We start from the raw sequence: 53,538 nt of genomic DNA, 5'->3' as shown, positions 1-53,538 counted from the left end.
GGGGAGGGTGCGTGGGGGCACCAGTTTCTTCTGACACGCATTGGCTAATAAATGATCAGTACCCGTCCAATCCAGACACTACCGCTACAAATTTGCTTAAGCAATGCCGAAGATGCTGTTAAGCCAATGATTTATATTGAGTATTCTAAGATGTATGCACGATCCATCATGGGCGCAACGCTGAAGCGCCTAGAGGGCTCAGGACGTGTAGTTTGTGGCTTTGAAGCAGTTTCTAGACTCATCTGAAATGTCTGATTGAGGCTCGTTTGTACCAGTTTTTCGTGGTTCCGAAGGCGGCACTGGTACAATGCACCAGTGTGAAACTTTCATGTACCAGTGACTTATGGCATCTAATTAGAAAGCGAAAACGCAGCGACGGCTCGTATGGGTATATGGCCCAAATTCGGCTGTTTCGGGATGGGCAGCAAGTTTATCAGGAAAGCAAAACCTTTGACCGGCTTCAGGCTGCCAAAGGGTGGGCAAAGCGCCGAGAGGCAGAGCTATCAGAGCCCGGAGCGCTCGAGAGGGCGCTACGTGGCGGTAAGGTCAGCATAGGCGCGATCATTCAACGATATCTAGCTGAGTACCAACGCATTCGCGCTCTGGGCAAGACCAAGCGGGCCACGCTCAAAGCGTTGGAAGCATCGTGGCTTGGCGAATTGAGCGAAACCGAGCTGACTAGCCAAAAGCTTGTCGAATACGCCCAATGGCGCATGACGGCTGAAGGCGGAGCGGTACAGGCCCAAACCGTGGGCAACGACCTGTCCCACCTTGGCGCCGTACTCAGTGTGGCCAAGCCCGCCTGGGGCTATGACATTGTTCCCCACGCTATGGCTGATGCACGGGTAGTGCTGCGCAAACTCGGTATGGTTAGCCGCAGCAGAGAGCGCACCCGCCGGCCGACAGCGGCGGAGCTGGACGCGCTACTCGAGCACTTCTTCGCCCTACTCAAGCGCCGGCCTAGCTCGCTGCACATGCCCCGCCTGCTCGCCTTCGCCATCTACTCCACGCGCCGCCAGGACGAAATCTGTCGCATCCGCTGGGCCGACTTGGACAACGCCGGCAGCCGGGTACTGGTCCGCGATATGAAAAACCCGGGGCAAAAGATCGGTAATGACGTGTGGTGTCATTTGCCACTGGAAGCATTACAGCTGATACAGAGCATGCCGCGCCAATGCGCAGAAATATTTCCCTATAACAGCGACTCGGTGTCCACGTCCTGGACGCGAGCCTGCAAGATCCTTGGCATCCAGGACTTGCACTTTCACGACCTGCGCCACGATGGAGTGAGCCGGCTGTTCGAAATGGATTGGGATATTCCGAGGGTGGCCAGCGTATCTGGCCACCGCGATTGGAACTCAATGCGCCGCTATACCCACCTGAAAGGGCGGGGCGACCCATATGCGGGCTGGGAATGGCTGGGCAAGATCCTGGCCTCTCCAGTAGAGCTTGGCGCCCGTGCATAACCAAAGCGCCCGTTCGTGAGCCTAACCCGCTCGCCGGTAGTCGCGGTTCTGCAACTTTTCGTTTTCGACCCGCGCTTGCTCGCATAGTCGATCCAGGTAACGCGCCAGATCCACCAGGGCGATACCGCGTGCGCCCTTCTGTGAGCGCGTCATCTGTACCATTGGTAAGTCGATTTCACCGCTAGCGAGCTTGCGCTTGAATGACTCCGGCGTCAGTGGGCTGAAGTAATCCTGGCACACGCGCTCCAGCGGGATCACCGCCATGCCGTTATATTGCGCCATTAGAGGGCGTTTTATCAGAGTGCAGGGGTATAGGCGGTAATCACTCGATTTTGTCCAAATCTGTCGCCAAGCCATTGTTCGAACGAAACGTCGTATTGCGCCAGTGAACCGCCCCGGGTTTCGTGGAGGCCTCAACTCTTGAGAAGCTGAGGACATGAAAAGACTAGGACCTATTCCCTGAAGCCCGTGAACGTGCCGTGCGAATGGTTGTGGAGCATCTGAACGACTACCCGTCCGAGTGGGCGGCCATTGAGGCCATTGCCCCGAAGATTGGCTGTGCAGCGCACACCCTGCATGGCTGGACTCGTCGCCATCAGGCCGACGCTGGTCAGTGCCCCGATCAGACCAGCGAAGAGCGCGAGCGTATCAAGGCCCTGGAGCGCGAGAACCGAGAGCTGCGCAAAGCCAACGAGATTCTGCGTCTGGCCAGTGCGTATCTTGCCCAGGCGGAGCTCGACCGCCGCACCAAGTCCTGAGGGCGTTTGTCGGTCAGCATCGTGACCGTCTTGGGATCGAGTCGATCTGTCGGCTTTGCAGATCGCCCCGTCCGGTGACCGCGGGCATGCGGCCCAACTTCGTAACCCCTGGAAGAGTCGAGAAGTGGTCGAAATGGCGACCCTGAAATGGGTGCACGGGCACAACCAGCAGCGCCTACTGAGCTCAATCGGGTATATACCGCCTGCGGAGGCTGAGGCAAACGTTCACCAGCAACAAACAGGTCGGGCCATGGCAGCCTGACTTAAACTAAACGGCCTCCACGCAACCCAGGGCGATTCAAGCCGACCTTCAACGCCGCTCCACCCGATTCAAAAAACGTCGGGTTCTTTCGTTATCTGGATCAACCAATATCTCTTGCGCACTACCGTCAGCCAGGATTTTGCCGGCTTCCATGAACAGTACCCGGTCGGCGATTTCCTCGGCGAAGTTCATTTCATGGGTCACCAACAACAGGGTGGTGCGCTGCGCATGGGCAATGGAACGGATCACCGCTAATACTTCGCCGACGAGCTCCGGGTCCAGCGCTGATGTCACCTCGTCGAACAACATCACCTGGGGGCGCATGGCCAGCGCGCGGGCGATGGCGACGCGTTGCTGCTGGCCACCGGAAAGTTGGCCCGGATAGGCTGCAGCTTTATGGACCAAGCCCACCAGGCCAAGGTACTCATAGGCACGCTCTTCAGCTTCTTCTTGGGTGAGCTTCAACACCCGCAAGGGTGCCTCAGTGATATTTTCCTGCACCGTAAGGTGCGGAAACAGGTTGAACTGCTGAAAAACCATACCCACCCGATGCACCACCGGCGGCTTTTTCGACCACGGCCAACGCCAGCCTGAGCGCAGGCCTGGCACCGGCGAACCGGCGACTTCGATACTGCCTTGCTGATAGCTTTCCAGGCCTTTGATCAGGCGAAGCACGGTGGATTTCCCAGAGCCGCTGGGGCCGATCAGCGCGACTTTTTGGCCTTGGGGAATACTCAGGTCAAGGTGATCGATGACCTGGGTCTTGCCAAAACGTTTGACCACCTGTTTCAGAAGTATCTGCGGCGGAGCGCCTGGGGGGCTGTGTGCAAGATCAGGCATGGCTGCGCCTTTCGAGAAATTTGAAGAACAGAGAAGTGGGTAGGCTGATCGCCAGAAACATCAATGCCATGACCGTGTATGGCTCGTTATAGCGATAGGTCATGCCTGCGATTTGCTTGGCCGCCTGGAACAGCTCGGGAATGGTGATGACCGCCAGCAAGGGCGTTTCCTTGAACATGCCGATCAAGTAATTGCCGAGGACCGGCAACATCGGTTTCAGGGCCTGCGGCAGGATGATTCGTCGCCAAGTCGTGGCCGTGTCGAAGTCCAGGGCACGCGCGGCCTCCCATTGGCCTGCCGGCACACTTTCGATGGCGCCGCGATAGGCTTCGGCGATATAGGCACCGTAATAGAGTCCCAGCCCAATCACACCGGTGGAGATCGCCGGTACGGTAATACCGATCAAGGGAAAGGCGAAAAACAGCACATACAGTTGCACCATCAAAGGGGTATGGCGAAAGAAACTCAGGTAGCCACTGCTCAGCCGATGCAGCCATGGCCGTTTCGAGCGCTGGGCAATCGCCAGCACCAGGCCCACGATCACTGCCATTAGAAACCCCAGCACGACGACCTGCAGGGTAACCAGCAAACCCTGGAGCAAGTCCGGGAGGATCGACCAGGCAAATGCATAATCGAAGTTCATGAGCTCGACCCTTCGCGCCAAGCCGTAACGTGTCGCTCATAGCGGCGCACCAGCCAGGTCAATGGCCACGCCATGATGAAATAACAGACCAGCACGATGCACCAGATCAATGTTTGTTGGCCCAGCGTAGTAATCAGCTGGGCGCCCGAGAAGGTCAGATCGCTCAAGCTGATCAGCGACACCAGCGAGGTGGTCTTCAGCAACTCGACCAGTTGATTGCCCATGGGCGGCAACATGAAGGGCAGCGCCTGGGGCAAGATGATTCGCCGGAACGCCGTGACTGGATCGAAGTCCAGGGCCCGCAATGCATCTCGCTGGCCACGATTGACGTTGGTCAGTGCCGAACGCACGATTTCCGAACCATAGGCCGAGAAGGTCAGGCCCAGCCCGATGACCCCGGTGGTCATCGGCGACAGCCTGATGCCGAAAAGCGGCAGGATGAAGAACAGATAAAACAGCAATACCAGCGCCGAAATACCCCGCAGAATCTCGACGTAGACCGTGGCAATCCAACGTAACCCGCGCCAGGGCGAGAGGCGCATCAACGCAATGATAAACGACATCACCACCACAACGACTTGCGCAAGCAAGGTGATTTCCAAGGTCAGCAGTGCGCCGGATGCCAACTGACGTAGGATAAAGCCTGCGGTGTCTACAACAGATGGATCGAAAAACATGATGTTAGCTCCAAACCCGCCAGTGTTGGGTGGCTGAAGGTCAGCATTCACTTGCTAGAAGAGCCGGGTTTACCCAGGCGTTGCGTGTGCGGGGCAGGCATCGAGAGGTCTCGTTATGCATCCGTTGTACGAAAATTTCAGAGGCTGCAGCGTTGCTCGGCGGTCACTGTGGCTTCCGGCAGTTCATTCTCGGTGTAGCCGTATTTTTGCAGGATCTTCAGCAACTCGCCTGACGCGCGTAACTTGGCCAGTTGCTCATTGAAGGCCGAGGTGAATTCAGGGTCGTTTTTTGGCAGCCCATAGGCGTGGTAATTCCAGGTCGGCTTGCCTTGGGCATCGGGAATCTGCTCATAAGGCAGCGCACGCTCGATGGCCGGACTGTTGGCTTTTTTCACCAGGCTGATGATCTCGGCGTCAGGGAAATACACCACATCGACGCGGCCGGCTTGCAGCGCGGCCACGGCTTCGGTGTCCTTGTCGAAGAGCACGACGTTGCCGTTGGCGATGCCGCTGTCCTTGGCTTCCTGCACCTGATTGCTGCCTGGCTGCGTGGCCAGCCGTGCTTTGCCGTTGGCTGCAACGTCCTTGAGGCTGTGCAGGTTGAGCGGGTTGCCGGCTTTGACGATGAACGCGCCACCGGAGCGGGTGACCGGGTTGGAGTAACCAATCACTTTGCAGCGGGACGGGTTGATGAACAGCCCGGCGCCGATCAAGTCGAAACGCCCGGCTGCCAGCCCAGGCACCAGTGAACCGAAGTCGGTGATCGGGGTTTCAATCTTGGTGATGCCCAGCGGCGCAAGAACGGCTTTCAATACCTCGACGTTGGCGCCGGTGGCTTTGCCGTCCGTGCCGATGTAGGCGTAGGGCTGCTCGTTGGCGATACCCGCCGTCAGGCCGCTAGCACGACCTTTCTCCAACAACCCCGCCAGCGCGGGGAAAGAACATAGCGCGCTAAGCAGCACGGCCGATCCAAGTACAGTTGGCAAAGATAAAGGTTTGAGGGCTTTCATGAAAGAGGCTCTAGGGTGAGAAATGAAGCGCGTTCCCTGCGAAAGTGCGTCATTTATTTCCAGCGCCGTATTTGGAGACCCTTGCAATGGGGAGCGCCGATGCATGCAGACCTAGCGCTATATGAGGCGCATATTTATGAGAATATGGTTATAAGTGTTAATTTATAAATACCTTTTATGCATAAGCTTATGGCCACGCACTACTTTTAAGTTAGCACGGGCATGGCTACATGCTGCATCTCGACCGTTCAGCTGTTCGCCCACCCATTCTTCGTGGAAGAAATCCTCAATACGCGGCCGAGTCAAACCGCTACCGCATTGAAAGGGTATCGTTACCAGCACCTTGTGAAATACAATCGATCTCATTAACATCTCGACAGGTGCTGACCATGATCGACCGCGCGGACTCGAATGCGCAGGCCTTCCATCAGCTCTACCAAGGCAACCGCAGCTGGCTGGAGCAATGGCTCAGCCGCCGCCTGGGCAGTGGCCACGACGCGGCGGACCTGAGCCAGGATACCTTCATGCGGGTCCTGGCCGGCCCTCAGCGCATCGTCGACTTGGCGGAGCCACGTGCCTACCTCATGACCATCGGCAAGAGGCTGCTGGTCAATTTCTACAAGCGGCGCAGCCTGGAACGGGCTTATCTGGACGCCCTTGCGCAGTTACCAGAGGTGTACGCGCCGTCGCCTGAACAGCGCTGGCAAGTGCTGGAAACGCTGCATGCGCTGGACGATCTGCTGGATGGCTTGCCAGGGCGAGTGCGCCGCGCATTTTTGTTGAGTCAGCTCGAAGGCCTCGGTTACCGCGAAATCGCCGTGCGCCTCGGGGTCACCGAGCGTAGCGTCAAACGCTATATGGTTCAGGCCTATGAGCACTGCCTGTTGGTGGCGTTGTGCTGAACCCCGAACCCAGCGAAGAAGCACGGCGCGTCGCCCGGTCGGCCGCGCGCTGGCTGGTGCGGGTGGAGTCCGGGGCGCTGAGCGAGCAGGACCTTGCCAGCCTGCAACGTTGGCGTGAAGCCAGCGACCTGCATGAGCATGCCTGGCATAACGCGCAAGCGCTGAAAGGGCGCTTCGAGGCGTTGCCACCAGCGGTGGCGATGGCCACCCTGGATCGCTCGAAACAGGGGCGGCGGCAGTTGCTCAAGGGCATGCTGGGTTTGGCGGTGGTTGCCCCAGCAGGGTGGTTGGCAACGCGCGAGTTGCCCCTGGCGGCCTGGGGCGCTGACCTGGCAACCGGCACCGGCGAGCAGCGGCGGGTGACGCTGGCGGACGGCAGCGTGCTGCAACTCAATACGGCGACGGCGGTGAATATCGACGACCGGCAGCGCAGGGTTTCGTTGATCCGTGGCGAACTGTCGCTGCGCCTAGCCAACGCGCAGCCATTGCTGATCGAAACGGCACACGGCCGCAGTTGCCTGCGCAGCGGCGAAATAGGCGTGTGCCAAGACGAAATCGCTTGCGAATTCTCAATGTTCACCGGCTTCGCTGATCTTTGGCCGATGCGATACAGCGCATTGGCCCTGCGCGCCGGCCAGCGCGTGCGGGTGACCGACCGCGGCGTCGGTCCCATCGGCGTGTTCGATGTAAGCCAACCGGGCTGGCGTGAAGGGGTACTCGTGGCCCTCGACCAACCTCTAGGCGATCTCCTGCGTGATCTGGACCGTTATCGCCCGGGTATTCTGCGCTGGTCGCCCGAGCTCGAATCGCTCCGGGTCACCGGCAGCTTCCGCTTGGCCGAGCCCGACCGAGTGCTGACCGTGCTGGCCGCGACCTTGCCGTTGGAGGTGCATTGGCGAACACGCTACTGGGCGACGTTGGTGCCACGCAAAAAAATCGTTTAGGGCCTGTCCTCTTTTTGTCGCTCGCTTGTCATGGGAGGTAAGCAAACTCAAAGAGAACGCACCAATGCCTGCACTACCCCGCCAGCGGCCACATTCACGAACCCGTCTGGCGTCATCGTTTTCCGGTCCCACGTTGTGTCTGAACCTGCTGTTCGGCTTGGGCGCCTTGCCAGCACCTGTCGCCTTTGCCGAGAACCAACAGCGGACGTACAACGTCCCCAGTAGCGAGCTCGCCGCGGCGCTGACGGGCTTCGCCAGCCAGGCGGGGGTGAGCCTCTCGGTGGACCCGGGACTGGTCAATGGCCGGCGGAGCCCTGGGCTAAACGGCAGTTACAGCGTCGAGGGCGGTTTTGCCAGATTACTGGCGGGCAGTGGCCTGCAACTGCAACCGGTAGGGCAAGGTGCCTATACCGTGGTGGCTGCCTCACCAAGCGTAGGGGTGGTTGAAATCGCCCCCACTGAGATCACCGGCACCCACACCGCTTTCGCCAATGCCGAAGGTGAGGCCTACGCGGGTGGGCAAGTGGCGCGTCGAGGCTCGCAAGGTTTGCTGGGGTCGCGTGACTTCATGGAAACGCCGTTCAGCATGACCACCTACACGGGCGAGGTGGCGAAGAACCAGCAGGCACGTACGCTGGGTGACCTGCTTGCCAGTGACCCGGCAGTGCGCTCCACCAACCCGGCCGGCGGTCGCTATGAGCAGTTCACCATTCGCGGGTTCAGCCTATTCAACAGCGATGTGGCCTATAACGGCCTGTACGGCATCTTGCCGACCTACTCGATCGACATGGAAATGGCCGATCGCGTCGACGTTCTGCGCGGTCCAAGCCAGCTCATCAATGGCATATCGCCGCGCGGTAGTGTAGGCGGTGGCATCAACGTGGTGCCCAAGCGCGCCACCGACCAGCCGATCACCGAGTTCACCGGCAGCTATGCCTCCAACAGTCAGGTGGGCGGGGCGGTGGATATCGGTCGGCGATTCGGCGAAGGCAATCAGTTCGGTATCCGTTTCAACGGCGTGAAGCAGGCCGGGGATACCGAGTGGGACCATCAGAGCGTCGACCGTGAAATGGCCGTGTTGGGCCTGGATTTTCGTGGCGAGCGGGTCAGGCTTTCCACTGATCTGGGGCACACCGAACGGGATACCGATGCGCCGCAGGAACGCGTGCAGGTTGGCGCCAACGCCAAGGTGCCCGATGCCAAAGATGTGCGCGACAACTATGCGCAGCGATGGAGCAAGGCGCGTACTCGCGATACCTTCGGCACCGTGAATGGCGAGTTCGACGTCAACGACTCGGTGATGGTGTATGGCGGTATCGGCGCGCGTAAAAGCAACCATGACTTCCTGCGCCATGGCGTTTCAATTACCAATGATGCCGGCGACTTCAGCGTTCAGCCACGGGACTTCACCCGTGACGAGAACGTCCGGACCGCCACCGCAGGCGTGCGCAATGGCTTCCAGACCGGCCCGGTCAGCCATGAAGTGAACCTGGCTGCAAGCTACTTCTACATGGACTTCACCAACGGCGGTGCGCGCTATGCCGCTGCCCCCAGCAACCTCTACGACCCGACGGCAACCCCCACGCCCAGCAATCCCACCCGCCAGGACGCGAAGGTATACACCGAAAGCCGCTACACCGGTGTCGCGCTGGCCGATACGCTCGGTTTCTTCGATGACCGGCTGCTGTTCACCTTGGGTGGGCGCTGGCAGCGGGTGAAGGTCGACGACTGGACCGATGGCGTAAAAGGCGACACCGCTTACGACGAGGAGAAGGTCTCGCCTTCGGCCGGCGTTCTCTACAGGTGGACCGAGCAGTTGTCGCTGTACGCCAACTACATGGAGGGCCTGAGCCAAGGCAAGACGGCGCCGTCTACCTCGGTAAACGAAGACGAGATCTTCGCGCCCTTCATCAGCCGCCAGGTCGAGGCCGGCGCCAAATATGACTTTGGCCGCCTGGCCGTCACTGCTGCGGTATTTCGCATCAAGCAACCGGCCTACGAAACCAATACCACCACACGGGTGTTCGGCCCGAACGGCAAGCGGGTCAATGACGGCGTAGAACTCAGCGTATTCGGCGAGCCCTACAAAGGCTTCCGGCTACTCGGCGGGGTGATGTACATCGACAGCGAACTGAGAAGCACCGTGGGCGGCACCTACGACGGCAATCGCGCGCCGGCCACGCCCAAGTTCAACGTCAACCTCGGCGGCGAATGGGACGTGCCGGGCCTGCCAGGCTTCACGCTGACAGGCCGCAGCGTATATTCCAGCTCGCAGTACTTGGACCAGGCCAACAGCAAGGAGATCGACAGTTGGAAGCGTTTCGACGCCGGTGCGCGTTACGCCTTCAAGGTCGATGGCAAGGCCGTCACAGTGCGTGCCAATGTCGAGAACGTCATGAACAAGCGTTATTGGGCTTCTGCCGGCGCATCGGACGACAGCGAGCCGGGCCTCACCCTGTCCACCCCTCGAACCTACCTGCTGTCCGCCACCGTAGGCTTTTGATCATCGAGGACTGCCAGCGGGCTGGAGCTGATCGAAGGCTGGCGCGGTGATTGCCCGTGACGGCTACGCCCGCATCGTGACCCCCTATGACCATTGCATGTTTGTGCCGACTTGATTGCGGCACCCGGGGCCCCAAGGAGACGATGGTGAGGCTGGCGCAGCTGTGGGGCGTTGTTGCCCAGGGCGCTCCCGTTACAGGCTCTGTAGGAAATGTTTTCGCCCTGCCTCACCTTTGCTCGAAAAGCGCCTAAGATGCGCATTCACCCGCGCAGCCTAGGCGCGAGGTATGGCCTCATGCTTGTACAGGGTGCAAAATGAGCACCCATGCCGGAGACCCTGAATGCACACCCTCAATAAACTCATCATCGGTACATCGTTTGCCTTGATGTTGCCTCAGCTCGCGCTCGCTGCAGCGCCAAATCAAGTGTTCGGTTGGGAAGAGGAGGCTGTGTTATTGCCGGAACAGGCGGCCGTCAAGGTTGAGCTTGATACCTCCGCGCAAACGTCGTATTTGGCGGCAGCGAACATCGAGCCTTTCGATAAGGGCGGCGAAAAGTGGGTGCGCTTCACGGTGCAGGCGCCCAAGGGCTTGGCCGGCGCGCTGGCCGACATACCGTTCGAACGCAAGATCCTGCGCACGGAAAAAGGCAAAGGGTTGGCGGGCGGGCATCGACAGGTGGTGAACGTGGCGTTGTGCATCGGCACCCAGGTTTATCAGGAAGACTTGGCGCTCAAGGGGCCGGGCAAGAAGGATTACACGGTCGTGCTGGGCCGCAGCACGTTGCAGCACCTTGGCGCCGTGGACGTAACGCGTACCAACACCGCCAAGCCGGAGTGCGACGCATCGGCAACCAAACAAACCGGTTGAGCACCGCGGCCACACGCTGGCTTAGCCCGTGAGGCTGTGCCTGTAAATCTGCCGGAGGCTACCGCAAGCAGAATGCACCTGTTAGCGAAGGCGCCGATTCTTCAGCAGCCGCCATAGCAACGGCCAGCAGAAAACCAGCGGGTAGCGGTGGATGTGCGGGCTTACTGTCACCGGCTCGCCCAAATGCCTTTCAAGCTTCCAAATCACATAGTCCACGCCGTCTTCAAAGGTGAAGAATGACTTGACCAGGCGCAGCACGTTCAGCGTGCGGCCTTGAATCCTTCTGGCTTTCCAGCGCAACCGGTTCTGCCGTTGTTGGGCGGGGTCGCAGTGGCGGGTAAACAAGTCACTGTGGCGTTCCAACGGCGCCAGGCCCGCGAGGCACCCGGCTGCGTCGCGTGTCACACGGGCGTAATAATCGGCGTTGTGGGTGACGATCTCGGCGGGGCGGCTGGCTTTTTCCGGCCGCAATTCGGTGCCGTAGGTCAACGAGAACGCGCGCTCCCAGAATGCAAAGCTGGAGAACGTAGACGCCTGCGCCGGCAGCGTCTCTGCCATTATCCGCAACACCGCGTGGGCCAGCGCCAGATGCACGCGGTCCCTCACGGCCTGGCTGCGGTAATACACCAAGCGTGAAGGTTGGGAAAACCGCCCCCAGAGATAACTTTGAAACCAGGTCGAGGTGCCTTGCTCGAAGTCTTTCAGTGAAATCAAAGCACATTTGGCGCGCAGAACCCTGCCGCCGGGCGCCAGGGCCTTGAGCAGAAACACCGTCGGTGGCAGCCAGCGGTCCGCCAGTATGGGCAGCAGCCTGGTGCGCACGTGGCGGTAGTCATCTACCAGCACGTACAGGTCGACCAGGCCTTGGGTGGGGTCGCCATTGCGCAGGCAAGAGCCATAAAACAGCAATCCGCTCAAGGCATCACCGAATCGTGACCGCAGTACCTGTTCGAGTACCTGCAACTCGGAGGCCACGGGCAAGGCGCATTCGCGGGCCACGGTGGCCAGCAAAGACGGTGTCGGGGTAGCACAGTGGGTGTTAGGCATCGCCTGGCCTTTCGCTAAAGCACAATGAACCGTATCGGCGGGGTCGTCGACAGGTGAAGTGGGCCGTGGCTTGAAAATATCTCGCCATCGAGCAGGTATTCGGTCAGGTCATCGATCGTTGTATGGCTCAGGTTATGGCTGACGTACGCTTCGTTGTGCCGCATCGTCTCATTCGATTTGCCACGCAACAAGGGCAGCAGCGAGGGCAACAGGCGCGGCGCCCGATGGGCAATGGCGGTGAAATGCATCGGCGCTTTTTCGCGCCCCCAGTACGGCGTGCTGCCCAGCAACAACGTGTTCAGCGTGGTCCCTAGAATCAGCAGCCATGGGGCCTGCAAGGGGTGCGGGCCGAGGTGCAGCCGCGCGGGGGTGGCGGGGAGCAGGCTGTGCTCACGGCCGCGAAACAATGCCAACAACAGGCGCACAAAGGCCAGCGATGGCCCAAGAGCGCCGCGCACGCCCTTGGGCCGCACCCGGGTGTGGAAATAGCGCACGCCGCTGATGATCGCACCCGCGCCGAAGAACAGGCCGAACCGTGGCTGTGCCTGGTCGGCGTCAGATACTTGCAGCACGGCGCGCGCAGAAAGCGAAGGCGCCGGTGCTTGGTCGGTGAGCCAGCCGTTCAGCCTTTCCAGCGCAGCCAAGGGTTTCGAGCGCACACCCAGGTCAGCCGCGCTCATGTTGGTAGTGCCAGCCGGCAGTGCAAGCACATACGGGGCAACCAGCGGCCCCAGCCTGAGCAGTGCCGTAAGGGCCGCTTGTAGGGTGCCGTCTCCGCCGATGACCACTAGCAGGTCGGCGCGGCCCAACTGCAACGTCTCGACCGCGTGGGTAATCTGCGCCTCGGATGAAGCCTCTATCACCGTGGCATCCGCAATCCGTGCGGCGCACACGCGCAGTGGTTGCAGGTGGCGGCGTACGTAGCCACTCCCAGGGTTGAGGACGATACCGATCCGCCCGGGGCGGGGGGGCACGTCAATGCTGTTGCTGGCGCTCATTTATCTGGCCCGGTCGAAACGGTAGATGAGCCACAACGCGACCCCCAGAAGCGTAAGCGGGGGTAGCAACGTTGTCAGCATCACGTTGGCGGCCAGCAGCAAGCCCAGGCTGGCGATGATCTGGTTGCCCACATAAATCAGCAGGCCGACCACCGCCCCTATCGCCAGCCGGCCCCCCAGGCCTGGAGAGCGCTGTTGCGCGAAGGTGAATGGCACCGCGAACAGGATCATCGCCAACGTTAGGATGGGCCGGCCGAGCTTTTGCCACATCGCCATTTCGTACTCGGCGCTGGGCTGGCCAGAGTCGTTGAGAAACTGGATGTAATGGTGCAACTGCCTGATGGAGAAGCTGTCCGTTGGCAACGTCAGGTCTTTCAGGCGCCGGTCGGAGAATACCGACCGCCACACCAGGGTGCCTTGCTGGCGAATGCTTTCATCGGTACCGTTCCATTCCTTGATCTGGGCGTTTTTCAGCAACCATGTGCCATCCGCGCGGATCTCTGCGCTGGCCGCGAACACGTATGACTTCAAGAACAAGTCCGGCGTGTACTGGAAGATCTCGATGTTCACCGGGGTGTTATGCCGCGACATTGCGCCGATCCGCGCCACCTCGTTACCGTGCCGGGCCCAGATGCTACCCGAAGGGCTGGCGGCTTCCCCCGAGATGGCCAGCGCCTCGTTGCGTATTTGCACACCACGCTGTTGCAAGGGTGATGCTACCCACTCGTCGATGGCGCCCAGCAGCAGCACCAGCATCAGGCCCGCCATCACCGTGGTGATGGCAATCCGCACGATGGACATACCGGCCGTGCGCATCGCAGTCAGCTCGTGGGTCAGGGCGAGTTGCCCCAGCCCGGTGATCCCGCCCAGCAGCGCGATGAAAGGCCCCAGGTCCACGGCGCGTCGGGGCAATGTCATCAGCACCACTTCGAGCGCCAGTGGCCAGCGATAGCCGCCGGAAGTCACGTCATCGAGTTCGCTGATCAGGTCGAAAGTGGTGAACAGCGGCAGCAGCAGCGCTGCCCCGGCGACAAACCCGATCAGCACGTTACGAATGAGGTAAAGGCTGGTAATTCTCATTTCAAATGCCGACGCAGAACGGCCAGGTCGCGGCCGACGAATACCATCAATGCCGCGGCCATCAATAACGGCACCAGCCAAACACCGGGCATGAGCGGCAGGGTCGCGTTGGCCACCAGTGTTCTGCAGATATTGCTGGCGTAGAAAATCACTGCAAACAGTGCCGCGACCGGCAGCAACGTAGAGAAACGGCCCTTGCGCGGGGCGGTCCGGCTCAACGGTACCGCCAACAACGCGAGCAAAATGGCACTCACGCCGCGTGTCTCGCGCCACTGCAACTCGGCTTTATCTTGCGCCATGGTCGATACACTGAGCATGGCGGTCGAGGTGGCTTTTCGTATGGTGTCCGGTTCAGGCGCGATGGGCTTCAGGTGCAATAGCAGGTTATTGAACACGATGTTCACATCCTTGGTGCCTTGATGCTCCAGGGCATACGACGTGCCGTTGGTCATTGCCACGATCGGGTCATCCGGGTTGGGGTCCACGACCTTGGCCAGTTTCGAGCGAAAGACCCGGGTTTTTCCTTCTCCGGGGTCGTAAATCAGAGCGTTCTCCAGGCTGCCGGTCGCATGGTCGATGTGCTCGGCGAGAATCATTCGGCCATTGTCCTGGTTTAGGTTGAAGCGCTGCGGCAACAGGTGGTTAACGTCCAGGTCGGTGCGCGATGCCTGCTCCAGCCGGTGCGTCTGGGTATAAGCCCAGGGGCGGCCATACACCGAGAGCGCGGTAACGGCAACCGCAATGGGCAGCGAGATCAGGGCAATGGCACGGTACAGGCGTAAAGGGCTGGCGCCTGACGCCAGAATAGCCGTGACTTCCGAGTCGTGATAAAGCCTGCCGAGCGCGATCGCTACCGAGGTGTACAACGCTACCGGCACGAGCATTTCCAGGGCGATGACCACCTTGTAAACGACGATATCCAGCACCGACTGCAATGCCAGCGTGCCGTTCGCGGCTTGTGTCAGGTAGCGTTGCGCCGAGTAACTGGCGAACACGAAGGTCAGGATGCCGACCATGACCGACACAGGGCGCCGAATTTCGGCAATGATGTAGCGCTCGATCAGGAGCATGTGCAGACCTTGTAGTCAGGCTGTGCCGCAAGAATGAATACCGCTACGTGCGAATCGAAAGGGCGCTGGGGGCACAGCGCTTGCCGATCCAACAGGTGGGGGCAACCGAAGGTCTTGGTCAATCGTATGTTAAGTCGAGGCTCTTTGTAGCAGGGTTCGTTCGACGAGCTGATAATCGCTGACTGAGTCGACATCGACAGCGGCTTCAGCAAATGGCATGACCACCGCGCCCACGCGCACCCCGACTGCAGCCGAAATACGCTGCATCGCCTCCTCCAGCGATAACCTTCCCGCCAGGTATCGCAGTGTCGCCGCAAAACCCAAAGCGCTCGCGATCACCTTCCTCGGATTTTTGCGCTGCTGTTCGATGTTTCTCCAAAACGCCGCAAGTTTTTGGCTTTCTGGTGTCATGAACGCAAACAGGTTACTTCCGCAGTACGGGCCCCCCTGCAGCTTGATGGCGGTTCGTTTGTTTTCGGGAAACATGGCCAGCACCGTAGCCAACGGTGTCACGGCGACGGTCACGTCGCAATCGCTGGCGCCCGACTGCTCAAGGAAATAATCGACAATCTCACGGCGTAACAACGCGTGGTCAGCGGTGGTGACGACCACGGGGCGGGACGCAATGTGTTGCAGCCCCAGCCATGTGCTTGCAGCCGGCGATGCCGCCGGTTCCACGGCTGCCACTTCACCGCGGCGCAGCAATGCCTGCATGAACGGGTCGCGATCGAGCAATGCCCGAGGAGGGCCGACCAGCGTGATGTTCGTGATGTGATCGCTGCCTTGCAGCGTAGAGACGACCCGATGAAGCATCGGCACACCATTAACCGGCGTTAATGCTTTGCATCCCGAGGCGCCTAGGGCCGCGACCGGGTCACCAGGGTGTCGGTCTGCGGCCAGTACCAGCGCCGCAAAGCGCGCCCGCTCAGATGTGTTTTTCATAAAGGCGATAGCGCTTGTAAGCCGTGGCGCCGATGCGTTCCAGAATAGTGCGCATGCCCGTATTCGTCTCTAGAATCCAGGACATCTCCAGCGCGTCGATCTTGCGCCGAACGAAAGGCTGCTTGAGTGCCTCGATCAGCAGCAGCGCCAACACGGGGCCTTGCCTGCTGAACTGATAATGTTGCCGCACGCCCATCAGCGGCACCCGTGCTGTGCGGGTTCCCGACACTTTGAGCTTCCACAGTAAACGAAGCCAGCCAAACGGCAGCAGGCGGCCTTTCAACGGCGCTATGGCCTCCTGCAGGTTCGGCATCGCCACGATAAAGGCGCACGGCTGGTTATCGATTTCGGCGATGTAGATGAGATCCTCGGGTACCAGTAATTTCATTTGCGCACCCATTTCGCTGAATTCTTTTTCAGTGAAAGGTACGAACCCCCAGTTCTTCGCCCACGCATCGTTGAAGATGCTTCGCAGGGTCTGCATTTCGGCTTCGAACTGGCTCCTGTCAAGCGGGCGAATACGGATTCGCCCACGCTCGCGGTCCATCATCCGTCGCAGCGGCGCGGGGAAATTCAACTCGTCGGTGCGCATCCAATACGCCAGCAAATCCATTGCGGGCGTGTAGCGCGCTGCCGTCAGGTGTTTTTCAAGGTATGCCGGGTTGTGGTTCATGAATACGGAGGGCGGTGTATCGAAACCCTCGACCAACAACCCGCTTTCCTGATTGATGTTCAGGCTGAACGGGCCGGTGATCTGCTGCGCACCCTGTTCTCGCAGCCAGGCCTCGGCGGTGGAAATCAAGCTGTGAACCACCTCCGGGTCATCAATGGCGTCGAGCATTCCGAAGTGCCCACTGCCATTGCCATGAATTTCACGATGGAGCGTATCGATCTGGGCCATGATACGGCCGACCGGGACGTTACCGCGCTTCGCAACCCAAGCTTGCCAGGTCACGTGTAGAGACGTTGGGTTCTTGCTTGAAAGGTGCTCGCGACGTTCCATGTGAAGCGGCTCGACCCAGTGGGGGTCGTCTTTGTAAAGCAAGCCCGGCAGCGAAATGAAGGTGTTAAGGTCGTGACGAGTCTTCACCCGTTCCGTAACGATCGGAGAAGTCATTCTATTCATGTAATGGGGTGTCTTCTTCATTGGCGGGCCGGAAAGCAATGCGCGTAGCCGCGGCCCTGCCTGCTAAGCAAGCGTTGTCGGTCATAACTGCCGACTATGACTGAAATATTTTGTTACGTCTATGTGTCACGATCAATGTATGCTATCGACGAATTCGATACGCGTGGCGTTGCCTTCGGGCGTTAAGATTCTGCCGCTTTGTTGTTGATAGGCTGCAAAAGTGTATCGGTTAAATTTCGTTGTCCTTCATGCATGCAGGCATTGGTTTTTCAAGGGACCACCTTTTGCTTGGCGTTGAGGATGTGCGGCTCCGCTGCCCAGGGAAAGCTGGCAGGGCGAGTTTCTCCGCCGCGGTATTTGAAAAAGGGGTCAAACATTGACTGTTCTTTATTTGTCAGAGACAAGCTCAGGGCACTCACTTGCGCAGCGCCTTGCAGACTTTTCCTCTCTTGCCGAGGCGCTGGATTACGCCGCACTCGGGCAAACAGGCATGAATTTCTACGATCGGCGCTGTCACCTGACCGCCGTCGTGGAGTATCGGCTGTTGAAAAAACGCGCTGTGGCCGCGGCGAAAAGGCTGTTGAGCCTTGGCCTGAACAAAGGTGATCGTGTTGCGCTGATCGCAGACACGACCCCGGGGTTCGTGGAAATCTTTTTTGCTTGCCAATACGCAGGTTTGATTCCCGTTCCACTGCCTATTCCTACAGGGGTTGGGCATCATCAGTCCTACGTTGAAAAGTTGCGCGGCCTGCTTGCCAGTTGCTCGCCTTTAGCGGTGCTGGGCGGTGAGGCGTGGTTGTCTTTCGTGCATGAAGCCATCGATAAGGCGACCCAGAAATTCATCGGGACAGCCGAGGCGTTGGAAGCGCTGCCCCTGGTCGACATCGAGCTTACGCCCCCTCAGCCAGATGACATCGCGTACCTGCAATATACCTCTGGCAGCACGCGGTTTCCTCGCGGGGTCGTCGTCACTCAGCGCTCGGTCATGGCGAACCTGCGCGGTATCAGCCTGGCCGGGATCCGGCTGCGGCCCAGGGACCGATGCATCTCCTGGCTGCCCTATTATCACGACATGGGCTTGGTTGGCTTCGTGCTCACGCCTGTTGCCACGCAGTTGTCGGTGGACTACTTGCAAACTCAGGATTTCGCCATGCGCCCCAAGCAGTGGCTTAACCTGATGAGCCGCAACCAGGGCACGGTATCCGTGGCGCCGCCTTTCGGTTACGACCTGTGTGTGCGACGTTGCAGCCCGGCCGAAGTCGAAAGCCTTGACCTTTCCCGTTGGCGTGTCGCTGGGGTTGGCGCGGAGCCTATCGCAATCGCCACCCTGAACCGTTTCGCGGAGCACTTCGCGCCGGCCGGTTTTAAAGCCAGCGCCTTCATGCCTTGCTATGGCCTGGCCGAAAATACCTTGGCTGTGAGTTTCGCCGCCCCGGATGCGGGGGGCCAAACTGACCGTGTCGATCGCGACATCCTTGAGCTTGAGGGCAAAGCCGTGGCCGCCAGCGAGCACTCTACGGCCATCAGCACCTTTGTTAACTGCGGCGGCCCATTACCCGGCCACCGGCTTGAGGTGCTCGATGAAGCCGGTAACCCGCTACCGGAGCGCAGCGTGGGGCGGATTGTGATTTCTGGCCCAAGCCTGATGAGCGGCTATTTCCAGGACCCGGAGTCAATTCGGCAGATCAAGGAAACCCAGCGGCTCGACACCGGCGATCTAGGCTATCTGCTCGGCGGCAATTTGTATGTCACCGGGCGCAAGAAAGACCTCATCATCATTCGTGGCCGCAACATCTGGCCGCAGGACATCGAATTGGTTGCCGAGACGGAGCCTGAAGTCAGGCCGGGAGACGCGATTGTGTTCATCGTGCAGAAAGACGGCGAGCCTGCGGTGGTGATGCAGGTTCAGTGTCGGATCCTTGCCGAGGACAAACGTGAGCGCCTGCTGCACACGCTGTTTGCCAAAATCCACAGCGAATTCGGGCTTTCACCGACGATCGATCTGGTCCCTCCCCACAGCATTCCTCGTACCTCATCCGGCAAGCCGGCCAGGGCCGAAGCCCGTAAGCGCTTTCTCAGTCAAATCTCCATGCGTCCCGAAATGCTGGCGGCTGTGGGTTTCGCTTGATGTCATTGGTCGTGGCCCTGACGGGAGGCAGTGGTTTCATCGGTGGCCAAATAGCCCGAATGCTGGTGGCGCAGGGCTTCAATGTTCGCGCCTTGAGCAGGACACAGTCGGGGCTGAAGAAAGGGATGTTCTGGGTACGGGGTTCACTGGAAGACACCCGATCGCTTGCCGAACTGGTCGCCGGAGCCGGCGTGGTGATCCACTGCGCCGGTGCCGTCAGAGGGCGCGACGCCCATGGTTTTCGCGCCGTCAACGTAGACGGCAGCCGCCGGGTCATGGAGGCTGCGCGCCAATCCGGAACCTGTGAACGGTTCCTTCACATGTCTTCGCTGGCGGCTCGCTATCCCGAGTTATCCTGGTACTCCCGGTCGAAATTCGACGCTGAACAGGAAGTTCTGCGCGCTGCTGGCACGGTCAGCGTCGCCATCTTCAGGCCCACGGCGGTTTATGGCCCGGGGGACCGGGAGCTGCAGCCGCTTTTCTCCTGGCTGTTACGCGGCTTGCTGTTACGGCTGGGGGCAGGCGAGGCTCACCTGAGTTTCGTGCATGTGTTCGACCTGACGGCGGCGGTCGTGCAATGGGTGAGCTCGCCAGAGGCGAGGCCCGGCACCTATGAGCTGGGCGACGGCACGCTAGGCGGATACAGCTGGAAAGGCCTGGCCAGCATCGCTGCAGACATCCGCCAGGCGCGCGTGCGTGAAATTCCCGTTTCGCTCACGTTGTTGAAGTGCATCGCCCGGGCCAACCTGGCGCTTTCCTACCTGCTGCCACGGGCGCCAATGCTGACAACCAGTAAGGTCAACGAACTGACCCACCACGACTGGACCTGCAGCAACACGGCCATCACTGCCGCCCTTGGCTGGGTACCCCAGATCAAGCTGCGCCGCGCCCTGCAGGATGGCCTGTTCTGAGCGCACATCAATTCGGACGTTGAAGAGGTCAACCATGTTTACGCAACACACCATTTTAGAAAATGTCCTGATTTGCCTGCGAGACATGGTTCCGCTATCGGAGCAGGTTGGTCCGGACAGTGACCTGGTCAACGACCTGGGTTTAGAGTCGGTGAAGATGATGGACCTGCTGATGAAGCTGGAAGATGAGTACGATCTGTCGATCCCGATCAATATTTTAATGGATGTCAGAACGCCCCGGCAGCTCGCCAACGCGTTGGTGGCCTATGTGGAGAAAAGCCATGGGGCTGTATGACAAGTTCAGCCGCTTGGCGGCTGAACGCACCCATTTCCAGGATTCCGGCGCCAGCCCGTTCGGCACCCGCATCGATGCCGTTTATTCACCCACCGAAGGGCGTATTGGCGACAAAGACGTTATCCTGGCCGGCACCAATAATTACCTGGGCCTGACCTTCGACGCGCAGGCGATCGAGGCGGCGCAGCAGGCGTTGGCAGCCGAGGGCACCGGCACCACCGGGTCGCGCATGGCCAATGGCAGCTACGGCGGCCACACGGCGCTCGAAGCGGAACTGGCAGCGTTCCTCGATCGGCCTTCGGTGATGGTTTTCTCCACGGGCTATGTGGCGAACCTGGGCATTATCGGGTCGCTGGCGGGCCCACGAGAAGTGGTACTGCTGGATGCCGATTGCCATGCCAGCATCTATGATGCCTGCGCCCTGGGCGGTGCGCAGATCATTCGTTTTCAACACAACGATGCTAAAGACCTGGAACGGCGCATGCTGCGCCTGGGCGCGCAGGCCAAAGATGCGCTGATCATCGTCGAGGGCATCTACAGCATGCTGGGGGATACCGCCCCGCTCAAGGAAATCGTTGACATCAAACGCCGCCTGGGCGGTTACTTGCTGGTCGATGAGGCGCATTCATTTGGCGTAATGGGCCCTAACGGCCGAGGGTTGTCCGAAGCGCTCGGGGTTGAGGCTGACGTCGACATCATCCTCGGCACCTTCAGCAAAAGCCTGGCTGCGATCGGTGGTTTTGCTGCGGGCCGCAGCGGCATGGAAGTTTTGCGCTACGCCAGCCGCCCCTACATTTTCACCGCGTCGCCATCACCGTCGGTGGTTGCCTCGGTGCGTTCGGCACTGCGGGCCATTGCCACGCGGCCGGAACTGCGCGAATGCCTATGGAGCAACGCCCATAGGCTGTATGACGGCTTGGCGAGCCTGGGTTATGCCCTTGGGCCTCATGTCAGCCCGGTGGTACCGGTGATGGTGGGCACCAAGGAGCAAGGCCTGGGGTTCTGGCGAGCGCTGATCGACCAGGGTGTCTACGTCAACCTGGTATTGCCGCCGGCGACACCTGCCGGCGTTACACTGGTGCGCTGCAGCGTCAGCGCGGCCCATACACCGCAGCAGATTGACCAAATCATCCAGGCGTTTTCAGTGTTGCGCCCCTTGGCCGAACTGGCTGGCTGATAGCTGCCCGCGCAGACAAGGCACAGGTCACCGGGCGCTGGGTCCAGTGGTGCACGCAACACACGTTATCCGCCGCCGGGGTTCCCGTGGTGTGAAGCCTGATTTCGAATGTGAGTGTTATGCGAATTATCTTTGCTTTTGGTCGGTCTTACCCGGTGCGTACCGCCTTGATGCTACTGAGCCTCGTCGTGGCGGGGCTGGTCGAGAGCGTCAGTTTGACCACCATGTTGCCGCTGGTTTCGGTGATGCTGGGTGACAACGCTCACTCGACATTCGGCGTGCATATCATCAACGCACTGCAGAGCTTCGGCCTGCAGCCGACGATTGTGGTGTTGCTGACCATCATCGTGGTCGGCATGGCGTTGAGCAGCCTTTTGATTCTCGTCGCCAATCGCCAAGTGGGCTACACCGTCGCCCACGTGGCCACCGACTTGCGCGTGGATTTGATCAACGCCACGCTCGGCAGCCGCTGGGAATATTACCTGCGCCAACCCGGTGGCGCCCTGGCGAATGCGGTAGCGACCGAGGCCTACCGTGCGTCGACCGCCTATGAGCATGCCGCCAACATGGTCGCGTTGTCTATCCAGGCCGTGGCCTATGCGGTGATTGCGCTGGTGGTGTCCTGGCAGGCTGCAGTGGTGTGCCTGGTGGTTGGCCTGACGATTTTGCTCGCCTTGCGGGGGCTGGTGAAAACCTCCCGCCGGGCGGGCAAAAGCCAGACCAGCCTGATGCGAGACTTACTGGTTAGCCTGAGCGATACCCTCGGCTCGGTTAAACCGCTGAAGGCGATGGCACGCGAAGACATCGCCGACTCCTTGCTGCGCCACCAGGCCACCGAACTTAACGCCGCGATGGAGAAGGAAGTCACCAGCCGTGAAACGTTGCGGGCATTGCAAGAGCCCTTGCTGGCTATCCTCGCCGCAGCGGGCCTGTACGCCGGGCTGGTTATCTGGACGCTGCCTTTATCGTCGGTGATGGTGCTGATCTTCATGGTGGTGCGCGTGCTGGGGCTGATGCACAAGGCGCAGCAGCGTTACCACCGCATGGCCGCCCAAGAAAGTGCGTTCTGGGCCCTGCGCGAGGCGGTGGAAACCGCAGCGGCCGAAGCCGAACCCAAAGGCGGAACCGTGCAGCCAACGTTGAACCGGCGTATCGAGTTCAACAACGTGTCGTTCCGGTACGGCGGGCGCACGGTGCTTGAGGGCGCGTCCTTTGCGTTCGACGTTGGCACCATGACCACGTTGGTCGGGCCTTCGGGGGCCGGCAAAACCACGATCCTTGACTTGTTATGCGCGCTGCTCAGCCCCGAGGCCGGGCAGGTTTACGTGGATGGCGTGTCGCTGGCCGACCTTGACCGGCGCAATTGGCGACGGATGATCGGCTATGTGACGCAAGAAACCCTTCTGCTGCACGACAGCATCCTGGCGAACGTGACGTTGGGTGAGCCGGCGTTGACGGCGGCCGATGCCGAACGTGCTCTGCGGCAAGCCGGGGCCTGGGAGTTCATTGAAAAACTGCCGGATGGCCTGTTGTCGGTGGTCGGCGAGCGCGGTGGCAAGCTCTCCGGCGGCCAGCGCCAGCGCATCGTGATCGCCCGGGCATTGGCGCACCGCCCGCGATTACTGATTCTCGATGAGGCCACCAGTGCGCTTGATCCCGAGGCCGAACGCGACATTTGTACGTCCCTGAAAGCCCTCACCCCTGAAATAACCATCATTGCCGTTTCCCACCGCCCGCGGCTAATCGAAATTGCCGACGAGGTCATGCAGGTCAAAGATGGCGCCGTGGCGCGGCTCACCCATCAGGCGCGCCTGGCGGGTGAAACCTCGAGCGCTGGCGTTTGACCCTGTGGTGCGGCGTGTTTATATCGGATGAGACAATCCAATGAAGTGTGCAACCTATAACAACCAGCAATTGCCTAGCGAGCCGCTTGAGGCAGGCGCGCGTCTCGAGCCAGCAGGCCCGAAGCGGTCGAGCTCAGATAACCCAAAGCATAACCTGGCGCCGCTGATTGCGTTTGTGGGCTGCGACGGCGCCGGCAAATCAACCGTGTCAGACGCGATCCTTGCTTGGATGCAGGCATCGCGCAGCACGCAGAGTTGCCACTTGGGCGTCCAGTCCAAAGCGCTGGGTGAGGCCATGGTGAAGTGGCCCCTGGTCGGAAAACGCATTGCGCGGCTGATCGCGGACAATTCGCCACGGGTGAGCCCGGCGTTTAAAAAGGACGGGGAGGGGCCAAGCACCCTCGCGGCTTTTGCGATCTTCCTGTTGTCGCTGCGGCGCTGGCGGCGTTATCAGAAAATGATGGCGCTGCGGCGCAAGGGTGTGGCGGTCGTCGCGGACCGCTTTCCACAAATTGCCGTTGCCAACCTCAAAATCGATGGCCCGGGGCTTGCGAATGTCACTTACCGCAACGCGTTCGTGCGCTTTCTGGCCGGGCGCGAAAAGGCGCTGTACGCCTACATGATTAGTTACCGCCCGGATCTGGTCATCCGCTTGAACGTTGACCTGGAAACGGCCTTTGCGCGCAAACCCGATCATCGCTACGAGTCGTTGGCGCTGAAAATCGCCAATGTCCCGAAGCTTGAGTACCAGGGCGCGCCAATTCTGGACCTGGATAGCCGCTTGCCGCTGGCAGACGTTATTGCACAGGCCAAAGCCGGCGTTTCTCGTAGCCTGTCGTGGCCTCACGACGCGTTGGGCGACCGATGACTGGCCTTAGCGTTCGGATGTTCAACGGCATTCGCCATGACGACCTTACGCTGGCGCCCTTGATCGCGATCGTAGGCTCCGACGGGGCGGGCAAGACCACCCTGGCGGCGTCGGTCTGTTCGGCGCTGCAGGGCGAGGGCGCGGCCTACGCTTACCTTGGCCTGGGCTCCGGTGCACTGGGGTTGAAAATCCAGGCATGGCCGCTGCTTGGCCCGATGTTAGCGCGGCGCTTGGGGGCAAAGGCCAAGCAAGCACGGACCGAAGGCGAGCGCATTCCTGGGGTTTTCACCGCCGCGGTGATTTATGGTTTTTCCAGGCGGCGGGTGCGTCGCTTCAAGCAGATGCTGGCGTTGCGTAAACAGGCGGGTGTGGTGATTTGCGACCGATACCCGCAGTTGGAAATTCCCGGCTTCTACGACGGCCCAGGGTTGTCCGCCGCACGCCCGGCCAATCGTTTCACCGCCTGGCTGGCGAAGCGCGAGCTCAGCCTTTATCACCAGATGGCGAGTTACCGCCCGACCTTGGTCATACGCTTGAATATCGACGCCGACACCGCGTTTGCCCGCAAGCCTGAACATAATCTGGCGTTGCTCAGGCAGAAGGTCCAAGCCACGCCCTTGCTTCGGTTCAATGGTGCGCGAATCGTCGAAGTGGATGCCAGCCGGCCCTTGGCAGAGGTGCAGGCCTTGTGCGTCCAGTTGGTCCGCCAGCTGATGGCCGGCGGTTCGGCGTGAGCCACGGCCCTGGCCTGCCACGGGCCGCCTATTACTATTGAGGTTGTTATGGGATCTAGAAACACCGCGCCGGTGACACATCGCCGGGTAAATTGGGCCGGCCTCGGTTGGATGTTTCTGTTTTTCTGGTACTTCTCGGGGGTAGCCCAACTGCTGATCATCCAGGCGGGCGTCGCGGGTTGGAAGGGCATGGTCCAGGCGTCGATGGTGACGCTGTTGTGGATGGTTCCACTGCTGCTGTTTCCCGCGCGCACGCGGCTGCTGGCTGGCGTGCTGGGTATCATCCTCTGGGTATCGTCGCTGGCAGGCCTGGGCTACTTTCTGATCTACGGGCAGGAGTTTTCGCAAAGTGTGATCTTCATCATGTTCGATTCGAACATGCAGGAGTCCAGCGAATACCTGGGGCACTATTTTTCGTGGTCTATCGTGGCGGTCATCGTTGCCTATAGCCTGGGTGGGCTGCTGCTGTGGACCCGCGTGCGCCCGGTTTACCTACCGCGCAAGGCACTGGTTGCATGCTGCGTGTTGTTCCTTGGCGTTTCGGTGGGCTACAACGCCGTTCACCAGTACTTCAAGCGCGCCACCGTCAAGCTGGCGGCCGCTAAATTCGAAGAGAACATCGAAGCGGCAGCGCCCTGGCAGATAGTCGTTGGCTATCACCAATATCGCCAGCAGCTCGACGAGATGTCGAAGATGCTGGCCACGCAAGCGCACATACCGCCGCTGAAAAACCTCACTGACCAGCACGCGGGCCAACGCTCTACCCTGGTGCTGGTGATCGGCGAGTCGACGACGCGCCAACGCATGAGCCTTTACGGTTACGGCCGCCCCACCACGCCAAACCTGGACCAAATCCGCAGCCAGTTGCAGGTGTTCGACAACGTCATCGCGCCGCGCCCCTACACCATCGAGACGCTGCAACAGTTATTGACCTTCGCCGATGAGGAGCACCCCGACCTGTACCTGAGCACGCCTACGTTGGTCAGTGTGATGAAACAGGCAGGTTACAAAACCTATTGGATCACCAATCAACAAACCATGACCAAGCGCAACACCATGCTCACCTTGTTTTCCAAGCAGGCGGACGTACAGACCTATTTGAATAACAATCGGGACCAGAACGAAACCAGCCAATACGACGGCGACGTGCTTGATCCGTTTTCCAAGGCATTGGCCGACGATGCCCCGCGCAAGTTCATCGTGATTCACCTGCTGGGCACGCACATGAGCTACCACTATCGTTACCCGCCAACCTACGATTACTTCAAAGATCGCAGTGGTGTGCCGGCCAACGTGACGGATGATCAACTGGCGGTCTACAACAGCTATGACAATGCCGTACGCTATAACGACTATGTAGTGTCATCGTTGATCAAGCGTTTCAGCAATACGGACCCCAACGGTTTGCTGCTTTACTTGTCTGACCATGGTGAGTCGGTCTATGACCCCGTAGCGCCGAAGGTGCTTGGGCGCAACGAAGCGGCACCGACCAGGCCGATGTATACCGTGCCATTCATCGTCTGGAGCTCGCCCAGCTGGAAGGCCGCGCAAGCCAACCTGCCATTGGATGGCGCTTATCTGCACCGGCCCTACAGTACGTCGCATTTCATTCACACGTGGGCTGACCTCGCCGGCCTGCGCTTCGATGAATTCGCACCCTCGCAAAGCCTGGTCAACGCTGACTACAAACAGGGCCGCTTGCTGATTGGCAACCCGCACACGCCGTCTGGCTTGCGCGACTTCAACTCGCTGCCTATCGACCCATTACAGGCCCCGGCTGCTCAAGTCGCCCAGCATAAAAACGACCCGGCCCCAGGTACCGTTCCGAAAACCGCGAACGATTGATGGCTATGGGGCAGGTCGCCGGCTATCGACGCGGGTATACCGCCCCGTCCGTTGCTGAGCAACGGCTTCTGGTCGATGCCGGGGCCGGTGCGTGGCAACTATAACGCATCGGAAAAGCGCGCGTCGGGGAGGGTGACTGCGTCATTTGGTTAGGCGCTTATTCACACATTGCCGGTTTTTTTTCCGGTGCTGGCGGTTATTACCTTAGAGACATCCGTTGTTGGCCACGGCCAGTACCCGGCACTTAGGATTGCGCGGCTAGTGTGGTTTCAGACGTTGGCTGCACAATGTTGACGATGCCTTTTGCCGCCGTGCTGCGTTGCCGTCACGGCGCCTTCGCTAGCAGCATTTTCGCGTCGATGCTTGTGCGAGTGTCTGAAACACCACGCCCCCGCACGATGCTCGGGAACCTGCCGCTGAAAAGGATACGCCTCTTGAAACTGGGCATATGGATATTACTGTCGTTATCGGCCCTTTTGGCCATCCCCCACGTGGCACAGGCGGATAGTTACCCGAGCCATCCCGTTAAGATCGTTATCCCGTCACCGCCCGGTGGCACCAACGACATCATTGCGCGGTTGGTCGCCGAGCGATTGGCCGCGGCCTATGGGCAGAACTTCATCGTCGAGAACCGCAGCGGTGCCGGGGGGTTACTGGCTGTACGCAACGTCGCCCGGGCCAAACCGGATGGTTACACACTGCTGTTGTCTTTCGCCGGCCCCCTGGTGGTTAATACCGACCCGCGCGACACCGAAGGGCTGGACCCTGCGCAAGCATTGGCGCCGATCAGCATCCTGGCCGATCTGCCCTATGCGTTGGTGGTGCGCAGTAACTTGCCTGTCGATACGCTGCAGGAGCTGGTGGCTTATTCTAAGTCGCAGCGCCAAGGCGTCAACCTCAGCATCAACGCGTTTGGCTCCGATGCTCATTTGTTGACCGAGCAATTCAAGCGCGACAGTGGAATCAAAGCCGAACTGATTCCTTACCAAGGCACGGGCCCTGCGCTGAACGATCTGTTGGGCGATCACATCGACGGGTTTTTCACATCGTTTCCAGCGGTGGCGGGCCATATCAAAAATGGCCAGATCAAACCATTGCTGGTGGCTAAGCCTGAGCGCTGGCCGGGCTATGCGCAGGTGCCAACCACTGCCGAGGCGGGCATCGGCCAGGTGGTCGCCAGTGCGTGGTTCGGGTTACTGGCCCCCAAAGGCACCGAGGCCAACATCCTCGATAGCTTGAGCGAGCATGTCGCCCAGGCCCTGCAAAACACTGACGTGCGAGAAGCATTGCTCGCCCAAGGCGCCAATGCGCGGGGAGACTCCCGGGCGCAAAGTGCGCTGTTTATCGCCAACGAGCGGGCACGTTGGGATGAGTTGAAAAAGACGGTGAATATCCGCCAATAACGTTCTGCGCCCTCCCGGCCCTATCAAGGAGTGAATCTACATGGCCTTACCCGTCATCAGCAGCCATCTGGAGGACGACTTCAACGACCCCCTGGAGCAGCGCCTGGGGCGCCCCATCCAGCGCCTGCCGTGGGGGTCGCTGGACATCCCCGACAATACCGAGATCTTGCTGGCTTCGCCGATTGGCAAGGGCGGGCAGGGCCGCACCCTGCCGCAACCGGCCAATTGGCCCAAGCACATTAAATGGATACAGTTGGTGTCTTCGGGGATCGACCTCTTCCCGGCCTGGTTCCTGCGCAGTGCGCGCATCAGTACCGCCCGGGGGGTGGCTGCGCATTCCATTGCCGAGTACTGCCTGGCCGCCATGCTCTCTGTCAGCAAAGACCTGCCCAACTTGTGGGTCAGCGGCCCTGAGCAATGGACGGGGCGCCGCACGGCATCGGTATACGGTTCAACCATCGGCTTGTTGGGCTTGGGAGCGATCGGCCAAGCCTTGGCCCATAAAGCCCTTGGGCTGGGCGCGCAGGTGGTCGCCCTGCGGCAATCGAAGGCCCCGGCACCGCTGGCAGGAGTGCGGCTGGTCGGGTCGGTCGGCGAATTGATGGCGCTGAGCGATCACCTGGTGCTGGTGGCGCCTTCGACGCCATCGACCTACCGAATCATCGATGCTGCAGCCTGGGCCTGCGCCAAACCTGGCTTGCACTTGGTCAACGTGGCCCGTGGCGAACTGGTGGATGACGAGGCGTTGCTGGCGGCATTGGCATCAGGCCAGGCGGGTTTCGCCACGCTGGATACCACCGCGCCCGAGCCGCTGCCGGCGGGCCATCCGTTCTATAGCCATGGGCAAATCAAGCTGTCGCCTCATACCAGCGCGTTGAGCTGGCTGACCCGCAAACAGTTGGTGGACAAGTTCATCACCAACCTGGCGCGCTATGAAAGCGGCCAGGCATTGCTCGATGAACTGCCTTGAGCCCGCCGCTTATACGGCGACCAGGGCGCTGTACGGGCTCAGGCCAGGCGTGAGGTTCCACGAGCGCATCCATGCGTAGGTGTGCGCGAAGCGGGCTTCGTCCAGGGGGCGGCTGTGGGCATAGCGCACGAAGGCACTGGCCAGCTCCGCTTCGTCCAGGCGGTCCTTGACCGGTGCAATGATGTAGTGCTTGTAGCGGGCGAAGTCATCGTTGATCAGGTTGGTGGCTTCGTTGACCGCTTCCAGGTAGGCCGCCCGTGCGTCGGGGGGTAGCTCCGGTGCGATCACTTCAGCGCCGCGGTAAAAATTCACCCCGATAATGTGCGCGCCTTCCTTCAGCGCCAGGCTGACATACGGCTCCATCAGCGCCGCGGCTCGCAATTGGCCGCTTTTGAGGGTTTCATAGCGCACGAATGGCTCGCCGATATGCACCAGTACGATGTCTTCGCGGGCCAGTGCGCCATCTAGAAATTGCAAGGTGGTGTAGTGCGAGCCAGTGAACTCGTTGATACCGACCGGTACCCCTGCCAAATCCCGCAGTTCCTGGATCTGCGGGTCGAAGCTGACGATCACTTGGGCAATCACAGCGGGGCGCAGTGCATGCACCTGGCTGCCGCGGCGGCTACGTTCCGAGCGATCCAGGCCGGCCCACTCGCAAAGGTTGTAGGCATCGGCCCGGCGCGCTTCGTAGAGTGATTCCTTTTGCCGTTCGAAGGCTTCCTGGCTGGAATAGGCCTGCGGGGCGTGTGCTTCACTGAACTGAACGTGCAAGCCACGCTTTTCGAACAGGCCATGTTCCAGTGCCACGTGAATCGGCAAGTCGAACACCGGGACGTTAGGTGCGACCGTGAGGTGGTTTTTTAAATAAGTGTCGGCCATTCTGGCGCCCTGCGATATTCAAAATATAAAGGGCGATGTTAATCAGGCTGAGGCCGGCGCTGAAATATTATTTGGTACTTGAGCTAGAGACCTTTTAATGCGCTCGGTGGCGCCGCCAACGGTTATAACTTCAGATTAAAACGTTCAGGTGATAGCTTCGGTTGTTATGGAATAATTCGCCGCTGACAACGGCCAGGCAGCGAAACTACTTCCATGACCCAGCATAATGAACAGATGCACTTGGGCGCCGTAATCATGGCCACGGGCAATCACGTCGGCGGCTGGCGCCACCCACACGCCCGCGCCGATGGTGGCCACGACCTGGCCTTTTTCCAGCACCTTGCGCGCAGCGCCGAACAGGCTCGTTTCGACCTGCTCTTTTTTGCCGATTCGGTGGGCATTCGCGAACGCGGTGGCCCGCAGTCGTTACGGCGCTCCCATCACATCGCCCAGCTCGAACCGCTCACGCTGCTCTCGGCCCTGGCGGTGGGCACCGAGCGTATCGGCCTGGTGGCCACCGCCTCGACCACCTACAACGAGCCCTACCATATCGCCCGCAAGTTCGCCTCGCTCGACCACATCAGCCAGGGGCGAGCAGGCTGGAATGCGGTCACCTCATTTACCGACAGCGAGGCGGTCAACTTCAACCGCGAGAAGCACCTGGCACATGACCTGCGCTATGCCCGCGCCGAAGAATTCATCGCTGTGGTCAAGGGCCTCTGGGACAGTTGGGACGACGACGCCTTTGTGCGTGACAAGGCTGAGGGTATCTATGTAGATACCGAGCGCCTGCATTACCTGCACCACCGTGGCGAACACTTCTCGGTGCGTGGGCCGCTGAACGTCGAGCGTACTCCACAAGGGCACCCTGTGTTGTTCCAGGCCGGTGCCTCCGAAGATGGCCAGCGGCTAGCCGCGCGTACCGCCGATGTGGTGTTCAGCGCTGCCGACACCCTCGAACAGGCCGTCGCTTTTCGCCGTGGTCTGCAGCGCCAAGTGGCAGAGCAGGGGCGCGACCCCTTGCGGGTGAAGGTGATGCCTGGGGTATTCGTGATCGTTGGTGAAACCGAAGAAGCGGCATGGCAGCGCTCACGGGAACTCGATGCGCTGGTGCACGAGGACATTGGCATGGCCCAGCTCAACAGCATGATCGGCGTCGACCTCAGCGCTTACCCGTTGGGCGGGCCTCTGCCAACCCTGGCCCACACTCAGGGGCACCAAAGCCGCCAGCGCCTGCTGCTGGAAAAGGCCCGGCGTGAAGGGCTGAGTATTCGCCAGCTGTATCAATTGGTGGCGAATGCCTTTGGCCACAAGATTCTGATCGGTGCCCCAGAGCAAATAGCCGATGGCCTTCAACAATGGTTCGAAGCCGGCGCGGCAGATGGGTTCAACATCATGGCGCCGTTTTTCCCAGGCGCCTTTGATGACTTTGCCCGCCTGGTAGTGCCGATTCTGCAAGGCCGCGGGCTGTTCCGGCGGGAATACCAAGGCAAAACCCTGCGTGACCACTTGGGCCTGGAGCGGGTTCAGAGCCGCTACGCCAATACCTGAAACTGGCCTGCGGCGGCACCCATCGCCACCGCTGCAGCAGGCCGCTCATTCCTCCTGGAACGCCTCTACCCGCACCCGGCGAAAGTTGGGCAACAGGATCAGCAGCACCAATGCCAGCGACACCAGCAGAAACACCAGCGCGATAGGGTGGTTGACCACCTCCAGCGGGTTGCCTCGTGCGATCAGCAGGCTGCGCCGTAGATATTCCTCCAGCAGCGGGCCCAGGATAAAACCCAGCATGAAGGGTGCCGCCTCGCACTCCAGCAGGTAGAAAACGTAACCGAGCACGCCGAACACCGCGACCACCAATATCGAGAACGCGCTGTTTTCCAGGCTGTACGCACCAATGCAGCAGATCAACAGGATCGTCGGGTACAGCAGCTTGTACGGCGCCGACAGCAGGCGGATCCAGATGCCGATCAACGGCAGATTGAGCACGATCAACATCGCGTTGCCCACCCACATGCTGGCGATCACACCCCAGAACAGCGCCGGTTGCTCGCTGATCAATTGCGGCCCCGGCGCTATGCCCTGGACCATCAGCGCGCCGACCATCAGCGCCATCACCGCGTTTGACGGAATGCCCAGCGTCAGCAGTGGGATGAACGACGTCTGCGCGCCGGCGTTGTTCGCCGATTCTGGCGCGGCGACGCCTTCGATCGCCCCCTTGCCGAAGCGGGAAGGGGCCCGGGCGATTTTTTTCTCGATGGAATAAGACGCGAACGACCCCAGTAGCGCGCCGCCGCCGGGCAGGATGCCCAACAGCGAACCGATCAACGTGCCGCGAATCGTCGGCCAGGTAATCTGCTTGAACTCCTCGCGGCTCAACCACAGGCGTTTGATGCTGTCACGGTTGACCGTGCGCGCACCGCCGGGTTGCTGCAGGTTGACCAGTATCTCACTGATACCGAACACGCCCATTGCCACCGCAACGAAGTCCAAGCCATCGTCGAGCTCCGGCAAGCCGAAGGTAAACCGTTGCGCATTGCTGTTGAGGTCGGCGCCGACGCAGCCCAGTAGCAACCCCAGGGTCACCATGGCGATCGCCTTGAGCACATCGCCGCTGGCCAGAATCACCGCCGCGATAAGCCCGAGCAAAATCAGCGAGAAATATTCAGCCGGGCCGAACGCCAGGGCCGCCTCGCTGAGCAGCGGCGCGAAAGCGGCGATGAGCAACGTTGCGAAGCATCCGGCGAAGAACGATCCCAATGCCGCCGTGGCCAAGGCCTGGCCCGCGCGCCCTTGCAATGCCATCTGGTGGCCGTCCAGGCAAGTGACCACCGACGACGACTCGCCGGGGAGGTTGACCAGGATGGCCGTCGTCGAGCCACCGTACTGCGCGCCATAATAGATGCCCGCCAACATGATCAGTGAAGCTTGCGGGCCGAGCGCATAGGTACTGGGCAGCAGCATGGCGATGGTGGCGGCGGGGCCGAGCCCCGGCAGGATGCCCACGAGAGTGCCGAGGATGGCGCCGAACAGGCAATAGAGCAGGTTGTTGGCGGTAAAGATAACGCCGAACCCCATGGCGAGGTTATCAAGCATATGCATAGTCGCTGCCTGCCTTTGGATCAGTAAGAAGCACTAGAACGGCCACAACACGAAAGGGATACCCAGGCCGTAGCCGAAGATCACCACCGCCGCGGCACTGAGGGCCAGCGCCAGCAGCACCACCTCCAGCCAGCGCCGCTGCGGCGCAGCCAGCCGCGCACCCACGGTGAGGATGACGGTGGCCACGGCAATGCCCAACCGATCGACCAGCAGCGCGAACAGCACCACCGATACTGTCATGACGACCAACGGCATCGGTTTGAAGGGCCTTGGCTGCGGGCCTTCTTGCCAGAACGCGCGCACGCCGATGACCAGCCCCAGCACCAGCAACAGCCCGGCCAGCAGCGTCGGAAAATAGCCAGGACCCATTCGCGCGGCGGTGCCCATTGCATAACCACGGCCCAGTACCAGCGCCGCCAAGCCGATGCCGGCGAATAGCAGGCCGGCGTAAAAATTGGTTTTACTCGCCAGGTTCATGGGGCCTCCAGGGCGCTTGATGTCATTGCTCAGTCATTCATTTGCAGTGATGTTGTTCTGGTGAATCACACTCGCCCAGCGCGGCACTTCGCTACGGATGAAGGCGGCAAACTGTTCGGGGCTGTCGGCGATCACAGTGCCACCCTGGCGTTCGATGCGTTCGCGAACCTCGGGCGTGTGCAGCGCCGCGACCAACGTTTGGTTGAGCTTTTCGATGACCTGCGGCGGGGTGCCAGCCGGGGCCAGGATGCCGTGCCAGGCCGATACCTCGACGTCCGGGTAGCCCGCTTCGGCGGTGGTCGGCACGTCCGGAAGTTGTGGCGAGCGTTGCTGGCTGGCCACGGCCAGGGCCTTGACCGTGCCGCCACGAATCTGCGGCAACACCAGGGGCAAGTTGTCGATGTACAGGTCCAGGTGGTTGCCGATCAGATCATTGAGTGCTGAGGTACCGCCCTTGTAGGGGATTTCCAGCAAGTTGAGGTGGGTGGTCCGCTGCAGCTTGGCCACTAGAAACTGTGGGGTGCCGCCGTAGACGATGCCGAACTTCAACGGTTCTGCGCGGCGCTTGGACAACGCTATCAGCTCCCCCAGGCTATTGGCGGGCAAGCTGGGGTTGACGAAAATCACATTGGGCACCGTGGCCAGGCGGCCCACGGGGGCGAAGTCTTTGAGGGGGTCATACGGCAGGTCGGGATACAACGTCGGGCTGGTGGTGATCGGCCCGAACGTCCCGGCCAGTAGGGTATAGCCATCGGGTTTGGCCTTGGCCACCAGGCCCGTGCCCAGGTTGCCGCTGCTGCCCGTGCGGTTCTCGACCACCACGGGCACGTTGAAGGCCTTGCTCCAGATGTCGGCGGCTAGCCGCGCCATGATGTCGTTGGTCCCGCCCGGTTGGTAGGTGGCAATGATTTTGATCGGCTTGTTTGGGAAGTCGGCCTGTGCATTGCCCGCTGCCTGGCCGTTGCTCGCTGCCTGGCCGTTGCTCGCCAGGCTACCCAAGGTCAATGCCGTACCCAAGGCGATGAGCCAAGTTTTCCAAGAGGCTCTGCGGTGGTTCATTACAGTGTCCGTCGGTTTGAAAAGAACGCGAGTATAGGGAACGCGTCGAGCAACTTATTAGTTCATTTGATGCTAACTACCTAACGCTGGAAGGGGCGAAAAAGCGGCTGTTCAAGCGCATAACAACAGGCCTAAATGTACTAAGCCGCGGCGTTTTTTTTCTGCTAATACTTTTGCGCCCATTTGCCTCGCAGGAAGAACGCCAGGATGTATTCGATGCGTAATGTTAAGCGCCCGCTGAAGGCGTTGGCGCTGGCACTGGCCACCGTGTTAAGCGCCAGCGCGCTGGCCGCTTATCCCGATCACCCGGTGAAACTGGTTGCCCCATACCCCCCCGGTGGCCAGACGGATATCGTCGCGCGAATCGTCGCTACGGAACTGAGCACCGAGATCGGCCAACCGGTGGTGGTGGAAAACCGGCCAGGCTCCAATGGCCTGCTCGGGCATGCGCAAGTCGCTGCCGCCAAAGCGGACGGCTACACGTTGCTATTGGGCAACTCGGCCATGCTGGCGGTGACCGTGAAGATGATGGACAACATGCCCTATGACCCGCTGACCTCTTTTGCACCTATCGCGGTGGTCGGTGGCGGCCCCTATGTGCTGGAAGTGAAAGACAGCTTGCCGGCCAAGACCTTGCCGCAATTTCTCGACCTGGCCAAACACAACCCGGGCACACTCAATTTCGGCCTGGGCGGGTATGGTTCTTTGCCCCATCTGTTGTCCGAACAGCTCCAGTTCGAAACCGGTGCGCGGTGGCTGACAGTGGGCTACAAAGGCGCCGGCCCGATGTTGGTGGATCTGCTCAGCGGGCAGTTGGATTTCAGTATCGACAACCTGTCGTCCTCACTGGAGTACATCAAATCGGGCCGGGTGAGGGCGTTGGCAGTGTCGGACAAAACCGATCAGTTGCCCGGCGTTCCGACCTTTGCCGAAGCGGGCCTGCCGAACGTCAATGCACGCTCCTGGCACGGGGTTCTGGCCCCGGCCGGCACCGCGCCGGCGATCGTTGCGCAACTTAACGCGGCGATCGCCAAAAGCCTGGCGAAGCCGGCTGTTATCGAGAAGCTGCGCGCCGCGGGCGTCGATGTGCTCGGTGGCAGCCCAGAGGACTTTGCCAAGCTCATCGCCAGCGAAAACCAACGCTGGGGCGCCGTGGTCGCCCAGACCGGCGCCAAGCTGGACTAACCCTACCCAAACCGTTTCGCTGCAGAGGACATCACCGTGACCAGCATCGCCTGCAACGCCGGGCTCACCCGGCATTACCCCGCACCGGGCCATATTCCCGAGGCCGAATGGCTGGCCCGGTTGGACTTGGCAGCCGCCTATCGGCTGGCTGCCGCCCAGGGTTGGCATGACCTCTTGGGCACGCATTTTTCCTCTCGCGTGCCCGGCACCACCGATCAATTCCTGGTGAACCCTTATGGCTTGCTGTTCGAGGAAATCACCGCCTCATCGCTGGTCAAGATAGACCTTGAAGGCAAGGTCATCGGCGACAACGGCTATAACGTCAACCCGGCGGCCGATGTTATTCATGGCGGCATTTACGCCGCGCGCCCCGACGTCAATGCGGTGGTGCACCTGCACTCCGTGGCGGGTGTGGCGGTGGCGTCCCAGGAGCAAGGGCTGCTGCCTATTTCCCAGAACGCCATGATCATTCGTGGCCGCGTGCGTTATTACCCTTTCACCGGCGTCAAACTGGACCGCGACGAGTGCGCGCGCATGGCTGCGGCGCTGGGCGAGCAGACCGTACTTTTTCTGCAGAACCACGGCACCTTGGTCGCCGGCGCCACCCTCGGCGAGGCCTATTCATTCGTGGTCCGCGTGGAGCGCGCTTGCCAGATTCAGTTGGCGGCACAGTCCAGCGGCGCCAAGCTCAAGGTGGTCGAGCCTGAATGGATCGAACAGGCGGCCGAGTTCGGCCTGAAGCTGTACACCGAAAACAGTTGGTCGCCGGGCGCCATTACGGAATGGAACGCCTTTCGGCGCAAGATCGATCGGGACGACCCCGGTTACGCGCAGTAACCGCGCCACGGCAGCATAGGCCGCCCCCCTTTTTTTGGACAACGAGTGCCCCATGGATTTTGAATACGAGCAGGCCCACCAACGGGTCTACGATATCGTCGGTGAACTGGGGCGTTCGCGCTTCGCCCCACGTGCCCAAGGCTACGATGAGCGTGCCGAGCTACCCCGTGAAAACCTGCGGGATCTGTTCGATGCCGGGTTGCTGGGGCTCAGTATCAGCAAGTCATTGGGCGGCGGCGGTGGCGGCGCCTTGGGTGAAGACCCGTTGATTTCCTTGCTGGTGGTCGAGCAGGCGGCCCGTTATTGCCTGTCGACGGCCCAGAGCGTCCACATTCACTACAATGCCGCGCATATGGTCGACCAGATCGGCACCGACGAGCAGCGAGAAAGAATCCTGCGGCCGGTGCTGGAGCAGGGAGAACTGCTCAATGCCACCGGCAGCGAACCGGGGCGCACGGCCCGGGGCTTGTATGGTTTGCAAACGGTAGCGACCCCGGTGCCGGGTGGCTACCGGGTCAGCGGGTTGAAAAACTACGCGACCTTGGCCGACGACGTGAGCTACAACATTCTCTACGCGGTGATCAAGGATGTACCGCAACCGGAGGGCCATATTGGTTTGATGGTGCCGCGCGGTGCGCCAGGGCTAGTGGTGCGTCCCCACTCGTGGAACCCGATGGGCATGCGGGCAGCCCACAGCCCGGAGGTTGAACTCCATGACGTGTTCGTGGCGGCCGACAACGTGTTGGGGGCGCCCGGTATTTTCCCCCGCGACCATTGGCAGACCAAGTCCCATCTGAGCTTTGCCATACAGTACGTGGGGGCCAGCGAGGGTATCTTCGATATCCTCGTGGATTATCTGCCCAAGCGCGGCACGGCGGCAGACGGTTATGCCCAGCTGCGCCTCGGTGAAATTCGTATCGCCATCGATTCGGCGCGCTGGCTGGTGTATCGGGCGGTCGCGTTGTGGCGGCGCAAGGCCTTCGAGCGTGCTGAACTGTTCTCCATGAACGCCAAGTACCAGGCTATGAGCGTTGCCGTGAGCGTGATGGACAAAGCCGCGCAGATCGCCGGTTCCAGCGCATTCGCCGCCGATTCGCCGCTGTCACGGGCGATACGTGACCTGCGCGTGCAAACCCTGCACGAGAACCTCGACAAAACGGCAGCCACGGTGGGCAAGTTTCACTTGGGCCAAGCCTATGATACCTCGGCCCGCCTGTAGCGGCAGGCATGATCCGGTTCAGCCGGTGGGCGCCAGCAACTGGCGTATGTCGCTGAGCGTTTCCAGTGTCAGCACCCGCTCGATCAAACCCTCGCCAGTGGCGACGCTGTCGGGCGCCGAGGCATAGGCGAAGCAAGCACGGGCCTTGTCGAGCACCTGTTGCTTGTCGATAACGCTGGCGCTGGCTGCTTCGGCGCGCCGGCTATAGCGCTGGCCCTGGGCGCCGAGGGTAACGCTGACCGGGTACATTCGGCCCTGGGCGTGTGGGTCGGTATTGACCCGCACCTTGGCCGCCAGGGCGGCAATGGCCGGGTCCAGCGCGGCGTCGGCTTCGATATGTGGCAAGCCGAATTGGCGATCCCGCAGTGCAACGGCCAGCGCATACCGCACACTGAACTGTGCGCTGACCTGGGGATTGCCCGCGGGCACGAAGGGCGCGCCCACCAGGCGTTGCGAAAACGCCGGCAGGGTGACTTCGATCGTGTCGACGGTGTTCGGCGTTAGCCCGTGTTGCTCGATGAGGGCCAGGGTGAGGTCAAGGGCTGCATGGCTGCAACCGCAGTTGGGGTAGCGCTTGATGGTAATGTCTTGGCCGGTCCAATAGCTGCCCAGGCCCTGTAAGAGCACCGCGGCGTTGTTGCCGGTGTACTTGTTGAACAGCCCGTAATCACCTTCCAGGGCCTGGGCCGGTGCGTTCAGGCCCTGTGCGGCCAGTAACGCCGCCGTCACCCCCGCGCGCGCGGCAAACGCCGACTGCAGGCGCTTGGTTTGGCTTTGCTCAAGCATGGGTTGTTGGGTGCCGCCGGCCTGCGGTAGTGCCAGGCCCAGGGCGTGGGTGATTGCCTCGCTGCCCAGGCCCAACAACCGTGCCGCGCCGGCCGCCGCGCCGAAAACCCCCAGTACCGAGGTGTTGAACCAGCCGTCGTAGCGTGTCACCGACAGACCCAAGCGGCAGATCAGGTCCTGCGCGAGGACGTAACTGGCCAAAAATTCTTCACCGCTAGCGTGCACCTGTTCGGCCACTGCCAATAAGGCTGGCACGGCGACGATATCGGCGTGCACCGTGCCGGCCACGTGCAAAGCGTCATAGTCCAGCGCAGCGGCGGCCACGCCATTGGCGAACGCCGCCTCGGCTGCGGGCAGCCGCTGCGCGGTGCCCCAGGCTGTGGCATCCGGGCGCCCGCCCAAGGCCACGGCCAACTGCCGCACGGGCCCGCTGCCGCTGGCACCCAAACCCGCCCAGGCCACCGCCAAGGTGTCGAGCAACGTCAGCTTTGCCCGCTCGATGACATCGCTCGGCAGTTGGTCGAAGCGCATGTGATGGACGTGTTCTGCCAACTGTGCGGAAAGCGTGGCCATTGCGGCCTCCTGAATTCAAAGGCACTGAGCATTGCCCGGCGTTAACGCCCGATCCAATAGATAAAAACACTAAGCTCATGCCGCAAAGGGCCTTTGAATCGGCGGCCCAGCCAGTTATTTGGATAGACACAATGGGTCTTGGATCAGGCATCTGAAACCAGGCATGGTGCGGCGCTGGAAAACGCGATAGCCCGGGAGTAGCAGCATGAGCCACTGGTTCGACAAGCGCGTGTATTGGGTAATCGGTGCCACCGGCGCCCTGGGCCGCGCTACGGTAGAGGCGCTGGCCAGGCAAGGGGCCACGGTGATCGCCTCATCGCGCTCGGTCACCACGGCGCATTTTTCTGGGTGGCCTGGTGTGTTCAGTTGGCCCCTGGACGTGGGTGACAGCGCGGCGGTGGACCATGTTGCTGCCGGGATCATCGACCGGTTCGGCCGCCTCGATGGCCTGGTCACCAGCAGCAATGTCGCCGCTTTCGGTGAGTTCCACGCCCTGGCCGATGAAGATTGGTATCGCGTATTGGAGGCCAAATGGCTGGGCAGCGTGCGGCCGGTCAGGGCAGTGCTGCCGCATCTGATCGCCATGGGCCAGGGCGCGATTGTATTGATCACCGGCCGCGGCGGGATCGACCCTTCGCCGCAGCATTTTATCGGTTCAAGCGTCAATGCCGCGCTGGACCTGCTGGTCCAGGGCCTTGGCCGGCGCTACGGGCCGCAAGGGGTTCGCGTCAACGCGGTGGCGCCCGGCCCGATCGCCTCGCCCCGTTATCAGGCGTTGCAGCAGGCGAGCCCACAGAGCATCGAGCCGCAGACCCCGCTCGCCGGGCCGGGCAAGCCAGAGGATGTTGCCAGTGCTGTGCTGTATCTGCTGTCGGATGCCGCAGCGTTCGTCAACGCCTCTGGCCTCTATGTGGATGGCGGCGGTAAACGTTATGTGTGAGTGACTTTGTTTGTCGGAATGTGGCAATGCCCGCTGAACCCATTACTTCCCGTTTGGCCCAGCGCCTGACGGCACTGGCCTATGATGACTTGCCGGTCACCGTGATCGATAAAGCCAAAGCGCTGATGGCCGACACGCTGTTAGTGGCTGCGGCCGGGCAGGCCAGCCCGCTGGGCACGCAATTGCGCGCGGCGGTAACGGCCTCGATAGGCCGCTCGCGGTTGTGGTTCGTCGAGGGCGGCGTTTGCATGGGGCCGGTTGAGGCGGCCTTCGTCAACACGCTGCACGCCGGTGCGCTGGGTTATGACAGCGTCAACTACAAGGTGCATGCCGACCTGATTTGCCTGCCCGCTGCTTGGGCGATGGCCGAGCATACAGGGGCCAGCAGCCGGGAACTGCTCACTGCGTTTGTGGCGGCTATCGAAACGGTCAGCCGCTTGTCGCGTTCGGCCATCGGCAAGGCTGCAGGCTGGGCGGATACCGCGATTTATGGCGGCATTGGCGCCGCCGTGGCCGCGGGTCTGTTGCTCAAACTGCCGCCTGCGCAGATGTCCCATGCGCTGGGCCTGGCGATGGCGCAAGCGGCCGGTACCCAGCAGGCGAGCCTCGAGTCAGTCGCCAGCCGTCGCCTGCAGCCGGCGTTCGCCGCGCGCAATGGCGTGTTCGCGGCGCAACTGGCGGCGGCAGGCGCCACAGCGCCGAGCCAGGCCTTGGAAGGCCGTTTCGGCTTGCGCGCGTTGTACCAGTCCGGTGATGACAAACGCCTGTTCCAAGGCCTGTGGCAGGACTGGCAACTGCTGGATACCGCGCTTAAACGTTACGCGATCTGTGCGTGCAGCCAAGCTGCCGTCGCCGCGCTGGAGCAGCTTCAGGCCCTGCACCACCTGCGCGAGGATCAGGTACTGGAGATCGTCGGTTACGTATCGCCGTTCATGTTTCGTTATGTCGGCGCTGAGTTCAACCTGCAGGGCGACCTCGGCATGCTCGCCCAGCACAACCTGCGGTATCACTTGGCTTCAACGTTCTTGCGTGGCCCGATCACCTTCGAGCACCTGCAACCGCAGGCGCTGCATGATCCAGACATTATTGCCCTGCTGCACAAGGTGCACCTGCGGGTCGACCCCCACAACGACAACGATTTCGCCCCGGCCACCGTGAGCCTTACCCTGCTCGATGGGCAGACGCTGCGTTATACCCAGCAGGACGTTCCAGGGTCCAGCCATGCGCCGTTAAGCACTGTCGAACTGGCGATCAAGGCCGAACAATGCAGTACCGCTGCCGGTATCGGTGCCGGCGCGCTGTTGGCCAAGGTTTCGGCGTTCGAGCGCCTGGCATCGCTTGAGGCGTTTTGGTATTAGGCCCTGTGCGAAATAGCTTCGAACGAAGGCGAAACAGGCGAGGAAGCAGACTGCGCCCGCATTCGGGTGTACGGGCTGTAACAAAGCGCCAGCGCGCTGTACCGCTCGTGTCTCTTGTGCACGCGCGTCAGAGAGTCGTTCTGCCTAGCGTGCCTGGCATTTCAATCGCCGGGGCAGCAGATATTGCGGGCGCTTGCACGGTATGCCCGCCCCGTTCGGCACGGTGGCTTGGTGTGCCGCTTGCTCTTGCTGCAACGCCAATTTGAGTTGGGCGCGGTCCGGCGGTGATAGCCACTGGCCGATTCAATGCCCTTGATGACGCTGCGATGCCATTTCCCTGCACTGCTTACGGGATGCCTCGAGCATCGGGCTGTTCAATGCCGAGGTGTTCGCGGCCATGAAACCCGGTGCCGTATTCATCAACACCGCCCGGGGCGGCCTGCATGACGAGGCGGCGTTGGTGGCGGCGCTGCGTAGCGGGCATTTGGGCGGGGCGGGGATCGATGTGTGGGATGTCGAGCCCCCGCCGCTGGATCATCCACTGTTGGCGATGCCCCACGTGCTGGCGCGCTATCACACCGCCGGCGTTACCCACCAGGCTCGCGAAAACATGGCGCGTTGGGCGGCGGCCCAAGTGATCGATACGCTGGCCGGGCGCGCTCCAGCGCGGCTGGCCAACCCCCAGGCATGGCCGCTGTATGCCGAACGCTTTCGCGCGTTGCTGGGCTTCAAGCCCAACGGCCTGCCCGGCGTGCCCTGAGAAAGACCAGCCGTTGCGCCCCCGCGGCATGCGTCGATGTGCCCCCCCCGCAGGCGCCTCGTAAAGGTTGTGAAGTGGGGTGGGCAGTGGCGCTTATCAAAAAGGTGCAAGCGGTGAGCCCACGCGCCACCAGGCTCGGGCACTGTTCGTTGAATATTTGGCCGATCACGGCGCCCGCCCAACACCCTTCTAGGGTCCATATTCGGGCGAACGTGTGGGTCAACACACTGGCGGGCCACCGGCCAAACACGCTTTTTTCGCGCGGGTGTGAAGATTTTTTGATGTTGGAGGCTAGGGCGGCAACGCCTTACTTTAGGCGCCACACAACGTCAGTCCAGGACTGTCTTTCGCAGTGCGTTGCGCAGATAGGAAGCCACATTGAGAACTCTACCGCCCCCTTTATCGATCACCTGGCCGCAGGAGGGTGTTCGCCGCATTCCCTTCGCTGTCTATTCCGACCCTGACGTATTCGAGCACGAGCAACAGGCTATTTTCCGCGGGCCGATTTGGCATTTCCTGGGGCTTGAGGTGCAAATCCCCGACCCGGGCTGCTATGTGTTGGCTCAGGTGGGCGAAACACCGGTTATCGTCGTGCGCGGTGACGATGGCGAAGTCAGTGCGATGGTCAATCGTTGCTCGCACAAGGGTACCCCCCTGGCCTTCGTGCCATCGGGGAAGGTCTCACGGTTCATGTGCATTTACCACAACTGGTGCTTTGACCTAAAAGGCAACATGACTGCCGCTGCCTTTGAGCGCGGTGTGCGCGGTAAGGGCGGCATGGCTTCGACCTTCAAGAAGCCGGAGCATGGCTTGCAAGTGTTGCGCGTGCACCGGTTGCACGGCCTGATTTTCGGCACCTTCAGCGAACAAACACCCTCGTTCGAGGAGTACGTCGGCGCCGACCTCATCGCTAACATCGCCCGGGTGTGCGGCCGGCCCCTGCGCCTTCTGGGCCAGTACAGCCAAGCGATTCCGTCGAACTGGAAGCTCTACATCGAAAACGTCAAAGACCCCTACCACGCCTCGATCCTGCATGCCTTCAACGGCGTGATGAAACAGGACCGGCTGACCATGGAGGGCGGCATCGTAATGGGTAACAACGGCTGGTCGCACATCAGTTATTCGAAAATGAATTTCGAAACTGGCGGTGACGTTTACCAGAACGCCGAGATGCGTTCGGCCGAATTGGATATCTACGGTTTTGGGCTGCGCGACACGTCCATGACGGCGATCTGGGATGATTTTGGTGACAGTGTGTCGATGACCATCCAAACCATTTTTCCCAACTTTGTGTTGCAGCAACTGCGCAACTGCCTGGCCTTTCGCACCATCGTGCCAGTGGGCACCCATGAGTCTGAACTGCGCTGGATCGCTTTTGGCTACGCCGACGACGATGAGGCCAAAACCAATGGCCGCCTCAAGCAGGCCAACATGATGGGGCCGGCCGGGTTGATCGCCATGGAAGACGGCATGATCGGCGGCCTGGTACAGCGCGGCATCGCCGGCAGCCTGGACAAAGCCGCCGTGGTGGAAATGGGCGGGCACGGTATCGAACCCATTCCCGGGTCGCGGGTTTCAGAAGGCAGTGTGCGCGGTTTCTGGACCGGCTACCGCGCATTGATGGGTTTATAAGGAACAATCATGGGCACAGTCACCCCTGGCATTACCGTGGCACAAGCGCGCCAATTAATTACCGATTACACCTATACCATCGATGACGGCGCGGTCAGCCAATGGCCGACCTACTTCACCGAGCCGTGCCTGTATCGCATCACCACCCGGCAGAACCACGAAATGATCATGCCGCTGTCGATCATGCTCTGTGACAACCAAGCCATGCTTTACGACCGCGTCGAGGCGATTGAAAAAGCCAACATCTTCGAGCCGCACTATTACCGGCATGTGCTTTCCGACTCGAAAGTGATCGACCAGACCGACAGCACCTTGCACATGGAGACCAGTTTTATCTGTGTGCGGACCATGCTTGATGGCCGGGTAACGCTGTTCGCCACCGGCCGATACTCCGACCAGATCGTGTTTGAAAATGGCCGGTGCCTGTTTCGGTCGCGCGTGGTCATTCTCGACTCGTCGAAGGTTGACACTTTGCTTGCCATTCCGTTGTGAACGCCTTTGAGGAGAACCGAGCATGGCCCTGAGCGAACTCAACCGGCAACGGCTGGCCGAGGTCAATGTGTCCACCTTAAGCACCTGCCTGTATCGCCAGGGTGTGCGGCGAACGGTGCCGACCGGCATCGTCGCGGTAACCCGCGATCAGCCGCGCATGGTGGGCCCGGCCTTCACCTTGCGTTTTGTCCCCATGCGCGACGACCAGGGTGGCCTGGACACTTATGGCACTGCGCAGAACGTGCATCAGCAAGCTTTCGAGCAATGCCCGCCTGGCGCCGTGCTGGTCATGGACACGCGCGGTGAAACCCGTGGCTGCTCGTGCGGCGATTTGCTGATCGGGCGGCTCAAGGCGCGGGGTTGCGCCGGCATCGTCACCGACGGTGGCTTTCGCGACACGGTGCAGGTCGAGCGCTTGGGCTTTGCTGCGTATCAACGCTGCGCAGTGCCGGCGCCGAGCTTTGGTTTTTTGCAGGCCGTTGACATAAACACCCCGGTGGGCTGCGCCGATGTCGCCGTGTACCCGGGCGATATCATCGTCGGCGACGCCGAAGGCGTCGTAGTCATCCCCATCGCCATCGCTGACCAAATCGCCGAGCAAGCCTATGAGCAAACCCAATACGAACAATTCGCGGCCAGCGAAGTGGCTCAGGGGCGCAGCATCATCGGTTTATACCCAGCGACCGAGGCATCACGGGAACAGTATCGCGTGTGGCGGGGGCGCGGCGCCGATGCCTGAATACGACGAAGCGGCGCAATGGTTGCACGAGCACCTTGCGCGGCAAGGCCTGGGCGTGGTCCCCGCACGTTTCGAGGGGTTTGTGCTCGCTTACCAGCACCTGCAGGCCATGACCGAGCACCTGCGCCAGCGCAGCCAAATCGCGGTGCAGCCTGCGGCCTCTGCCGATGACGCCTGAGCCGCAGGCGAGCCTTGCGCAGGTATCCCGCGCGATCCGCGAGCGACGTTGCAGTGCGGTCGAGTACACCCAGGCGTGCCTTGACCGGGCCAGCCGGTTGCAGCCGCAATTGGGCGCCTTCGCCACGCTGCGCGGCGACGCCGTGTTAGCAAGCGCCGCATTGGCCGACGCGGCCATCGCCCGCGGTGAGTGGCGCGGGCCCTTGCATGGCATTGCCTTGGGCATCAAGGATGTGATCGACGTGGCCGGGCTACCGACCTTGGCCCAGTCGCGGCAGTTACGCGGCTATGTGCCCGAGCGCAACGCCTGGGCGGTCGACCGCCTGCTGGCCGCGGGGGCCATTGTGTTGGGCAAGCTGACCACTCACGAGTTCGCCTTTGGGCCACCGGTGGTGGGTGAATGCGGGCCGGTGGCGCGTAACCCCTGGAACCCACGGCATTTTGCCGGAGGCTCTTCCAGTGGCGCCGCGGTCGCGGTGGCGGCCGGCATGCTGCCGGGGGCGTTGGGCAGCGACACCGCCGGGTCGCTGCGCAGCCCGGCGGCGCTGTGTGGTGTGGTGGGCTTCAAGCCGAGCCGCGCGCGGATCCCGCGCCATGGCGCCTGGCCGCTGGCCGATAGCCTCGATGCGCTGGGGCCGATCGCGCGGAACGTCGAAGACTGCGCATTGATTTACCAGGCGCTGGCCCTGCCACCTGGGCCGCCCCCGCCATTGGCATTGCGCTGGCCCAAGCCGCCGCGCATCGGCGTGGCGCGTTCGTTCTTCAACCAAGGCTCGCCCTTGCAGGCCCAGGGGCGCGAGGCTATCGAGGCGGCGTTGGCGGTATTCGCAGGCCTGGGGTGCAGCGTTAGCGATGTGCCGCTGGCGCCGCTGCGCGACTGGAACGCCGCCGGAATGGTCATCTTGCTCAGCGAGGCCTACGCGTTTCATCAGCATTGGCTACGCACCCGGCCGCAGGACTATGGGCAGGCCTTGCACGATGCGCTGCTGTTGGGTGCGACGCTCTCGGCGGCCGACTATGTTCGTGCGCTTGAGCAGCGCCAGCGCCTGACCGCGCAACTGGATGCCGCCATGCACACCGTGGACGTACTGATCGCGCCCATCCAGGCTGGGCAGGCGCCGCGCCTGGAGCAGCTCAACGAGTGGGGCTTTCTGGAAACGCCGAGTTTCGGGATTGCGTTCAACCTTGGCGATTACCCGGCGCTTTCACTGTGTTGCGGTTTCGGTGATCTGGGCTTACCCCTGGGCATGCAATTGGTTGGCCGCCGCACGGGCGAACAAAGCCTGTTGCAGGCCGGCTACGCGTACGAACAAGCCTGCGCGTGGCACCTTCGCCATCCCAGCCTGTAATGGCCGGGCGTGATGCTACCGGTCGATAACGCCCAATAATAGCCGGCGGCGCTCGCGCTATTAAATAGAGCATTGAGTGCCTAATTTCTCTGCGGTTAATAGCATTCTTCAGTACTTCAATACCTCATAAACTAAGCACACGGCGCGGGGCCTTGCGCCCGCTCTCCATGGGCAGCCGGTATGGCGGTTGCCGTGGCCATCAGTGAAAAACATTTTTAGGGAAACAGCTCATGAGCTACCAGCGTATTCGTGTGGTTCCTACCACTCCCCATATCGGTGCCGAAATTTATGATATCGATTTGACCGCGCCGTTGACCGCGCCCGTCGTTATGGAGTTGAAACAGGCACTCGCCGAATTCCAGGTCATCTTTTTTCGCGACCAACCGATCAACTTTGGCCAGCACTTAGCCTTGGCGGTACAGTTTGGTGACGTCCACCACCATGTCGGCCCGGCGACCGAAAGCAAGCCCGTGCCTGAATTTCCCGGTGTCCGCGTGTTGCACTTCGATCAACACTCGAAGAAGGTCGCCGGCGAGGATTGGCATTCCGACCAAACGTGCGCTGCCCTGCCACCGATGGGGTCGATCCTGCACATCACCCAAACTGCACCAAACGGCGGCGGGGCTACCCTGTTTGGCAGCATGTATGCCGCTTACGAGGCACTTTCGCCATTGATGAAGACCTACCTCGAAGGGTTGACCGCTACCCACGATGGCCGCCGCGTGTTCGGCCCCGACGCGCCGGTGAACTCGCACCCTATCGTGGTGCGCCATCCGCAAACGGGCCGCCCGCTGATTTTCGTCAACAAGGCGATGACGTCCCACATCGACGGCCTGCCGCGCGATGAAAGCGAAGCGATACTCGGGTTTTTATATGCCCATTGCCAGAAACCGGAGTTCCATGTGCGCTTCCAATGGCGGGATAACTCGATCGCTTTTTGGGATAACCGCTGCACCCAACACAAGGCCATCTGGGATTACTACCCCAATGTGCGCCTGGGTTATCGCATCCAGATCAAAGGTGATAAGGCGCCGGCGATGGCGTGACACTTGTCACTGGCCTGATACCTGCATGCGACCCTGCTGATAAGGAGGTTGTTGTATCGCGACAGCTGGCGGTCAAGGGAGTGCTCAGCGAAGGTGCAGTGCTGAAACATGAGCGTGAACTTGTCATGTTCGACAGCTTCTCGCTGGTCATTCACAGACTCAGGTAGACGGCAACCCATGACACTCGGACTTCTCCCCCACTTTGTCAATACCGCGGCGCTTCGGTACTTTTACGAAGTGGCTCGCCATGGCTCTTTCAAACTGGCTGAAGAGAACATCTATATTGCAGCGTCTGCTATACGCCGGCAAATCCAGTTGCTCGAACAAGAGTTGGACACCAAGTTGTTCGTGCGCGACCGCAATGGCTTGCGCCTCACCTCATCGGGCGAGTCGTTGCTGTATCGCGTCAAGCGGGCGATGAAAGAGTTGAGCATCGCCCGTTCGGAAATCGACATCCTGCAAGGCGAGCACACCGGTAACGTGCGTATCGGCATCAACGAAACCGCGGCCAGGGAATTCCTGGCGGGGTTTCTCGCCACGTTTCGCCAAGCGCACCCGCGTATCACCTTCGAAATCGTGGTGGCCAATTCCAACATGCTCGCCGACATCATGATGCGCGGCGAAGTGGATATCATCGTCGGCTATGCCCTCGAGCAGCAGAGCGGGCTGCAGCGGGTAGTCTCCTACGATCTGCAAACCTGCATCACCGTGCACAAGTCCCACCGGCTAGCCGATCGCGACTCGGTGCGCGTGGCTGACCTGGTGGATGAGAGTTTTATTTTCCCCAGCGGCGATCAGACCCTGCACCACGTGTTCAACCAGGTATTCACGCGCGTGGCGGTAAAACCCATGTTCAGTGTGGTGGCCAACTCTTTTGAGTTCATCGCGGTGATGGTGGGCCAGGGGCTGGGTATCGGTTGCCAGGTCAGGTTGTCGGCCGGGCCGGATCTGATGCGCCCGGATCTGGTGTACGTGCCGATTCGTGACGTGACTATCAAGTCTGCGGTGCTGGCCTGCTATATCGCAGCCGAAGGTACGTCGAACAAAGCCACGTTGATCTGCCTGGAAGAACTGCGCGTCGCGCTGGACCAGTGGAGCCTGCAATCGGTGGAAGAGGCGCCGTGCGCGGGCGCGCAAGGGCAGGGCGGCACCCCTGGCGTCACGGCCCCGAACGCGGCCTTGAGCCTACAGTGACCGCCTGGCGCTGGCCGGTTTTCAGAGGTCGAGCACCAGCCGCGCGCTGAGCGCGCGGGAGCAGCACGGGGTGAACAGGTCGTTGCGCGCTTGCTCCTCTTCGCTGAGCACTTGATCGCGATGGTCCACCACGCCGCTTCGCACACCGGTCAGGCAAGCGCCGCAGATCCCCTTGCCGCAAGATATCGGCACCGCGACACCCGCGGCCGCGAGTACGTCGTACACGCTTTGGTGTGGCGCCACCGGGTAGATCGCGCCGCTGCTGGCGATTTGTACTTCGAAGGCACCCTCGGTCGCGTGGCTGTGCCCGGCGCTGGTGAAGTATTCACGGTGCAGGTTACCGGGGGCCCAGCCCAGGCCGCGGGAAGTGCCTAGCATTTGCTCCATGAAGGCGGGCGGGCCGCACACATACAGGTGCCGGTCGGGGCGCGCCGCGCCTGGCAATGCCGCGCGGGTGAAGCTGGCCCGGTCCGGGTACAGCTGCAGTTGCCCGGCGAAATGCTCTTGCAGGTGCGCCAGTAACGCAACGCGGGTGGCGCCGCGGGTCCGGTAGTGCAACTCGAAGGGGTCACCGCGTTGCGCCAATGCATGGGCCATGCTCAGCAACGGCGTGATGCCGATACCGGCCGCGACCAACACATGGGTAGCCGGGCTGGGGTGCAGCGTAAAGTGATTGCGCGGTGGGCTGGCCGTAAGCAGTTGCCCACGTTGCAGGTGGTCATGCAGCCAGCGCGAGCCGCCGCGCGATTGGCTGTCGCGCTGCACGGCAATCACGTAGCGGTGGCGTTCGCTGGGTGCGTTGCACAGTGAGTATTGGCGAACCCATTGTTCACCCAAGTGCAGGTCAATGTGCGCGCCGGCGCTAAAGGGTGGCAGCGGCCGCCCTTGGGCATCGGCCAGTTCAATGACGCAGACCGCGTCTGTTTCATGATATTTACGGGTGACGACTACAGTCAGCATGAAGGTTCCTGGGCACAGGCCGGGGCGATCGCCATCCAGTATTGGCTGCCGATTGCCCGGGGCTGGGGCGGTCAGAATTTGTAGTTGAGCGACGCCATGTAGGTGCGTGGTTCGGAAGGGAACACCAGTACCGAATCGAATAGGTTGGCCGAGGTGAAGTATTTCTCGTTGAACAGGTTGTTGATGCTCAACAAGGTCGACCAATTCTTGTAGTCGTAGCCCACCGAACCATTCCATACCGTGTACGCCGGTAAGCGGATCTGCTTCTGGTTATCCGCCCATTGCGCATCGACCCAGGTGAAGCCCAAGCTGCTATTCAAACGGCCTGGCCCCAGCGGCTGGGTGTAATTGCCGTACAGGCTGGCCACCCATTCCGGCACCCCGCCACGGTCCCATTCACCGCCGAGGACCGAGCCGGACGAGTCGTAGAACCGGTAACCATACAGGCTGGACGGGTCTACACCCAGCGCCGCTGCCACCGCCGCAGTGTTGAGCACGGTGTACGGCGCGCCTTTTTCACGTACCGACATTTTGCTGCCCGTAGCACTCAAGGAGAAGTGCTGGTTCAGCAGCCAACGCAACTCGGCTTCGTAGCCTTTGCTGTTAACCAGGATGTCGGACCCGCTTTGGGCATCCTGGTAGCTGCGGTCTTGGTCGAAATACGCAAGGCTGGCGTAGACGTTGTTGTCCGGGCTTTGGTATTTGATGCCGAACTCGCGCAGTTTGGAGTCTTGCAGCCAAGAGCCGTTCTGCACGTTTTCCACCGGCACGCCGCCTGCCGAGTTGGAGGCCAGGGCACCTTGCTCCGCGTAGGTGAAGTACGGCACCACACCCCATGGGGTTTTGTACGACAGGCTGATGTTGAACGAGTCCTTGGTGCCTGTGTCGCTGTACCAGTCGGCACTGCCATCATCGTTGGCATCGCTGATTAGGTTACCGGCGGTGCCGCGGGCTTTTTCCGACGCCTTCACGTCGTAGTAATCGGTACGGTAGCCCAACGTCAGGTCGAAGTTGTGCCACTGGATATCCGACATCATGAAGGCGCCGGCGTCTTTGGTGACCGAATAGTTCTGCGAACTGTAGTTGCGCTGGTACTGGCCTGGGGCGACCTCTACCAGCCCGGTGTGGCCCGAATCGAAGCTGTCGTTCGCTGTGGCGCCGACGCTCAGGTCACGGCGGTCGAAAATCTCGTCGCCGTAGGCCTCCTTGTCGATACCGTTGTAATAGCGGTAGTTCACGCCCACTGTGTTGGTCAGGCTGGCATCGCCCAAGGTGATCGGGAAACTGAGGCTGAGCTTGTCTTCCCATACGTAGGAGTCGAAGTCGGCGGTAAAGCCGTAAGACGAATATTTGTAATGGTCCATGTTTTCGTAGAAGGATTGGTTCTTCAATTCGACGCCGTTGCCCAAATCGCGAATCAGGTCGAAATAACCCGTCCTGACGATGGTGTGGCCACGGTCCGCCTTGGACGTCATGGTCTGGTCATGGTCGAGTTTGGTAGTGCCCGGGTTGGTCAATTTGCCGAGGCCACCGTCGTTGGGCACGGTGCAGTTGGCATAGCCGCCGGAGCATGAGACGTCCAGCAGCGCATTGCCGCTGCCGGAGGGGTAGCCCACACCGGATGCAATGTCGGTACGCACGTTATCCGGGTACAACTCGCCACCCCGGGTGACCAGGCTCGAGGCCGAACCGGTGATGTAGGTGCCATGATCGATCAGGTCTTGGGTGACGCGGTTCCAACCGGCGTTTTGAATGCGCTCGGAGTCAAGGTACTGGCCGCCAAACTCGGTGCGCAGGTTGTCGGTGAGGTCGAAATCGAACGCCAACTGGCCGAGCTTGGACTGTGGCTCGACATAGTCGTAGTAGCTCTTGGAATCTTCCTGCTCGTAGTAGCCGTAGACGCCCCCGCGGTGTTCACCGATCTGGATCGGCATGCCGCCCTCGGCGTGCACCTTGTACTGGTCGTACGAACCGACGGAGGTGCCCACCTCGCCGGTCGGCTCCTCGATGTATTTGCTGGTGGCGGATTTTGCCGATTTGGGCGTGAAGTTCATGTAACCGCCGATCTTGCCGGCGCCGAAGATCGGCGGCACAGGCCCGCGGACGATGTCTACGGAGCTGGCGGCCGAAATCGGCGTGGTGTAGTTGCCGGAGTTCTGCACACGCTTCATGCCGCGAAAGTAGTTATCGGCCTCTTCACCGCGTAACGCCAGGGAGCCGGCGATGCCGAAGTAGGAGCCGGTGTAGGCGCCAGGCGTCATCCGTACCAGATCGTTGATGTCACGCAGGCCGTAACTCTCGATCAGCTCCGCAGACACCTCGGTGACCGACCGCGGCGTTTCCACCAGGGGTTTGTCCAGGCCGAATACACTGGCACCGGCCGTGGCGCTGGGCATGATGCCCAGGTTGTCGTCGTAGGTTTCTTCGACGGTGTAATCTTTTAGCTTGACCGGGGCATCCGTGCTGGCCGGTGTTTCTTCCCCTTGCGCAGCGGCACACATTGTCGGGATCGCGAAGGCGACCGCGATACCCAGTTGCTTGTAGTTGAACGTGAACGCTCCCATGCCGGGCTCCTGCAGTCTTGGTGGAGGCAATAGTTGTTTTAGAGGCTCCTGGCAAATGGGATCCGCCGATGTTTAACTCGATCGAGTACGGGGCACTGACGCCAGGCTAACTACCGGTATTATTCGCCGTCGAAAGTTTGCGGCTTCCGTGTGGGGACCAAACTAATGGTCCGCTCGGTGTTCGTAAATATCAAAATATAAGCGGGTTTGGTCGAAAAATTAGCCCGCCCTCGGCGTGGTAATAACAGCGACGGCGAAACGGCCGGCCCAGCTTGGAATGGCCGATGCTGTTGTATATTTTTCCCAATAAGTTTTGAAGCGCGAAAGTTTAGTGCGTGCAGGGCGAAATACTCGTGCGCTGCACAATAGCTCGCAGAGCCTTTGGCGCGTAACGGTGGTTGCCGGGCAAGGCACGGCCATCCGGCTTACCAGCACAAGGCATCGGCCAATGATGCGCAGCCCACTGTTGAGGCACCACACCAGCAAAAACAGGCCGCCGCCAGGTTCTGGCGGCGGCCTTGTTCGGTGCGCCCAGCGGGCTACGCTTGGCGGGTCAGCCCTCGGCCTTTTTCAGGTCGAACCGCACCGTTTGCCGTGCCCGCTGCTCCTGGGCGACGCCCCCTACCATGCGCGGCTGGAATTTCCAGTTTTTCACCGCATTGATGGCGGCTTCATCGAATAACCGCGGTGGCTTGCCCTCGACCACGGTTGCCGACGCCACCGAGCCATCGGGGCGGATCACCAGGTCAAGGGTGACGAAGCCCTCGATTTTGGCCTGGCGAGCCATGCGCGGGTACGCCGGTACCGTTTGCTGCAACGCTACCGCGTTGGTACTGGCGGCCGGCGCCTCGGGCACTGGCGGTATCGGCTTCGGTGGCGGCGGTGCCACAGGTGGCGGT

Annotated in this window: 48 protein-coding genes, 1 pseudogene and 1 other annotated feature; of the genes and pseudogenes, 30 read left to right on the top strand and 19 right to left on the bottom strand. The window is 61.1% G+C overall.

Annotation, left to right across the window (positions count from 1 at the left end; genetic code table 11):
• Positions 1–392 precede the first annotated feature (392 nt).
• Complete coding sequence (locus HAQ05_RS24215; protein ID WP_190425753.1) at positions 393–1,466, top strand: tyrosine-type recombinase/integrase; 1,074 nt, start codon at positions 393–395, stop codon at positions 1,464–1,466.
• Positions 1,467–1,487: 21 nt separating this feature from the next.
• Here HAQ05_RS24215 and HAQ05_RS24210 read toward each other — a convergent pair whose 3' ends face one another.
• Positions 1,488–1,748: a pyocin activator PrtN family protein gene (locus tag HAQ05_RS24210; RefSeq protein WP_238935067.1), complete on the bottom strand. Its 261-nt coding sequence runs from the start codon at positions 1,746–1,748 to the stop codon at positions 1,488–1,490.
• Positions 1,749–1,901: 153 nt separating this feature from the next.
• Between HAQ05_RS24210 and HAQ05_RS24205 the strand changes: the two are divergent.
• Positions 1,902–2,333: pseudogene (locus tag HAQ05_RS24205) on the top strand (transposase); the annotation flags it as partial.
• Positions 2,179–2,294, top strand: a sequence feature (AL1L pseudoknot). It overlaps the preceding pseudogene by 116 nt.
• A 201-nt stretch (positions 2,334–2,534) precedes the next feature.
• Here the strand turns inward: HAQ05_RS24205 and HAQ05_RS24200 are convergent.
• From HAQ05_RS24200 to ehuB, 4 genes are all read right to left on the bottom strand, one after another.
• On the bottom strand, positions 2,535–3,326 hold the full coding sequence (locus tag HAQ05_RS24200; protein ID WP_190425737.1) for an amino acid ABC transporter ATP-binding protein: 792 nt from the start codon (positions 3,324–3,326) through the stop codon (positions 2,535–2,537).
• Positions 3,319–3,969 (bottom strand): ectoine/hydroxyectoine ABC transporter permease subunit EhuD, encoded by a 651-nt coding sequence (gene ehuD / locus HAQ05_RS24195; protein WP_190425734.1) that lies wholly within the window; start codon positions 3,967–3,969, stop codon positions 3,319–3,321. The genes HAQ05_RS24200 and ehuD overlap by 8 nt, the downstream gene beginning before the upstream one ends.
• On the bottom strand, positions 3,966–4,646 hold the full coding sequence (gene ehuC, locus HAQ05_RS24190) for an ectoine/hydroxyectoine ABC transporter permease subunit EhuC (RefSeq protein ID WP_190425731.1): 681 nt from the start codon (positions 4,644–4,646) through the stop codon (positions 3,966–3,968). Before ehuC ends, ehuD begins: the two co-directional genes overlap by 4 nt.
• A gap of 137 nt (positions 4,647–4,783) precedes the next feature.
• The gene (gene ehuB, locus HAQ05_RS24185) at positions 4,784–5,656 is read right to left on the bottom strand and encodes an ectoine/hydroxyectoine ABC transporter substrate-binding protein EhuB (RefSeq protein WP_190425728.1); all 873 of its coding nucleotides are present in this window, start codon (positions 5,654–5,656) and stop codon (positions 4,784–4,786) included.
• 389 nt (positions 5,657–6,045) lie between these two features.
• Here ehuB and HAQ05_RS24180 point away from each other — a divergent pair, with 389 nt between their 5' ends.
• The 4 genes from HAQ05_RS24180 to HAQ05_RS24165 all read left to right on the top strand — a co-directional run bounded on the left by HAQ05_RS24180 (position 6,046) and on the right by HAQ05_RS24165 (position 10,873).
• On the top strand, positions 6,046–6,558 hold the full coding sequence (locus HAQ05_RS24180) for a sigma-70 family RNA polymerase sigma factor (RefSeq protein WP_190425724.1): 513 nt from the start codon (positions 6,046–6,048) through the stop codon (positions 6,556–6,558).
• The gene (locus HAQ05_RS24175; RefSeq protein WP_190425751.1) at positions 6,555–7,502 is read left to right on the top strand and encodes a FecR domain-containing protein; all 948 of its coding nucleotides are present in this window, start codon (positions 6,555–6,557) and stop codon (positions 7,500–7,502) included. The genes HAQ05_RS24180 and HAQ05_RS24175 overlap by 4 nt, the downstream gene beginning before the upstream one ends.
• 64 nt (positions 7,503–7,566) lie before the next feature.
• The gene (locus HAQ05_RS24170; RefSeq protein WP_190425721.1) at positions 7,567–10,005 is read left to right on the top strand and encodes a TonB-dependent siderophore receptor; all 2,439 of its coding nucleotides are present in this window, start codon (positions 7,567–7,569) and stop codon (positions 10,003–10,005) included.
• A gap of 340 nt (positions 10,006–10,345) precedes the next feature.
• Positions 10,346–10,873: a putative ATP-dependent zinc protease gene (locus tag HAQ05_RS24165; protein ID WP_190425719.1), complete on the top strand. Its 528-nt coding sequence runs from the start codon at positions 10,346–10,348 to the stop codon at positions 10,871–10,873.
• An 81-nt stretch (positions 10,874–10,954) separates the two neighbouring features.
• On the opposite strand, the gene HAQ05_RS24160 is transcribed toward HAQ05_RS24165, so the two are convergent.
• The 6 genes from HAQ05_RS24160 to HAQ05_RS24135 all read right to left on the bottom strand — a co-directional run bounded on the left by HAQ05_RS24160 (position 10,955) and on the right by HAQ05_RS24135 (position 17,127).
• Complete coding sequence (locus HAQ05_RS24160; protein ID WP_190425716.1) at positions 10,955–11,920, bottom strand: hypothetical protein; 966 nt, start codon at positions 11,918–11,920, stop codon at positions 10,955–10,957.
• A 14-nt stretch (positions 11,921–11,934) separates the two neighbouring features.
• Positions 11,935–12,918: a diacylglycerol/lipid kinase family protein gene (locus HAQ05_RS24155; protein ID WP_190425713.1), complete on the bottom strand. Its 984-nt coding sequence runs from the start codon at positions 12,916–12,918 to the stop codon at positions 11,935–11,937.
• A complete protein-coding gene (gene lptG / locus HAQ05_RS24150) occupies positions 12,919–13,998 on the bottom strand; it encodes an LPS export ABC transporter permease LptG (RefSeq protein WP_190425710.1) in 1,080 nt (359 codons plus the stop codon).
• Positions 13,995–15,068, bottom strand: coding sequence for an LPS export ABC transporter permease LptF (lptF, locus tag HAQ05_RS24145; protein ID WP_190425707.1), 1,074 nt, complete (start codon positions 15,066–15,068; stop codon positions 13,995–13,997). The genes lptG and lptF overlap by 4 nt, the downstream gene beginning before the upstream one ends.
• Positions 15,069–15,197: 129 nt before the next feature.
• The gene (locus HAQ05_RS24140; RefSeq protein WP_190425704.1) at positions 15,198–16,010 is read right to left on the bottom strand and encodes a nucleotidyltransferase family protein; all 813 of its coding nucleotides are present in this window, start codon (positions 16,008–16,010) and stop codon (positions 15,198–15,200) included.
• A complete protein-coding gene (locus HAQ05_RS24135) occupies positions 15,994–17,127 on the bottom strand; it encodes an N-acetyltransferase (RefSeq protein WP_238936580.1) in 1,134 nt (377 codons plus the stop codon). The genes HAQ05_RS24140 and HAQ05_RS24135 overlap by 17 nt, the downstream gene beginning before the upstream one ends.
• Before the next feature lie 385 nt (positions 17,128–17,512).
• Between HAQ05_RS24135 and HAQ05_RS24130 the strand changes: the two genes are divergently transcribed.
• From HAQ05_RS24130 to HAQ05_RS24085, 10 genes are all read left to right on the top strand, one after another.
• Entirely contained in the window at positions 17,513–19,264 is a 1,752-nt protein-coding gene (locus HAQ05_RS24130) for a fatty acyl-AMP ligase (RefSeq protein WP_190425698.1), read from the top strand.
• Positions 19,264–20,175, top strand: a complete 912-nt coding sequence (locus HAQ05_RS24125; RefSeq protein WP_190425695.1) for an NAD-dependent epimerase/dehydratase family protein — start codon at positions 19,264–19,266, stop codon at positions 20,173–20,175. Before HAQ05_RS24130 ends, HAQ05_RS24125 begins: the two co-directional genes overlap by 1 nt.
• Before the next feature lie 34 nt (positions 20,176–20,209).
• Positions 20,210–20,470 carry an acyl carrier protein gene (locus tag HAQ05_RS24120; protein WP_190425692.1) on the top strand — a complete coding sequence of 87 codons (261 nt, stop codon included), beginning with the start codon at positions 20,210–20,212 and terminating at the stop codon, positions 20,468–20,470.
• Positions 20,457–21,647: a serine palmitoyltransferase gene (gene spt / locus HAQ05_RS24115; RefSeq protein ID WP_190425689.1), complete on the top strand. Its 1,191-nt coding sequence runs from the start codon at positions 20,457–20,459 to the stop codon at positions 21,645–21,647. The genes HAQ05_RS24120 and spt overlap by 14 nt, the downstream gene beginning before the upstream one ends.
• Positions 21,648–21,766: 119 nt before the next feature.
• Positions 21,767–23,491 carry an ABC transporter ATP-binding protein gene (locus HAQ05_RS24110; protein WP_190425686.1) on the top strand — a complete coding sequence of 575 codons (1,725 nt, stop codon included), beginning with the start codon at positions 21,767–21,769 and terminating at the stop codon, positions 23,489–23,491.
• A 40-nt stretch (positions 23,492–23,531) separates the two neighbouring features.
• Positions 23,532–24,359 (top strand): nucleoside/nucleotide kinase family protein, encoded by an 828-nt coding sequence (locus tag HAQ05_RS28820; protein ID WP_238936579.1) that lies wholly within the window; start codon positions 23,532–23,534, stop codon positions 24,357–24,359.
• Positions 24,356–25,093: a nucleoside/nucleotide kinase family protein gene (locus HAQ05_RS24100; protein ID WP_190425683.1), complete on the top strand. Its 738-nt coding sequence runs from the start codon at positions 24,356–24,358 to the stop codon at positions 25,091–25,093. Before HAQ05_RS28820 ends, HAQ05_RS24100 begins: the two co-directional genes overlap by 4 nt.
• Before the next feature lie 48 nt (positions 25,094–25,141).
• A complete protein-coding gene (cptA, locus tag HAQ05_RS24095) occupies positions 25,142–26,938 on the top strand; it encodes a phosphoethanolamine transferase CptA (RefSeq protein ID WP_190425680.1) in 1,797 nt (598 codons plus the stop codon).
• 434 nt (positions 26,939–27,372) lie between these two features.
• Positions 27,373–28,341 (top strand): Bug family tripartite tricarboxylate transporter substrate binding protein, encoded by a 969-nt coding sequence (locus HAQ05_RS24090; RefSeq protein WP_190425677.1) that lies wholly within the window; start codon positions 27,373–27,375, stop codon positions 28,339–28,341.
• 40 nt (positions 28,342–28,381) lie between these two features.
• On the top strand, positions 28,382–29,311 hold the full coding sequence (locus HAQ05_RS24085; protein ID WP_190425673.1) for an NAD(P)-dependent oxidoreductase: 930 nt from the start codon (positions 28,382–28,384) through the stop codon (positions 29,309–29,311).
• Between the two features lie 9 nt (positions 29,312–29,320).
• On the opposite strand, the gene HAQ05_RS24080 is transcribed toward HAQ05_RS24085, so the two are convergent.
• Entirely contained in the window at positions 29,321–30,190 is an 870-nt protein-coding gene (locus HAQ05_RS24080; RefSeq protein WP_190425670.1) for an ABC transporter substrate-binding protein, read from the bottom strand.
• Positions 30,191–30,403: 213 nt separating this feature from the next.
• Between HAQ05_RS24080 and HAQ05_RS24075 the strand changes: the two genes are divergently transcribed.
• Positions 30,404–31,741 (top strand): LLM class flavin-dependent oxidoreductase, encoded by a 1,338-nt coding sequence (locus HAQ05_RS24075; RefSeq protein ID WP_190425667.1) that lies wholly within the window; start codon positions 30,404–30,406, stop codon positions 31,739–31,741.
• 45 nt (positions 31,742–31,786) lie between these two features.
• Here HAQ05_RS24075 and HAQ05_RS24070 read toward each other — a convergent pair whose 3' ends face one another.
• The 3 genes from HAQ05_RS24070 to HAQ05_RS24060 are packed head-to-tail and all read right to left on the bottom strand — an operon-like array spanning position 31,787 to position 34,828.
• Positions 31,787–33,292, bottom strand: coding sequence for a tripartite tricarboxylate transporter permease (locus tag HAQ05_RS24070; protein WP_190425664.1), 1,506 nt, complete (start codon positions 33,290–33,292; stop codon positions 31,787–31,789).
• A gap of 33 nt (positions 33,293–33,325) precedes the next feature.
• Positions 33,326–33,769 (bottom strand): tripartite tricarboxylate transporter TctB family protein, encoded by a 444-nt coding sequence (locus tag HAQ05_RS24065; protein ID WP_190425662.1) that lies wholly within the window; start codon positions 33,767–33,769, stop codon positions 33,326–33,328.
• Between the two features lie 33 nt (positions 33,770–33,802).
• Entirely contained in the window at positions 33,803–34,828 is a 1,026-nt protein-coding gene (locus tag HAQ05_RS24060) for a Bug family tripartite tricarboxylate transporter substrate binding protein (RefSeq protein WP_190425660.1), read from the bottom strand.
• Between the two features lie 216 nt (positions 34,829–35,044).
• Between HAQ05_RS24060 and HAQ05_RS24055 the strand changes: the two genes are divergently transcribed.
• From HAQ05_RS24055 to HAQ05_RS24045, 3 genes are read left to right on the top strand one after another with little or no spacing between them, the layout of a single operon-like run.
• A complete protein-coding gene (locus HAQ05_RS24055; RefSeq protein ID WP_190425657.1) occupies positions 35,045–36,013 on the top strand; it encodes a Bug family tripartite tricarboxylate transporter substrate binding protein in 969 nt (322 codons plus the stop codon).
• Positions 36,014–36,049: 36 nt separating this feature from the next.
• Positions 36,050–36,850 (top strand): class II aldolase/adducin family protein, encoded by an 801-nt coding sequence (locus HAQ05_RS24050; protein WP_190425654.1) that lies wholly within the window; start codon positions 36,050–36,052, stop codon positions 36,848–36,850.
• 52 nt (positions 36,851–36,902) lie between these two features.
• A complete protein-coding gene (locus HAQ05_RS24045) occupies positions 36,903–38,069 on the top strand; it encodes an acyl-CoA dehydrogenase family protein (protein WP_190425651.1) in 1,167 nt (388 codons plus the stop codon).
• An 18-nt stretch (positions 38,070–38,087) separates the two neighbouring features.
• Here HAQ05_RS24045 and HAQ05_RS24040 read toward each other — a convergent pair whose 3' ends face one another.
• A complete protein-coding gene (locus HAQ05_RS24040; RefSeq protein WP_190425648.1) occupies positions 38,088–39,428 on the bottom strand; it encodes an MmgE/PrpD family protein in 1,341 nt (446 codons plus the stop codon).
• A 205-nt stretch (positions 39,429–39,633) separates the two neighbouring features.
• Between HAQ05_RS24040 and HAQ05_RS24035 the strand changes: the two genes are divergently transcribed.
• The 10 genes from HAQ05_RS24035 (at position 39,634) to HAQ05_RS23990 (ending at position 49,115) form a co-directional block, all read left to right on the top strand.
• Positions 39,634–40,368, top strand: a complete 735-nt coding sequence (locus tag HAQ05_RS24035) for an SDR family NAD(P)-dependent oxidoreductase (protein WP_190425645.1) — start codon at positions 39,634–39,636, stop codon at positions 40,366–40,368.
• A gap of 26 nt (positions 40,369–40,394) precedes the next feature.
• Positions 40,395–41,726, top strand: a complete 1,332-nt coding sequence (locus tag HAQ05_RS24030) for an MmgE/PrpD family protein (RefSeq protein WP_190425641.1) — start codon at positions 40,395–40,397, stop codon at positions 41,724–41,726.
• A 331-nt stretch (positions 41,727–42,057) separates the two neighbouring features.
• Entirely contained in the window at positions 42,058–42,486 is a 429-nt protein-coding gene (locus tag HAQ05_RS24025) for an NAD(P)-dependent oxidoreductase (protein WP_190425745.1), read from the top strand.
• 378 nt (positions 42,487–42,864) lie between these two features.
• A complete protein-coding gene (locus HAQ05_RS24020; RefSeq protein WP_190425638.1) occupies positions 42,865–44,118 on the top strand; it encodes an aromatic ring-hydroxylating oxygenase subunit alpha in 1,254 nt (417 codons plus the stop codon).
• Between the two features lie 9 nt (positions 44,119–44,127).
• Entirely contained in the window at positions 44,128–44,610 is a 483-nt protein-coding gene (locus HAQ05_RS24015; RefSeq protein ID WP_190425628.1) for an aromatic-ring-hydroxylating dioxygenase subunit beta, read from the top strand.
• A gap of 22 nt (positions 44,611–44,632) precedes the next feature.
• Positions 44,633–45,349 carry an RraA family protein gene (locus tag HAQ05_RS24010; RefSeq protein ID WP_190425626.1) on the top strand — a complete coding sequence of 239 codons (717 nt, stop codon included), beginning with the start codon at positions 44,633–44,635 and terminating at the stop codon, positions 45,347–45,349.
• Positions 45,342–45,527, top strand: a complete 186-nt coding sequence (locus HAQ05_RS24005; RefSeq protein ID WP_190425623.1) for a hypothetical protein — start codon at positions 45,342–45,344, stop codon at positions 45,525–45,527. The genes HAQ05_RS24010 and HAQ05_RS24005 overlap by 8 nt, the downstream gene beginning before the upstream one ends.
• Positions 45,517–46,875, top strand: coding sequence for an amidase (locus HAQ05_RS24000; RefSeq protein ID WP_190425620.1), 1,359 nt, complete (start codon positions 45,517–45,519; stop codon positions 46,873–46,875). Before HAQ05_RS24005 ends, HAQ05_RS24000 begins: the two co-directional genes overlap by 11 nt.
• 230 nt (positions 46,876–47,105) lie before the next feature.
• On the top strand, positions 47,106–47,921 hold the full coding sequence (locus HAQ05_RS23995; protein WP_190425617.1) for a TauD/TfdA dioxygenase family protein: 816 nt from the start codon (positions 47,106–47,108) through the stop codon (positions 47,919–47,921).
• A gap of 177 nt (positions 47,922–48,098) precedes the next feature.
• A complete protein-coding gene (locus HAQ05_RS23990) occupies positions 48,099–49,115 on the top strand; it encodes a LysR family transcriptional regulator (protein ID WP_190425605.1) in 1,017 nt (338 codons plus the stop codon).
• A gap of 21 nt (positions 49,116–49,136) precedes the next feature.
• On the opposite strand, the gene HAQ05_RS23985 is transcribed toward HAQ05_RS23990, so the two are convergent.
• The 3 genes from HAQ05_RS23985 to HAQ05_RS23975 form a co-directional block, all read right to left on the bottom strand.
• The gene (locus HAQ05_RS23985) at positions 49,137–50,075 is read right to left on the bottom strand and encodes a PDR/VanB family oxidoreductase (RefSeq protein ID WP_190425602.1); all 939 of its coding nucleotides are present in this window, start codon (positions 50,073–50,075) and stop codon (positions 49,137–49,139) included.
• A 71-nt stretch (positions 50,076–50,146) separates the two neighbouring features.
• Positions 50,147–52,639: a TonB-dependent siderophore receptor gene (locus HAQ05_RS23980; protein WP_190425599.1), complete on the bottom strand. Its 2,493-nt coding sequence runs from the start codon at positions 52,637–52,639 to the stop codon at positions 50,147–50,149.
• 553 nt (positions 52,640–53,192) lie between these two features.
• On the bottom strand, positions 53,193–53,538 hold a 346-nt coding region (locus HAQ05_RS23975), incomplete at its 5' end, for an energy transducer TonB (protein ID WP_190425596.1).

Origin of the sequence: Pseudomonas typographi, assembly GCF_014694385.1 — a bacterium.
GTDB classification, from domain to species: Bacteria; Pseudomonadota; Gammaproteobacteria; order Pseudomonadales; family Pseudomonadaceae; genus Aquipseudomonas; species Aquipseudomonas typographi.
Note: the sequence above shows the minus strand (reverse complement) of the source record. Positions and strands in the feature narration are given on the sequence as shown.

Coding starts and splice junctions, on each gene's coding strand:
- HAQ05_RS24055 (WP_190425657.1), top strand. CDS start 35,045: ATGCGTAATGTTAAGCGCCCGCTGAAGGCGTTGGCGCTGGCACTGGCC.
- HAQ05_RS24140 (WP_190425704.1), bottom strand. CDS start 16,010: ATGAAAAACACATCTGAGCGGGCGCGCTTTGCGGCGCTGGTACTGGCC.
- HAQ05_RS24165 (WP_190425719.1), top strand. CDS start 10,346: ATGCACACCCTCAATAAACTCATCATCGGTACATCGTTTGCCTTGATG.
- HAQ05_RS24060 (WP_190425660.1), bottom strand. CDS start 34,828: ATGAACCACCGCAGAGCCTCTTGGAAAACTTGGCTCATCGCCTTGGGT.
- ehuB (WP_190425728.1), bottom strand. CDS start 5,656: ATGAAAGCCCTCAAACCTTTATCTTTGCCAACTGTACTTGGATCGGCC.
- HAQ05_RS24170 (WP_190425721.1), top strand. CDS start 7,567: ATGCCTGCACTACCCCGCCAGCGGCCACATTCACGAACCCGTCTGGCG.
- HAQ05_RS24135 (WP_238936580.1), bottom strand. CDS start 17,127: ATGACTTCTCCGATCGTTACGGAACGGGTGAAGACTCGTCACGACCTT.
- HAQ05_RS24180 (WP_190425724.1), top strand. CDS start 6,046: ATGATCGACCGCGCGGACTCGAATGCGCAGGCCTTCCATCAGCTCTAC.
- HAQ05_RS24030 (WP_190425641.1), top strand. CDS start 40,395: ATGCCCGCTGAACCCATTACTTCCCGTTTGGCCCAGCGCCTGACGGCA.
- HAQ05_RS24080 (WP_190425670.1), bottom strand. CDS start 30,190: ATGGCCGACACTTATTTAAAAAACCACCTCACGGTCGCACCTAACGTC.
- HAQ05_RS24100 (WP_190425683.1), top strand. CDS start 24,356: ATGACTGGCCTTAGCGTTCGGATGTTCAACGGCATTCGCCATGACGAC.
- HAQ05_RS23980 (WP_190425599.1), bottom strand. CDS start 52,639: ATGGGAGCGTTCACGTTCAACTACAAGCAACTGGGTATCGCGGTCGCC.
- HAQ05_RS24035 (WP_190425645.1), top strand. CDS start 39,634: ATGAGCCACTGGTTCGACAAGCGCGTGTATTGGGTAATCGGTGCCACC.
- lptG (WP_190425710.1), bottom strand. CDS start 13,998: ATGAGAATTACCAGCCTTTACCTCATTCGTAACGTGCTGATCGGGTTT.
- HAQ05_RS24155 (WP_190425713.1), bottom strand. CDS start 12,918: ATGAGCGCCAGCAACAGCATTGACGTGCCCCCCCGCCCCGGGCGGATC.
- HAQ05_RS24210 (WP_238935067.1), bottom strand. CDS start 1,748: ATGGCGCAATATAACGGCATGGCGGTGATCCCGCTGGAGCGCGTGTGC.
- HAQ05_RS24085 (WP_190425673.1), top strand. CDS start 28,382: ATGGCCTTACCCGTCATCAGCAGCCATCTGGAGGACGACTTCAACGAC.
- HAQ05_RS24000 (WP_190425620.1), top strand. CDS start 45,517: ATGACGCCTGAGCCGCAGGCGAGCCTTGCGCAGGTATCCCGCGCGATC.
- HAQ05_RS28820 (WP_238936579.1), top strand. CDS start 23,532: ATGAAGTGTGCAACCTATAACAACCAGCAATTGCCTAGCGAGCCGCTT.
- HAQ05_RS24045 (WP_190425651.1), top strand. CDS start 36,903: ATGGATTTTGAATACGAGCAGGCCCACCAACGGGTCTACGATATCGTC.
- ehuD (WP_190425734.1), bottom strand. CDS start 3,969: ATGAACTTCGATTATGCATTTGCCTGGTCGATCCTCCCGGACTTGCTC.
- HAQ05_RS24065 (WP_190425662.1), bottom strand. CDS start 33,769: ATGAACCTGGCGAGTAAAACCAATTTTTACGCCGGCCTGCTATTCGCC.
- HAQ05_RS24015 (WP_190425628.1), top strand. CDS start 44,128: ATGGGCACAGTCACCCCTGGCATTACCGTGGCACAAGCGCGCCAATTA.
- HAQ05_RS24040 (WP_190425648.1), bottom strand. CDS start 39,428: ATGGCCACGCTTTCCGCACAGTTGGCAGAACACGTCCATCACATGCGC.
- HAQ05_RS24125 (WP_190425695.1), top strand. CDS start 19,264: ATGTCATTGGTCGTGGCCCTGACGGGAGGCAGTGGTTTCATCGGTGGC.
- HAQ05_RS24160 (WP_190425716.1), bottom strand. CDS start 11,920: ATGCCTAACACCCACTGTGCTACCCCGACACCGTCTTTGCTGGCCACC.
- HAQ05_RS23995 (WP_190425617.1), top strand. CDS start 47,106: ATGAGCTACCAGCGTATTCGTGTGGTTCCTACCACTCCCCATATCGGT.
- HAQ05_RS24110 (WP_190425686.1), top strand. CDS start 21,767: ATGCGAATTATCTTTGCTTTTGGTCGGTCTTACCCGGTGCGTACCGCC.
- cptA (WP_190425680.1), top strand. CDS start 25,142: ATGGGATCTAGAAACACCGCGCCGGTGACACATCGCCGGGTAAATTGG.
- HAQ05_RS23990 (WP_190425605.1), top strand. CDS start 48,099: ATGACACTCGGACTTCTCCCCCACTTTGTCAATACCGCGGCGCTTCGG.
- lptF (WP_190425707.1), bottom strand. CDS start 15,068: ATGCTCCTGATCGAGCGCTACATCATTGCCGAAATTCGGCGCCCTGTG.
- HAQ05_RS23985 (WP_190425602.1), bottom strand. CDS start 50,075: ATGCTGACTGTAGTCGTCACCCGTAAATATCATGAAACAGACGCGGTC.
- spt (WP_190425689.1), top strand. CDS start 20,457: ATGGGGCTGTATGACAAGTTCAGCCGCTTGGCGGCTGAACGCACCCAT.
- HAQ05_RS24010 (WP_190425626.1), top strand. CDS start 44,633: ATGGCCCTGAGCGAACTCAACCGGCAACGGCTGGCCGAGGTCAATGTG.
- HAQ05_RS24075 (WP_190425667.1), top strand. CDS start 30,404: ATGACCCAGCATAATGAACAGATGCACTTGGGCGCCGTAATCATGGCC.
- HAQ05_RS24215 (WP_190425753.1), top strand. CDS start 393: ATGGCCCAAATTCGGCTGTTTCGGGATGGGCAGCAAGTTTATCAGGAA.
- HAQ05_RS24200 (WP_190425737.1), bottom strand. CDS start 3,326: ATGCCTGATCTTGCACACAGCCCCCCAGGCGCTCCGCCGCAGATACTT.
- HAQ05_RS24070 (WP_190425664.1), bottom strand. CDS start 33,292: ATGCATATGCTTGATAACCTCGCCATGGGGTTCGGCGTTATCTTTACC.
- HAQ05_RS24120 (WP_190425692.1), top strand. CDS start 20,210: ATGTTTACGCAACACACCATTTTAGAAAATGTCCTGATTTGCCTGCGA.
- HAQ05_RS24005 (WP_190425623.1), top strand. CDS start 45,342: ATGCCTGAATACGACGAAGCGGCGCAATGGTTGCACGAGCACCTTGCG.
- ehuC (WP_190425731.1), bottom strand. CDS start 4,646: ATGTTTTTCGATCCATCTGTTGTAGACACCGCAGGCTTTATCCTACGT.